The organism is Phenylobacterium sp. (assembly GCF_036963605.1).
GTDB lineage: Bacteria > Pseudomonadota > Alphaproteobacteria > Caulobacterales > Caulobacteraceae > Phenylobacterium.
Map to the genome: position 1 here is coordinate 1 of NZ_JBALUY010000002.1, position 53,957 is coordinate 53,957.

Here is a 53,957-nt window from a genome sequence, read left to right on the forward strand (position 1 = left end):
CGCCCGCCGTCACCTCGAAGGCCTCGGCGGCAAACAGCGCGCTCAGCGAAAACGCGCTCGCCGTCATCTGCTGGCAGCCCCGGCAGTGACAGGCCATGGTCACCTTCGGCCCCTCGCTCACCCGAAACCGCACCTGCCCACACCGGCACCCGCCGTCTCTGATCCCGTCGCTCATGGTCATCTCCCCTGTCTGGCTCCCCTTAGGCTGCGCAGGCCAACCCGGCGGCGTCCAGAGCGTGGCTCCCGATGAGCCCTCACTCCGTTGAGGAGGCCAGACCCGCCTCCGCCCGAAACCGCGCCGCCCAGTCGCGGTTGGTGTCGTCCGCCATCTTCCGGACGCTGGGCGAAACCCGATCGGCCGGCGCGGGATCGAGCGCCAAAGCCTCCAGGACGCGGCGCACGGCTCCCTTCGGATCGGCCGACAGGTCGTCATAGGCGATGCGGACCGGCGTGATCGCCTCAGCGTCGAACCACGCATTCCAGTCCCGGTCATAGCCTGTCATGGCCTTCACCCAGCCTTGCAGCTTCTGGCCGTCATATTCCGGCGCGCGGGGCGGCCCGACCCGTTCCAGATCCGAGCCGTCGGCCGCCACATGCCAAAGGCCGGTCTGCTCGGCCTTCAGGCAGGACACCGCCTGATCGACCTTGTCGGCCCGGAAGAGATGAATGAACAGGGTGCGCCCGAACACGCCCTCAAACCGCGCCCGCTCCGAGCGTTCGTCGGCATGGACCAGGGCCAACCGGGAAAAGAAGAAGTCGAAGCTCGGCCGCTGCAGGCGCAGCCCGAAGAGCCCGTTGTCGCTGCGCCCCCGCGCCAGGGCCGCATGGATGCAGGCCTCGACGACTTCGCGCTCCGAGGCGGCGGCGTCCGGCTCGACCCCCAGCCGCCGCGTCCATTCGGCCAGGGCAGGCTCATGAAAATGAGACGCCGGCTTCCCCGCCACCCCCGTCTCCGCCAGCAACCGGCACAACAGCGTGCTCCCGCTGCGCGGGGCGGTGCAGATCATATAGGAGGCGTAATCTGTCATGATCGATCTGCTAGAGACGCGGCGCGACGCACCGATGACCATAACCGCCACACTCGAAGACGTCCCGCCCTCACCCCTTTATGAGATGGCCACACGCCTTCGTCGCTTCATGGAGCCGGTGTGGGACGATTGGCTGGCCGCCGGGCCCTGGCGCCGCGGTCCCACCCCGTCGGCCGGCGCCTGCGGTCGCACCAGCCTGTTCGTCCACGACGCCCTTCGGCGCGAAGGCTATGACGCCGTCTGGTCGAACGGCGTCCCACGTCTATCCGAGACCTCCCAGATCGGCGATTTCGGCTTCCTCGTCCACGGTCGCTGGGAGAGCCACGCCTGGGTGACCTGTCAGGGCTGGATCGTCGACATCACCGCCGACCAGTTCGGCGCCCCGCCAGTGATCGTCACCCCGGCGACAGATCCCCGCTACGCCGCCAACGACCTCGACACCGCCGACCCAGACGCCATCCTCCGCCGCCAGGCGACGGCGGCGAGCCTGACGGCAGCCTGGCTCGAAACCCAACCAGGCCTGAGATTGGTCCGAGACCTCTTACGGCCTCACGCCTTCCCACCGCCGAAAATCCTTGAGCTCATCGCCACCGGCGTCGTCAGAAGCCACACGGTGAACTGAGAATGTCACGCCCCGAGCCCCGTCAGCCCGACGGCCATTGCTGGGTCGCGTGAAGCACCCGCAGGATGACCACCGCGCGATCATTCTCAGCATAGACCACGATGTAGTTTGGCCGGACAACCATCTCGCGCGTACCGGCGACCCGTCCTGGCCGATAGAGCTTCGGCCGCTGGCCAGCCTGGAAACCTTGACCTCAATCTCGTCTATCAGCCGCTGTGCGGCGTCGGGATTGTCGTCGGATATGTAGTCCAGGATCTCAAGCAGGTCTGCGCGCGCCGCCTCGCGCCATTCAATCGACCAGGCGGTCACGGCGCTTCCGGTCGATCCGCGCCTGGGCTTCATCCATCACCTGCCGATGAGGCGCTGCTGGGCTTGTGTCAGCCAGCGCCTCCTGAACCTTGGCGCGGAACCAAGCGTCGTGCGCTTCCGGATCGGACGTAAGTCCGGCCGGCAGTCCCCCCTCCCTGGCGATGCGGGTCAGCAGGATGCGAACAGCGTCAGAGACCGTGAGGCCGACACGGGCGAGCTTCTCCGAGGCGTCGGCCTTGAGCTGCTCGTCCACGCGCACATGGAGCATTGAGGTTTGCACGGCCATAGCTAGCGCTCCTAGAGACATTCTCATTTTGTATCTCAAATGAGAGACGATCAAGGCCATTTAGAAGCGAGCGCCCCCTCAACCACGCCCACTCGCCAGCACATCCAGCGCAACGCCGAGCAGCGCCTCGATGCGGCCCACTTCCCGCTCGCTGGCCACGGCTTCCCGGGGCGTCAGTTCCTGGCCGCAGACCAGATCGCAGGCGCTCACCAGGTCGGTCTGGTCCCAGAGCCTCGCCCGCATCGCCGCCAGCCGCGCAGCCGCCTGGGCCGAGCCTTCGGCCGCCATCAGCAGCGTCTCTTCGCGAGCGCCCGGACCCGCCGGGCCGCCGCCGCCCGGCCGCACGTCCAGGGTCGAGCGGATGGCGCCGTCCCGCGCGGCCCGGCGATAGAGGGCGCCATAGCGCTCCCCGGCGGTCTTCTGGGCCGCAGTGATCCTGCCCTTGCGCGCCAGCCAGTCCAGCCCGGCCTGCCGGCGATAGGGTCGGCCAGCCGACGACGGCCCCTCGAACGCCGCGCCGCGGGCCTCCGACAGGCCCACGGTTTCGGCCACCCCCTCGGCCACCGCCACAGCCTCCGCCCGGTCTTTGGCCCGTATCTCCAAGTTTCGCAGTCGCGCCCGGGTGCGCGCCGCCGGATCGAAAATCTGTCCCCTCAAGGCCGCCCCCGCGACACCACCGCATCGGCAAGTCGATAGACCGCCTCGCTGGCCGCCCGCTCCCCTTCCAGGATCACCAGCCCAGCCGCCGTATGGGCCAGCAGCTCCTTCAGGAACTGCGCCCGGTCGCCCGGCGTCCGATGCCCCAGGGCCTGGGCGACCAGGCTGCCGGCGTCACCCGGCGCCCCGCTCATCGCCCGGCCTCCGGCCACACCAGCGGCAGACCTACATGCACGCCGTTCCGCCCGACCCGCGTCTCGGTCAGGGCCGCAAAGCCGCCCTGCGCCATCACCTTGGCCACGTGGAGCTCGTGACGGGCGAAGCGCGGCTGGGCCTCACCCGCCCCGCGCGCCACCTGCCCGCGGAAGGCGCGCTCCAGCCGCGCCAGTTCGCGGTCCTCCAGCCGCAGCAGCGCCCGCGCCTTGCCCGGCGAGGTCCCCCCGCGGCGGAGATTGGCGTAGTCCCCCAGGCTGGTGGGGCTTCGGGCCGCGGCCCGGACAGGATGTGTCTGTTGCATGGGCAGACTGTATTTTTCATACATACATCCGGCAAGCGGAAACTGTAGGCTATGTACAGTTATCCAGAGTTGCGCTAGACCACGGCCATGAACGAACGGTCCGACCGCCTCCGCCAGGCCCGCCTCGACGCTGGGCACGAGACCGCCGCCGCGGCGGCCGAGGCGTTCGGCTGGAACCGCAACACCTACGCCTCCAACGAGAACGGCAACGCCCCCTTCTCCTATCGCAAGGCCAAGGAGTACGCCGCCGCCTTCGGGGTCAGCGCCGAATGGCTCTATGACGCCGCCGGCCCCGTGCGCGCCTCGGCGCTTGCCGGCTACGTCCCGATCCTCGGCCGCGTCGGCGCCAATCCCGATGGGGTCGTTCTGTTCGCTACCGGCCAGGATGCTGGGGATCTGGCCCCCATCCCGCCTGGCGGCACGGACAAGGCCGCGGCCCTGCGGGTCGTTGGCCATTCCATGCGGGGGCTGGCCGACGACGGCGCCCTGATCTATTTCGAAGACCAACGCACCCCGCCCACGCCGGACATGCTGGGCCATGTGGTGGTGGTCGAGATCGATACCGACGAGGTGCTGGTCAAGCGTCTGCTTCGCGGCTCCCGCTCGGGTCTGTTCGATCTGGAGAGCGTGGCCGGCCCCACCCGTCAGGACGCCCGCCTGCGCTGGGCCGCCCACATCACCGCCATCATCCCCCCCTTTCAGGCTCGGCGCATCATCCAGTCGGCCATCTGAAGGCGACACTTCTGATTGCAGATATCTGTATATATTATACAGTTTTGGCATGCCGCAGTCCGCGATTGACCCTGAACTCCCCGCGATCTACGCCGCCCTCGACCATGCCGATGAGCAGGTCTGGCGCCACGGCCAGGCCAACCGCGCCTGGGGCGTCGCCTGGTCGGGCCTCACGCCCGAGCCGCCCCGTCGCCGCAGCCCCGACCAGGTCCGCCACCTCTCTGAGAGCCGTCTGGCCAGCGCCAACGCCTGGGCCCAGTCCCCCGAGGGCCTCCTGAAATCGGCGCTCAGCGATCTCCAGCGCGCCGCCCGCGCCCTCGACCAGCACGCCGAGTCCCTGCGGGAAGTCGCCTCCCGCGGCCTGGCCGACCAGACCTCGCTCACCGCCCGTCGTCGGCTGTCCCTGCTGTCTCACGAGGCCTGCGCCGCCCTTTGCGCCCTGCGCGCCGTCCGTAGCGCCCTGCCTTAGGCCGAGTCTATGCTGCCCCCGACGCGCCCGTCAGAGGCGCGAGATGCCTGGGAGCACGCCATGGACCTGCCGACCGCCACCTTCGACGTGGAGGCGCATGCCGCACGCATGACCACCGACGGCTACACCCGCCTGGATAACCTGCTGGATGAGGCGGCCCTGGCCCAGGTGCGCGACGCGCTGGCCCCGCACCTCGGCGGTCACCGCGGGCGCAACGCCTTCGAAGGCTTCGCCACCGAGCGGGTCTATACCCTGGTGGCCCGGGGCAAGGTGTTCGAGGACCTGACCGAAGACCCCCGCATCCTCGCCCTCCTCGATCGCTTCCTTCTGCCCGGCTATCTGCTGACCGCCAGCCAGGCCATCGCCATCCAGCCCGGCGAGGCCGCGCAAGGGGTCCACTATGACGACAGCTTCTACCGCCTGCCGCGCCCCCGCCCGCCGGTCAGCCTCAGCGTCATCGTGGCCATCGACCCCTTCACCGACCAGAACGGCGCCACCGACATCCTGCCGGGCAGTCATCTGTGGAGCGACGAGAAGGTGGCGGCCTTCAGCCAGGACCCCGACGCCGCCAGCCGCCTGGAGCCCGTGGTCATGCCGGCCGGTTCGGCCATCGTCTTCCAGGGCCATATGCTTCACCGGGGCGGCGCCAACCGCTCATCGGCTCGGCGCCTGGCCCTGACCAACCAGTATTGCCAGCCCTGGGCCCGCACCCAGGAGAACTACTTCCTCGGCGTCCCCCGCGAGCAGGTCCGCCAGATGACGCCCCGTCTCCAGGCCCTGCTGGGCTACGACATCTGGCCGCCCTTCATGGGCCATGTCACCGCCTCCCACCCGGCCAAGACCCTGGAGGACGGCTGGGTTCCGCCCGTCCTGCGCCCGACCTCGCCCGGCTGATTGTCGCCGCCCGAGCTCAGCGGGGAACGACTGCTGCCACGTCGCTGTCAGCAGTCACCGGTTATGTGGTGGCCATCAACAGGAGCCCAACCATGTCGGACCTCGTTTTCTACACCAACCCCATGTCGCGCGGCCGCATCATCCGTTGGATGCTCGAAGAGGTCGGCCAGCCCTATGAGACGAAGGTCCTGCGCTGGGAGACCGGAGATGCGAAGGCGGCCGACTATCTGGCCATCAATCCCATGGGGAAGGTGCCGGCCATCGTTCACGACGGGGTGGTGGTCACCGAATGCGCCGCCATCTGCGCCTACCTCGCCGACGCCTTCCCCGAGGCCGGGCTTGCGCCCCCCGCGCACAGCAAGCTCCGCGGACCCTATTATCGATGGCTGTTCTTCGGCGCCGGCCCGATCGAACAGGCCGTGGGCGCCAAGGCGGTGAGCTTCGAACCCACGACGGAACAGAGCCGCATGCTAGGCTTCGGCCACATCGAGGACGTGCTGGGCGCCATCGAGGGCGCGGTTAAGGATCGCGCCTATCTTGTGGGCGACGGCTTCACAGCCGCCGACCTCTATCTCGCCTCCCATTTATCCTGGGGGATGAACTTCGACACGATCGGGAAGCGCCCAGCGTTCGAAACCTATGTGGAGCGCCATCTCCAGCGCCCGGCCGCTCGACGCGCCGACGAGATCGACAATGCGCTCATTGCGGCGCAGCCGACCGCCTGACCCTCGCCTTGGAGCATGTTCCGTCCGCAGGATCGGAACATGCTCCGGCTGAGCCGCTAAGGCGCGACGCCCACCCCCGACAGAGCCCACCACCGCCCTTGACCTGAGGCGCCAGGGGTCTATCTAGGCGAATAGATAGTTCACTTACTTAACTAGATCGCCTCATGTCGCCTGAGTCCGCCCTCGACCCCGACCAGCTCGCCGAGCTTCTGCGCCCCGCCCTCCTGCGGGTGTCGCGCCGCCTGCGGCAGGAGGCCGCCAAGGCCGGCCTCTCGGCCCTCGACGTCCTGCTGCTGGTGGAGATCAAGCGCCAGCCCGGCGTCGGCGTCTCCGACCTGGCCGACGCCGAACAGATGTCGCGGCCAGCCATGAGCACCCACATCAAGCGCCTGGAGGCCGCCGGCTGGATCAGTCGGCTGAGCCACGCCTCCGATGGTCGCCGCTCAGGCCTGACCATCACGCCGGCCGGCATGGCCGCCCTGGCTGACGCCAGGCGACGGCGCAACGATTGGCTCGCCGCCCGGCTCAGCGTGCTGGGTCCCGACGCGCGACAGGCCCTGCACGCTGCTGCCGGTCCGCTCACAGCCCTGGTCGAGGCCCAGCCATGACCGAAGTCTCCGCCATCGACACCTCCGCCGACCCCGACAAGCCCGTCGTCGCCACTGCCGAGGAGCGCGCCGCAGCCCTGAGCCGCGGCTGGATCGTGCCCGCCGTCATCGGCTCGGCCCTGATGATGCAGACCTTGAACGCCACGGTGCTGTCCAACGCCCTGCCGGCCATGGCCCGCGACATGGGCGAGGATCCCCTGCGCCTGAACCTGGCCATCACCATGTACCTGCTGGCCGCGGCGGTCTTCCTGCCCATCAGCGGCTGGGCGGCCGACAAGTTCGGGGCCAAGCGGATCTTCGTCCTGGCCATGGCTCTCTACGCCCTGTCCTCGGCCCTCTGCGGATTCGCCGACTCCCTGATGGAGCTGGTCGGCGCCCGGCTTCTTCAGGGCGCCGCAGGCGCGATGATGGCGCCCGTCGGCCGCCTGGTCCTGCTGCGCACCACGCCCAAGAATGAGCTGGTCGGCGCCATGTCGGTCCTGACCATGCCGGCCCTGCTGGGTCCGGTGATCGGCCCGCCGGTGGGCGGCTTCATCGTCACCTTCTGGGACTGGCCCTGGATCTTCTTCATGAACCTGCCCATCGCCGCGGTGGGCCTGCTGCTGGTCCTGCGCTTCGTGCCCAATGTCGCCCTCCAGGACGCCAAGCGCCTGGACTGGAGGGGCATGCTGCTCACCGGCGTCGGCCTCGCCTGCGTGATTTTCGGCTTCGAGAACCTCGGCCGCGACATCCTCCCCGCCGCCGCCGTGGCCGGCCTGTTCTTCGGCGGTCTCGCCATGCTCTGGCTCTACGCCTGGCATGCCCGGCGGACCCCGCACGCCATACTGGACCTCTCCCTTTTCCGGCTGAACACCTTCCAGGCGGCCGTGATCGGCGGCGCCTTCATGCGTATCGCCATGGGGGCCACGCCCTTCATGCTGGCCATGCTGCTGCAAGTCGCCTTCGGCATGACCGCGCTTGCCGCGGGTCTGCTCACCTTCGTCGGCGCGGCCGGCGCCCTGATCATGAAGACCACCGCCCCGCCGATCCTGCGTCGCTTCGGCTTCCGCCGGGTGCTGATCGTCAACGCGGTGATCACCGGCGGCTTCTTCCTCGCCTACGCCCTCTTCCGACCTGACACCCCGCACTGGGTGATCATGCTGGTCCTGCTGGCCGGCGGCTTCTTCCGCTCCCTGCAGTTCACCAGCCTCAATGGCCTGGCCTATGCCGAGATCGAGCAGGACCGCATGAGCCGCGCCTCTACCATGTCCGCCATGGCCCAACAGTTGATCCAATCGGTGGGCATCGGCCTGGCCGCCACCCTGATCCACGCCTTCACCCAGATGGCCGGCGAGGACCAGATGACCGCGGCCACCATCTCGCCGGCCTTCCTGGTGATCGGCGCCATCACCTTCATTTCCCTGATCTTCTATGTCCGGCTGCCCCAGGATGCCGGCGACGAGATGAACAGCCGAAGCTGACGGCGAGCCTTGACGCCGCCCTTCCCCTGCCCCCTATGGCGGGGGAAGGAGCCTCCCCATGAAATCCGCCTTTGGGACCGCCGCCATCGCGGCCCTGGCGCTTTGCGCCTGCTCGCCTGCCAAAGAGCCCGCCGCCGCGCCGCCCACGCCCGCCGAGGCCCCGCCGCCGGCCCAGGTCACCCAGCCGGGCATCTCCTGGGGAACCGCATCCAATGGCGAAGGCATAGCCCTCCTCCTCAGCGACGCCGCCGGCGCGCCTATCCTGCGCCTGGGCTGCATCCGCAATCCTGCTGTCATGACCCTGGCCATCGAAGGCTTCACCCCGATCGGCAGCGAAGAACGCCTGACCGTCGGGCTGGACGACACCCTGTTCGTGTTCGTGGCCGACCCCACCGCCTCAGGCCCTGGCGTGCAGGCAGAGGCCGACATCTCGACAGACTTCCTCGATCGCCTCGAAGACGCCAAGGCGATCCGCGCGGTCTACGGAAACCAGGAGCTCGGACCGCACATGCCGCCGCCGGCCGGCATCGCCGCAGGCTTCGCCGCCGAGTGCCGCCGGGCGGTCAGCGTCTCCTAAACCAGGGCCAGCCTCAGCGCTTCATCACCTGGGCCAGCGCCGTGCAGGCGGCCGAGCCGATCGGCCCCTGCTCGTCATAGAGGAAGCACTCCCCCACCGCGACGCCGTCGCTGGCGCCGTGGTTGACCACCTCGAAACCGATCCACTCGGTGGCTGGCAGCCGGTGCAGATAGACCGTCACATCGCTGTTGATATAGGCCAGCCCCTTGTCGCCGGCGTTGGCGAAGGGGCTGGCGAAGTCGGCGGCCACCGCCACACGGGTGAAGGGCGTCAGGGGCTCGCCGCCCACCAGCTCGCGCACCTCGCTCATCCAGGTCCGCTTGACGCCAACCTCGCCGAAGTCGCCGGTGATCCGCCGCATGGCCCACATGCCGCCCATGCCCATGCGCTTGTCTTCCGGCGGCGGGATGTCGGCCGGCGCCGGCACGTTCCAGTTCCCCGGCGTCCAGACAGTCCCCTCGGGGTTCTCCGTCCGGCGCAGGAACTGGCAGCTCGCCCGACCCATGCTGACGCCGCCGCTGATGAACTCGGCGTCCACCACCTTGATGCGCCGGCCCTCGCGCACCACCCGGGTGGTCACTTCCACAGGTGAGAAGTCCGGCAGGCGGTACATGTCCACGGTCAGGCGCGCGGGGATGAAATCAGGCTCCCCATGCTCGGCCTCAAGCACATGGCCCAGCAGGCCGACGATCACCCGGCCATGCAGGGACTGGGGGTTCCACGGGCCGCGGCAGGCCGGCGTCGGCAGAAAGCGGCCATCCTGCCGCTGGAAGAAGGGGTCATTTGTCATCGCGGCGATCCATCCCGGATTCCCACCGTGGGGGCAAGGATTCAGCGCGGGATGTTGAGCTGATCGGTCTCCAGGCCTTGGAAAGTCGCCCATCCCGTCCCCAGCCCGGTCTTGGGGAGGCCCTCGGCGATGTCGTCCATGGGATTGGGATCGATCAGCCGCCCCTGGCGGTGCAGGTGGGCCTTGGCGATCATGTTGGCCGAGATCGGCGCGGTCAGGAACAGGAACAGGGTGATCAGCAACTCATGGGCCGAATAGCTCCCCTGGATCGCCGGAAAGAAGATCATCGAGGCCACCAGCAGCGAGCCGACCCCCAGGGTCGTCACCTTGGTGGGCCCATGCAGGCGGGTCATCAGGGACGGCATCCGCGCCAGGCCCCAGGAGCCCACCAGGGCGAAGACGCCGCCGAGCACCAGCAGGGCCGAGATCAGGATTTCGAAGGGGCCGGCGTCCATCATCGTCACTCCACGATATCGCCGCGCAGCAGGAACTTGCAGTAAGCCACCGTGCCCACGAAGCCCACCATGGCCAGCAGCAGGGCGGCCTCGAAATAGACCGCCGAGCCCTGCTGAATCTGCATTAGCACGATCAGGGCGATGGCGTTGATGGTCAGGGTGTCCAGCGCCAGGATCCGGTCGGCGGTGGTTGGCCCCCGGGCCAGGCGCCAGAAGTTCAGGGCCATGGCCAGCCCCACGCAGGAGATGGCGAACAGGACAGCGATCTCGATCATGCGAAGATCCTCTTCAGCCGCGCCTCATAGCGGCTCTTGATCCGGTCGACCTCGCCCGCGGGGTCGGCGGTGTCCAGGGCATGGACCAGCAGGGCTCGCCCACAGGACGAGACGTCACAGGACACTGTGCCCGGCGTCATGCTGATCGTCCCGGCCAGCATGGTGATCGCCTCAGGGCTGCGCAGGTCCAGCGGCACCACCAGCCATGCCGACCGCAGATCCTTCGACCGCTTGAACAGCACGATCATGGCGATCTGGAAGCTGGCGGTGATAATGTCCCAGACTACAAGGCCCAGATAGAACCAGGTCGGCGGACCAAAGCGCAACTTCGGCCGGTCGGGCCAGAACGGGCTGGTCAGGATCGGCACGACCACGCCGACCACGACTCCCAGCACCAGACCGCCCACCGTGAGGCCGTTGGCCAGCAGCATCCAGACGATGATCAGGGTGACGGTGAGCGCCGGGTGCGGCAGCAGCTTCTTGATCATGGCGCGCCCCTCGATGGCGCCAGGACGGCGTCAGGATAGGCCTGCAGGTCATAGAGCTGCGCAGCCGTCGCATTCAGATAATCCGTCACCGGCCCGCCGGCGATGGTCAGAACGGCCAGGGCCGCCAGCAGGGCCGCCACGATCGCCGCCGAGGCGCTGGGCGCCACGGGCTCGGCCGCCTTCACCTCGCCCTCGGTGGCCGCGCTCTTCCAGAAGATCGCGCTGCCGGCCCGCGCAAAGGCCAGCATGCTGATCACCGTCGTCCCCAGGATGCCGCCCCATACCCACCAGCCGCCGGGCGATGCCCGCACCGCGTCGAGGATCAGGAGCTTGCCTGGAAAGCCCGACAGGGGCGGCAGGCCAACCACGGCGATGGCCGCCAGGAAGAACAGGCCCGACAGAACGCCAGCCTGCGCGAACGGTGGGCTCGGGGCCAGGGTGTCCCCATAGTTTCCCCGTCGCGCGGCGATGACGTCCACCAGCAGGAAGAGGGCCGCTGCTGAGAAGGTCGAATGCGGCAGGTAGTAGAGCGCCGCCGCCGTCGACTCCGGCGTGAACATGGCCAGGGCGCAGAGCAGCGTGCCCATGGAGCCGATCACCGAATAGGCCGCCATCTTGCGCAGGTGACGGGCGCCCAGCACGCCGATGAACCCCAGCACCAGGGTCACCAGCGCCGCCGGGAGCAGCCATGGCGCGGGGGCCCAGGCCAGTTCGCCTGCGCCATCGCCGAAGGTGGTCGTGGTGAAACGCAGGATGCAGTAGGCGCCAACCTTGGTCATGATCGCAAACAGCGCCGCCGTCGGCGCCGAGGTCGAGGCGTAGGTCCGCGGCAGCCAGAAGTGCAGCGGCACAAGGGCCGCCTTCAGGCCGAACACCGCCACCATCAGGAGCCCGCCGGCCAGGATCAGGGCGTGGTCGCCGGCCGGAGCCTGGGCCACCCGCTCGCCCATATGGGCCATGTTGAGCGTGCCTGTGGCGCCGTACAGCAGGCCGACGGCCACCAGGAACAGGGTCGACCCCACCAGGTTGACCACGACGTACTGCACGCCCGCCTTCAGCCGCGCCGCCCCGCCCCCATGCAGCATCAGGCCATAGGAGGCGATCAGCAGCACCTCGAAGAAGACGAACAGGTTGAACAGGTCCCCGGTGAGGAACGCCCCGTTCAAGCCCAGCAGCTGGAACTGGAACAGCGGGTGGAAGTGCCAGCCCTTTCGGTCCAGCCCGCTCACCACCGCATAGGCCATCACCGCCAGGGCCAGCAGCGCCGTGGTCACCAGCATCATGGCCGACAGCCGGTCGAGCACGAGCACGATGCCAAAGGGCGCCATCCAGTCGCCCATGGCGTAGACATCGATCTGTCCGGTGGAGGCCTGTCCCAGCAGCAGGCCGCTCACGGCCAGCAGAACCAGGCAGGCGGTCAGGGACAGGGTCCGCGACGCTATGAGCCGATGCCGCAGGAACAGCAGCATCAACGGCGCCAGCAGGGCCGGTATCAGGATCGGCGCGACCATCCACGGGTTCACGGCGCCGCCTCCACGTCCCGTCGAACCGGAAGATCGGACGCAGGTCCCTCGGCGTCGGCGTCGATGTCGCCTGCCCCGTCCACCTGGTCGGTGCCGGCCTCGAGGAAGGTGCGTAGGGACAGCACCACCACCAGGGCGGTCATGCCGAACGAGATGACGATGGCGGTCAGCACCAGGGCCTGGGGCAGCGGGTCGGTATAGGCCGCCACATCCTTGCCGTAGATCGGCGGCTGGTTCACCACCAGCCGACCCGAGGCGAACAGGAAGACGTTGATGGCGTAGGACATGAAGGCCAGGCCCAGCACCACCGGGAAGGTTCGCCCGCGCAACACCAGATAGATGCCGGCCGCCGACAGCACGCCCACCGCCGAGGCCACCAGGAACTCGATGCTCATGCGCCCTCGCTTCCAGGAGTGGGCGCAGGCGGCCGGCTTGGATCGACGTCCATGGCGTACTCGCTGGGGGCCTCCTTCTCGGCCCGCCGCGCCACGCCCGACAGGTGGTGCAGGGCCAGCATCACCGCGCCGACCACCGTGAAGGCCACGCCGATGTCGAAGGCGAGCGCGCTGGACAGGCCCACATCGCCGATCAGCGGGATGGAGACATATTCATAGGCGCTCTTCAGGAAGGGCGCGCCAAGCGCCATGGCGACGAGCCCGGTCAGGGCGGCCACCGTCACCCCAAAGCCGATCAGGGCGTGGTGGTCGGCCGGCAGCCGGCGGTTCGACCAGGCATAGCCCGAGGCCATGTACTGCATCAGCAGGGCGATGGAGACCACCAGGCCGGCGATGAAGCCGCCGCCGGGCTCATTGTGGCCGCGCAGGAAGATGTAGAGGCCGACCACCGAGGCGAGCGGCAGCAGCAGCCGGGTGGCCACCACCAGCATCATCGGATGACGCTCGGGGCTGCGCCGCTGGTCCGGCTCCCAGTTGGCCAGCCGCTGGCCCGAGGCGCCGCGGTCGGCGGTCTCCAGCAGGGCGAAGATGGTCAGGGCCGCAATGCCCAGGACGATGATCTCGCCGAAGGTGTCGAAGCCGCGGAAGTCCACCAGGATCACATTGACCACATTGGTGCCGCCGCCGCCGGAATAGGAATTGGCCCAGTGGAACTCAGAGATCGACGGCGGCCCATCCCGGCGCAGCAGCGCCCAGGTGGCGCCGGCCATGCCCAGGCCGCCGAGGGTCGCCAGAACCCCGTCGCGGGTGCGGCGCGCCGGGCTGCTCTCCACCGGGGTCGTCTTGGGCATCAGGTTGAGCGCCAGCAGCAGCAGCAGGATGGTCACCACCTCCACCGAGATCTGGGTCAGGGCGAGATCCGGCGCCGACAGATAGACAAAGCCCAGAGAGACGATCGAGCCGATCACGCTGATGAAGATCAGCGCCAGATAGCGCTGCCGATGGCCCAGCACCACGGCGGCGGTTCCGCCGATCAGCAGCGCCCAGCCGATAATCGCCGCCCCGGGCGCGGCCAGCGTCGGGCGTAGCCCCTCCACATGGGGGGCGCTCAGGAAGCCGGCCGCCGCAGCCAGGATGGCGGCGCCCAGGATGATCGCGAGGTAGCGCTGCAGGGAGCCGTTGTGCAGCCCCTCGGTCGCATCGCGCGCGCCGCCTGCGCCGGCCGCCACCGTCCTGTCGAACAGGCTCTTGGCCTCCGGCAGGCCGACAGCCGTCCAGATCCGCGCGACATGCCGGTGCAGGGCCAACAGGATGGCGCCGCCGACGATCGCCGCCAGGCTCATGGCGAACGGAACATTGAAGCCGTGCCACAGGGCCAGGTGCTTCTCGCCGGCCGCGCCTCCGGTCACCGCGGCGGCCACGGCGTTGACCAGCGGCCCGGCCACCAGGGCTGGCGCCAGGCCGATGGCCACCGCCAGGATCACCAGCACGGCCGAGGGCGCCCACATGCCGAACGGCGCGTCATGAGGCTTGGCGGGATAGCTCTCGCGCTTAGGCCCGAAATAGACGCCGACCACATAGCGGAAGGCGTAGGCGGCCGAGAACAGGATGCCGACCATCACCATCGCCGGGATCAGCCAGGGCAGGCCGAAGGCCGAGCTGTGGACCGCCTCCTCCAGCATCATCTCCTTGGAAATGAAGCCGTTCAGCGGCGGGATCCCCGCCATGGCCGCCCCGGCCAGCACCGCCAGGGTCGCGGCGATGGGCATCAGGGTGACGAGGCCGCCCAGCTTGCGCAGGTCCCGGGTGCCGGCCTCGTGGTCGACGATGCCGGCGTTCATGAACAGGGCCGCCTTGAAGGTGGCGTGGTTGATGATGTGGAAGACGCCCGCCACCGCCGCGGCCGGCGTGCCGAGGCCAAACAGGAAGGTCAGCATGCCAAGGTGGCTGATGGTCGAATAGGCCAGCAGGCCTTTCAGGTCGTCCTTGAACAGGGCGACGACAGCGGCGAACACCATGGTCACCAGGCCAACCCCGCCCACCAGATAGAACCAGGCCTCCGTCCCCGACAGCGCCGGCCAAAGGCGGGCCAGCAGGAAGACGCCGGCCTTCACCATGGTCGCCGAGTGCAGATAGGCGCTGACCGGCGTTGGCGCGGCCATGGCGTGGGGCAGCCAGAAGTGGAACGGGAACTGGGCCGACTTGGTGAAGCAGCCGCCCAGGATCAGCAGCAGGGCCGGCAGGTACATGGGCGAGGCCTGGATGGCCGCGCCGCTCTGCAGGATGACGCTCAGATCATAGGAGCCGGCGATCTGGCCCAGGATCAGCAGGCCGCCGATCAGCGACAGCCCGCCCATTCCGGTGATCGTCAGGGCCATGCGGGCGCCCTGGCGTCCCTCCGGCAAATGGCGCCAGTAGCCGATCAGCAGGAAGGACGAGAGGCTGGTCAGCTCCCAGAAGATCAGCAGCAGCAGGATGTTGTCCGACAGGACGATGCCGACCATCGCCCCCTGGAACAGCAGCAGGAAGGCGAAGAAGCGCCCCATGGGATCGCTCTTGGCCAGATAGAACCGGGCATAGATGATCACCAGCAGGCCAATGCCCAGGATCATCCCGGCGAACATCAGGCCCAGCGCATCGAGGAAGAAGTTGAGGTTCAGGCCGAGCGTCGGGAACCAGGCGATCCTCGTGCTCACCACCTCCCCGGCCATCACCTGGGGGGCGAGGCTCAACAGCAGGACGAGGGCGCTCGCCGTCACGAGCCCTGTAGCCAGCGCACAGGCGTTGCGGCCAAGGCGGATGGTCAGCGCCGGCGCGAGCGCGCCGATGAACGGCAGTAGGGCGATCCACGCCAGGGTCAAAATGGCCCTCGAGCTGAAGTCGTCGGTAGGGGAAGGCGCTCATCAATAGCGGCGCCGCGCCGCAGCCCCAATGAAATTCGCGTTATTGCAGAGCTGTCGGCTCCGCCAGACGCCCCGCCTTAGCGGCGACGGAACTGCGGACGCTGGCCGCCGCCCATGCGCGGGCCTTCAGTCTTGTGGCGATAGGTGATGCGGCCCTTTTCCAGGTCGTAGGGCGTCATCTCCACCGTGACCCGGTCGCCGACCAGCGAACGGATGCGGTTCCGCTTCATGCGGCCGGCCGTATAGGCGAGAATGGTGTGTTCATTGTCCAGCTGCACCCGGAACCGGCCCTCGGGCAGCAGTTCGGTGATCACGCCTTCGAACTCGATGAACTCTTCTTTGGACATACGTATCGTCTCCTGCTGGCCGCCGACGCCCGGCGTGTCGGCCCCCAGGCCGCGCCCCGACCATCAGAAGGGGCTAGTTCAGGTCTGCGCCCCAAAGAGCGGCGCCATGCGGTCCAGACGCGCCAACGGCCCCGCTCTGCCCCGGCGAACCGATGCATCTGAGGGGCGCTTGTGAGGCGAGCTTCAATCGAACCGCGCAGATGAAAGACCTGGGTCGAGCGTCGCGCGACGAAATGTCGAGACCTGATAGGTAGGCTTACAGGGGCCAAATGTCCAGCCAGGACCGCTCCGCCTGCCCCCTGCCGGCGATTCTCCGCTAGAGAGGCGGCCATGGAACCCAACTATGATGTGGTCGTGGCCGGCGCCGGCGCAGCCGGCATGATGTGCGCGGCCCAGGCCGGCCAGCGCGGCCGCAAGGTGCTGATCCTCGACCACGCCAAGGCGCCGGGGGAAAAGATCCGCATCTCCGGCGGCGGCCGCTGCAACTTCACCAACATCAACACCACGCCGAACAACTTCCTGTCGGAGAATCCGCGCTTCTGCATCTCGGCCCTGCGGCGCTATCGGCCCAAGGACTTCATCGCCCTGGTGGACCGCTATGGAATCGCCCACCACGAGAAGACCCTGGGCCAGCTCTTCTGCGACGGCTCGGCGCGCCAGATCATCGACATGCTGCTTGCCGAGATGGCCAAGGGCGGGGTCGAGCTGCGCCTGCAGACCAAGATCGACGCCATCGCCCGCACCGAAACCGGCTTCGCCCTGACCGTTGGGGGCCAGACCATCACCTGCCAGAGCCTGGTCATCGCCACCGGCGGCAAGTCGATCCCGAAGATGGGGGCCACCGGCTTCGGCTATGAGGTGGCCCGGCAGTTCGGCCTGCGGGTCACCGAGACGCGCCCGGCTCTGGTCCCGCTGACCTTCGAGGCCTCGCTGCTGGAGCGCACCTCCCCCCTGGCTGGTGTCGCCGTCGAAGCGACCGTGGCCGCTGGCAAGACCCGGTTCAATGAGGCCCTGCTGTTCACCCACCGGGGCCTGAGCGGCCCGGCCATCCTCCAGGCCTCATCCTACTGGCGCGAAGGCCAGGAGATCGCCGTCGACCTGGCGCCGGGCCAGGACGTCTACGCCCACCTCCGCGCCGCCCGCACCAGCCGCGCCAAGGCCGCGCCCGCCACCATCCTGGCCGAACTCCTGCCCAAGCGCCTGGCCCAGTTCCTCACCGAAACCCACGCGCCGAGGGGCAATATGGCCGATCAGTCCGACAAGGTGCTGCGCCCCCTGGCCGAGGCGGTGAACGCCTGGCGGGTCAAGCCCGTCGGCTCCGAAGGCTACCGCACCGCCGAGGTCACCCTGGGCGGCGTCGACACCGCCGAACTCGACTCCCGCACCCTGGCCGCCAAGAACGTCCCCGGCCTCTACTTCATCGGCGAGGTCGTCGACGTCACCGGCTGGCTCGGCGGCTACAACTTCCAATGGGCCTGGGCCTCGGGCTGGAGCGCGGGGCAATCGGTTTAGGCCCTTCACAGGCTCAAGGCCGCAAGCCCTTGTGCAACGCCCGGAGCGAACGTCGTTAACCGGTTTCCGCGAGACGCGGGCCTAGGGAGCTTGGCGCCAGCAGGGAGCATCCTTGGAGAGCCTGGAGGCGGACATTTAGCTGGGATGGCCAGGGCAAGCAGTGAAGATCAGGACACGCCGCGAGCCCCCTAGCTAAGGCAGCAGTGGCTCCGCATACTTGAGCATGACCGAGCCAATCCCCCCCAAACCTCTAATCAGTCCCAGCGACATGCATGTCGTCGAGCGCGTGCTTAACATGAATACGGGCTACGTTCTTGACTTCAGCGACAAAACTTTTGATCAGTTTATCGCGCATGAGCTTGGGATTGACGCAACAGCACCGAGGTATTCCCTTGACGGAGGATCGAAGGCGAAGCGCCTGCGGCGGATTCTCCACTCTCTTGCCGCTGGGCAACAAGCTCAATTGCTACGCGCATTGCTTAAACATCGAGATAGCGCGGTGCGCAGCGACGCACCTGGCATCTTGGACGACGAGTGGCGGAAATCCTATGACGCGATTATTGGAGCTCTAGAGCAGCAGGTCACCGATGCAGACCAGACCTATGATGCGAGTGCGTGGACCGGTCGTAGGACAATTCGGGAGCAAGTCGCAATCGTTCGCGGCGTTGCACCAGTAGCCTTAAGAGAAATCGATTCTCTAGCCTCGATCATCGAAAGCAAGAGGTTCAACGATCCGGTTACAGCGGACGCCGTACAGTGCCTGCGTGAACTGCATGGGCAGCTCGGCGAACTCATCGCAGCCATCGATCGCGGGGCCATGACCCGTCAGGCAGTCGAAGCGATCGAGAAGAATCGCCAGAGGCTTACTAACTACATGGCGGAAGGCGCAAAATTGGCCGTCGTCGCGCCGACCATGACTTTCGGTGTCATGCACATTCTGGCTTGGATCACAGGAGTCCCGATCGATAGCACCATGGTGTCCACAGTCTTCGGTACGATCGTCGGTGCCGACGCGCTCAAGTCGTTCAACAAGAAATCCAGTCTCGCTCGATAGGAGCAGGTCTGGGCGAAGTGTCAGCGGCACACCGCTGCCTCGGCAGGCTGGGTAGCGCGCTCGGCAGCAGACCCACCAAAGGTCTTCTACGAGCCCACCCCGATCCGCCGCCGGCTCACAGCCTTACGGCTCACTCCCAAACCCCACCCGCGCCACCGCCTCCCACGGCCCTCCCAGATAGCGCCACACCAGCAGCCCCTCGGCGGTGATGTCGAAGGGTTCGAACTCCAGCTGCAGCCGCTCGCACAGGGTCCGCGCCTCGGCCGGGTCAGCCTTGTTCTGGATGGTGATGTGGGGACGGAAGGGGGCGCGGTCCTGGGGCGTCAGCCAGGGTCCGACGGCCTGCGCCAGTTCAGCGCGCATGGCTTCAAGTTCGGCCGAGGCGATTCGATAGGCCACCCCGCGGCCGATGAACCAGGGCCCACGCACCGCCAGGGTCATCGGCGCGCGGCGCGCGCAGGCCGCCTTCAGCGTCTCGGCGATGAAGGGCTCCTGGTCGCCCGGCAGGGCGTGGAACAGGGTCAGGTGCGCCGGAACCACATTGCGCGCCTTCGGAAAATGCGCCCGGCGCAGGTCGTCGAACCAGTCGAAACTCCCCTCATCCAGGGCCGCGGTGACGATCAGCGGCGGGTGCTCCATCATCCTTGTCTTCCCTCTTCCATGCCGCGTCGCCTCCCTATGCTCTAGCTTCCGGTATGCCCTGCCGGCCAGTTGACCTTTGGGTCAGGCTCGGGCTTGCTCAGCCGATAGAGACGCGCCGATCCATTTTAAGAGCGTGCTCGGGGAGGATTTGAAATTGGCCCAGAATTCATCGGGCGTCAGCGAGCGGCTGCCGTTCAAGACCAAGCTCGCCTTTGGGGTCGGCAGCGGCGCGGAGTCCATCGCGCTCTTCTCCGTCGGCTCCTACGCCATGCTCTACTATAATCAGGTTCTCGGCCTTGAGGCCCACCTGGCGGGCCTGGCCATCTCGGCCAGCCTGTTCCTGGACGGGATTTCCGACCCCCTGGTGGGGTCGCTGTCGGACCGCACCAAGTCGCGCTGGGGCCGGCGCCACGTCTACATGTTCTTCGCCCCCATCCCCATCGTCCTGTCCCTGTGGGCGGTGTTCAATCCGCCGGACGGCCTGGGGACCTGGGCGCTGTTCTCCTGGTTCGCCGTGACGGTGGTCATGCTGCGCCAGTCGATGACCTTCTATCATACGCCACACCTGGCCTTGGGCAGCGAGCTCAGTCGCGACTACACCGAACGCTCCAAGGTGATGTCCTACAACAGCTTCTTCACCTGGGCAGGCGCAGCGGCCACCACCTGGATTGCGCTGTCCTACTTCTTCCAGGCGACGCCGGAATATCCCCGTGGCCTGCTGAATCCGGAGCCCTACGGGCCGTTCTCGGTGATCATGGGGGGCATCGCGCTCGCCCTGCTGGCGGCCTCGGCCTGGTTCACCCGCGACCGCATCCCGCACCTGCCCAAGCCGCCGGAGAACCTGCCGAAATACAGCCCCTTCGAATTCTTCAAGGACATCGGCAAGGCGTTCAACAACATCAACTATGTCTGGCTGCTGGTGGCCTACTTCTTCCTCAGCATGATGATCGGCCTGCGCGGCGGCCTGCACCTCTATACCAACACCTACTATTGGCACCTCGGGTCGGAGCAGATCCGCTTTTTCGTCATCGGCTCCTTCGCCGGATACCTCTCGGCCTTCCTGTTCGCCGCCATGCTGCACGGTCGGTTCGACAAGAAGGCGACCATCATCGTCTCGGCCATCGTCTACGCCCTGGCCCCGTCGATCCCGATCCTGATGGGCTTCGCGGGCGCGCTGACGCCGCAGACGCCCAACCTGCTGGCCATCCTCATCGCCTTTTCGGTGCTCAGCTATGGGGCCGCCAGCGTCCTGTCGATCAGCATCATGTCGGCCCTGGCCGACATCGCCGACGAGAATGAGCTGAAATTCGGCCTGCGGCAGGAGGGCGTGCTCTACTCCACCCGCGCCCTTTTCGCCAAGGTCGACCAGGCCATCGGCGCGGCCCTGGCCGGCTTCGTCCTGACCCTCATCGCCTTCCCCACCAAGGCCAAGGTGGGCGAGGTCCCCGCCGAGGTGATCTGGAACCTGGCCCTCTGGGACGGGATCCTGGCCGGCGTCCCCGGCTTCATCGCCGTCTTCTTCTACGCCCGCTACAAGATCACCCGGGCGACCTACGAAGAGACCAAGGCCGCCCTGGCCGCACGCCGGGCCGAGACCCTGGCGCCCCAGGCGACGGCCGGATCTGCAGCGATCGACGTGCCCCAGCCGCTGGTTCCGCCGGTGGCTCCGCGCCCTGCCGAGTAGCCGGGCGCAGAAAAGGCCCCTGCCTTGCGGCGGGGGCCTTCTCCAACTTCAGTCAACTATGCCGGCTAGGCTTATTCGGCCGGCATCAGGACGGTGTCGATCACGTGGATCACGCCGTTGGACTGGTCGAGATCGGTGGCCGTCACCATGGCCGTGCCGCCGCGAGCGTCGGTCAGCTGAACGGCGCCATCCACCATCGTAGCGGTCAGCTCGTCGCCCTCGACCGTGGTCAGGGTGGCCGTTCCGCCGCCGGCTTCGATGGCGGCCATCAGGTCGGCGGCCATCATCTCACCGGCCACCACGTGATAGGTCAGGACCGAGGTCAGCATGTCCTTGGAGTCAGGCTGCATCAGCGTGTCGACCGTGCCGTCGGGGAGCTTGTCGAAGGCGGCGTTGGTCGGGGCGAAGACCGTATAGGGACCAGGACCCGACAGGGTCTCCACGAGGCCTGCGGTCTGGATGGCGGTCACCAGGGTGGTGTGGTCGGGCGAGGCCTGGGCGCCGGCGACGATGTTGGTCTCCATGGCGGCGGGCTCGGCGGTCGCCATCGGCGCGGCGTCCGGGGCGGGCTCTTCGGGCTGCGAACAGGCGGCCAGGGTGAAGGCCATGGCGATGGCGGAGGCGCCGGCGAGAATGCGGGTTTTCGGGTCGGTCATAGCTAGTCCCTCGTAGTCAGCGCGGCCGCGATCGGCGCGACGGCTAAGGTGGATACGCGTCAAGCCCCTTCACGGATGCGTCATCGCCACTTTCCTTGCGCCTCCGCCGTGGAGGCAAGCTGCGCCATTGCCAGGGAGGCCAGCGCCTTCTAGGGTCCGCCTCCTTCTCATCTTCATCACGGGCGAACGCCCATGCCACAGATCCTCGTCGAGGACCTGGCCAAGACCTATCGCGTCGCCGAACGCGATCCCGGCCTGCTGGGCGCGGTCAAGGGTCTGGTCCATCGTCGCCACCGCACGGTCGAGGCCCTGCGCGACGTCTCCTTTTCCCTGGAGGCGGGCGAACTGCTGGGCTTCATCGGCCCAAACGGCGCGGGCAAGTCCACCACCATCAAGATCCTCTCGGGCATCCTGAAGCCTGACGCCGGCGTGGTGCTGGTGAACGGCCGCGTGCCCTTCACCGACCGCATCGCCCATGTGTCGAGGATCGGCGTGGTGTTCGGCCAGCGCAGCCAGCTCTGGTGGGACCTGCCGGTCTCCGAGGGGTTCGACCTGCTGGCCGACATCTATCGCGTCGAACCCGCCCGCTACCGCGCCAACCGCGACGAGCTGGTCGCCCTGCTGCGCCTGGAGCGGGTGCTGGACCAGCCGGTGCGCCAGCTGTCGCTGGGCCAGCGGATGCGCGCCGAGATCGCCGCGGCCCTGCTGCATGAGCCCGACATCCTGTTCCTGGATGAGCCGACCATCGGCCTGGACGCCCCGTCCAAGCTCGCCGTCCGCGAGGTGGTCCGGCGGCTGAACCGCGAACGCGGCGTCACCGTCCTGCTCACCACCCACGACATGCACGACATCGAGGCGCTGGCGCAGCGGGTCATCGTCATCGGCCATGGTCAGGTCCTGGCCGACAGCCCCTTCGAGGCCCTGCGCGCCAATGTCCTGGCCGAGCGGCGTCTGGTCATCGACTTCGCCCACGACGCACCGGAGATCACCATGGCCGGCGTCGAGATCCGTAGCCGCCAGGGCCAGACCCTGGAACTCGCCTTCGATCCCGCCCAGACGCCGACGCCCAACCTGATCGGGGCCATCGCGGCAGCGCATGAGGTGGTCGATATCCATGTCGGCGAGCCGGCCATCGAAGAGGTCATCGCCCGCTTCTACGATCTGCATGGCGCGGGCGAGGCCTGAGTCCGCCCATGGACGCCGTCCGCCCCTACCTCGCCGCCTTCTCCAGCCGCTTCCTGCTGATGCTGCAATACCGCGCCGCGGCCATCGCCGGCTTCGCCACCCAGTGCTGGTGGGGCGGCATCAAGGTGATGATCTATGCGGCCTTCTTCGCCGCAGCGCCTGGCGCGGCAGCGGCCTCGCCCATGACCCTGGCTCAGGCGATCACCTATGTCTGGATGGCCCAGGCCCTTCTGGCCCTGACTCCGTGGGGCGCAGATCCCGACATAGCTCAGGCGGTCCGCACTGGCTCGGTGGCCTATGACCGCCTGAGGCCAGTGGACACCTACTGGCTCTGGTATGTGCGTGGCGGCGCCTGGATGGTCTCCCGCGCCGCGCCGCGGGCCGCGCTGATGCTGCTCGCCGCAGGTCTCGCCCTGCCGCTGCTGGGCCTTTCGGACTGGGCCTGGGGCTCGCCCCCCGACCTGGCAGCCGCGGCCTTCTTCACCGTCAGTCTGGCGCTGGCGGTCGCCCTGTCCTCGGCCATGCTGATGCTGGTCAACCTCGTGGTCGCCGCCACCCTGACGGACCGGGGAGCGGTGACGCTCTACAATCCCCTGCTCATCGTCTTCTCCGGCAACCTCCTGCCGCTGGCCCTCTATCCCGACTGGGCGCAGACCGCCCTGCTGATGCAACCCTTCGCCGGCATGCTGGATATTCCCCTGCGCCTCTATGTGGGCCAGCTCACCGGCGCATGGGCCTGGGCAGGCCTTGGCCTGCAGGTCTTCTGGACGCTGCTCCTGATCCTGGTCGGCCGCGCAGGCCTGACCCGCGTCATGGCCCGCCTCGAAGTCCAGGGCGGCTGAAGATGAACAGCCTCGCCCTGCTCAGCCGCTACTACGCCGCCTCCATGCGCGCCCAGATGCAGTACCCGGCCTCGGCCATCATGCTGGGGATCGGCGCCTTCCTGGTCACCATCATCGACATGCTGGCGGTCTGGGCCCTGTTCGACCGCTTCGGCCAGGTGCAGGGCTGGGGGCTCGGCGATATCGCCGTCTTCTATGGGGTGATCTCGGCGAGCTTCGCCATCACCGACTTCTTCACCCGGGGATTCGACATCTTCGGATCGGCCTTCGTCAAAACCGGCGCCTTCGACCGGGTGCTGTTGCGGCCACGCTCGCCCACGCTTCAGCTGATCGGCTACGAATTCCGCCTCAGCCGCTTCGGCCGGCTGGCCCAGGCCCTGCTGGTCCTCTTCGTCGGCGCCGCGGTGGTCGATCTCCAGTGGACGCCCGAGAAGGCGGTCCTGCTCGCCTGGACCATCGCCGGCGGCGTCGCCCTCTTTGCGGGTCTCATGGTCCTGCAGGCCAGCTTCGCCTTCTGGACCACCGAAAGCCTGGAGGTGTTCAACGTCCTGACCTATGGCGGCGTCCAGGCCGGCCAATTTCCGCTCAGCCTTTATGCGGGCTGGTTCCGGAACCTGTTGATCTTCATCGTGCCCATAGGCTGTGTCGCCTACTATCCCGTGCTGGCCTTGCTCGACCAGCCCGACCCCCTCGGCGCGCCGGGCTGGTGGCTACCGCTCGCGCCAGCCATGGGCTTCGTTTTCCTGACCGCATCCTTCCTCGCCTGGCGCGCCGGCATCGCCCGCTACACCTCGACGGGCAGCTGAGTCAGCGGCCCCTCCCCCTCGTCATTTCCGGCCCTGTGCCGGGAATTCCTCGCGACGCTCGCGCTCGCCCTCGACAGGGATGCTCGCCACAAGGGCGAGCATGACCGACGATCTGGAAGTCGACGGGCTGGCGAATATCGCCTCGACACGCTATATGACCACCTAGATAGTCAGGAGCTAACAATGAGCGCCGTGAGCCTCGCCGACGCAAAAGCCCATCTCAGCGAATTGGTGGATCGGGTGGAAAGCGGAGAGTCCATCGAGATCACCCGCCGCGGCAAGCGTGTCGCCCGCCTGACAACCACAGATCGTCCGCGGAAGGCGATCAGTCTGGCCGCACTCCAGGCTCTGACCCTAGCCACGCCCCCTCCCACCCAGGACGCCGCCGACCTCATCCGCGGCATGCGCGATGGCGAGCGCTATTGAGCGCCTATGTCGACACCTCGGTGATCATCGCGGCGCTGTCCAATGAGCCCGCGACGGCGCGGGCGCAGGCCTGGCTCACAGACCAGAGCCCCGGTGACCTGCTGATCAGCGACTGGACGGTGACCGAAGTCTCCTCAGCCCTGTCGATCAAGCTGCGGACGGGCCAGATCGACCTGAATCAGCGCGCAGCGTCTCTAGCTCTGTTCCGCCAACTGGTCGCCGAAAGCTTCATCCTGCTGCCCGTAACAAGCGCACAGTTCCAGACGGCCGCGCGGTTCGTGGACCAGCACCAGCTCGGCCTCCGCGCCGGCGACGCCCTTCATCTGGCCACAGCGTCCGACGCCGGCGCCGTTGTCCAGACCCTGGACCACCGCCTGGCCCGGGCCGGACCGGAGCTCGGCGTTCCCAGCGAGCTTCTGGCCTGAGCGCTGCCCCTCCCCTTCGTCATTCCCGGCCTTGTGCCGGGAATCCCTCGCGACGCTCGCGCCTGCCCTCGACAGGGATGCTCGCCACAAGGGCGAGCATGACGAAAAGGGGGGGTCTGCGTTCTACTCAGCCGCCATCAGCACCCGGCCGGCGGTGAACGAGGTCTTCTCGGCCAGGGACGCCTTGGCCGCCTCGTATTCCGCGGCGAGCTTGGCCACCAGTTCGCCGGCGCCCAGGATCTCCTCCACCGCGCCGATGCCCTGGCCGCAGCCCCAGATGTCCTTCCAGGCCTTGGCCTTGGTGTTGCCGCCCGAGCCGAAGTTCATCTTCGACGGATCGGCCTCAGGCAGGTTGTCGGGGTCGAGGCCTGCGGCCAGGATCGAGGGCCGCAGATAGTTGCCGTGCACCCCGGTGAAGAGGTTCGAATAGACGATGTCCTCGCCGCGGCTCTCGACGATCATGTCCTTGTAGCCCTGGGCGGCGTTGGCCTCCTTCGTCGCGATGAAGGCCGAGCCGATATAGGCCAGGTCCGCCCCCATGGCCTGGGCGCCCAGAATGGCCGCGCCATTGGCGATGGCGCCCGACAGGGCGATCGGCCCGTCGAACCAGGTCCGCAGTTCCTGGATCAGCGCAAACGGCGACAGAGCTCCGGCATGGCCGCCGGCCCCGGCCGCCACCGGGATCAGGCCGTCGGCGCCCTTTTCCACCGCCTTGCGGGCGAAGCGATCATTGATGATGTCGTGCATGACGATGCCGCCATAGGCGTGCACCGCCTGGTTCACATCCTCCCGCGCGCCCAGCGAGGTGATGATGATCGGAACCTTGTACTTGGCCGCCATCTCCACGTCGTGCTCCAGCCGGTCGTTGGTCTTGTGCACGATCTGGTTCACGGCGAAGGGCGCCGACGGCAGGTCGGGGTTCTTGGCGTCCCAGTCGGCCAACTCCTCAGTGATCTGAGCCAGCCACTCGTCCAGCTGGCTCGCCGGCCGAGCGTTCAGCGCCGGGAAAGAGCCGACGATGCCGGCCTTGCACTGGGCGATCACCAGCTCCGGGTTCGAGATGATGAACAGGGGCGAGGCGATGGCCGGCAGGCGCAGGCGGTCACGGAGGATGGGCGGCAGGGCCATGGGCGTTTCCTTTGTCGGCGGACGTTCTGATTTACGATGTAAGCGGAAACCCCGCTCCGGCGCAAGAAGCCTCGCATGTTCCCATGACCAGACCCCACGGCCTCGAAAATCCGCGTCCAGGCGCCGTGGCGGCGCCCTTGACGCTCCCCGCGCCCGCGGCTCATCACAGGGACGATGGTCCAGATCGCTCCCCCCGCCGTGGAATTTCCGCCGGCCAGCGCCGAAGACTGGCGCGCCCTCGTCCTCAAGACCTTGGGCGACAAGCCCCCAGAGAGTCTGACCACCACCACGGCCGAAGGCCTGACCATCGCCCCGCTCTACGGGCCGATGGACGCCCAGCCCGTGCCAACCCGGCCCTTCGATCCCGACCGCCCCTGGGACCTGCGCGGCGCGACCCGCCATCCGGACCCGGCCCGGGCCAATGCCGACATCCTGGCCGACCTCGAGGGCGGCGCGGCCTCGGTGCTGGTCGCCCTCGATCCTGAGGGCCAGGCCGGCTGCGCCGTTGGCTCGGCAGACGACATTGCCCAGGTCCTCGACGGCGTCATTCTCGAGCTGGCGCCGGTCGCCCTGGACTCAGGCTTTCTGGGGACCATCGCGTCGGACTGGCTGAGCAGCGCCGCCAAGGCCGCCCCGGCCGCCCAGCTCCTGTTCCATCTCGATCCGCTCAGCGCTTTCGCCGCCGCAGGCGAAAGCCCCGGCCCCATCGAGGCCCACATCTTCGCCGCGGCTGGCGCCGCCGCCCGCCACGCCCAGACCTATCCCCAGGCGCAGCTCTTTCTGGCCTCCGGCGCCGTGGTCCACGAGGCCGGCGGCGGCGAGGCTTGTGAGATCGCATTCGCTGCGGCCAGTGCGCTCGCCTACGCCAAGGCCATGGTCCGGGCCGGCATGAGCCTGGAACAGGCCTTCGCACGCATCACCCTGGGCCTCGCCGCCGAGGCCGACTACTTCCTGACCATCGCCAAGCTGCGCGCCGCCCGGCTGGTCTGGGCCCGGCTCGTCGGCGCCTGTGGGCTGGACGTTCCGGCGCGGATCGAGGCCCGGTCCTCCCGGCGCATGCTCACCCGCCGCGATCCCTGGACGAACATGCTGCGCCTGACCTCGGCCGGCTTCGGGGCCGCGGTCGGCGGGGCGGACGCCGTCGTGCTTGGCGCCTTCACCGACGCCATCGGCCTGCCCTCAGCCCTGGCCCGTCGCCAGAGCCGCAACACCCAGCTGGTCCTGATGGAGGAGGCCCATATCGGCCGCGTCGCCGATCCGGCCGCCGGCTCGGGCTATGTGGAGGCCCTGACCGACCAGCTCGCCCGCGCCGCCTGGTCGGCCTTTCAGGTCACCGAGGGGATGGGCGGCGTCGTTTCGGCCCTGACCGCTGGCCACATCGCCGCCGAGGTGGAGACCACCCGCGCCGCCCGCGCCGACCTCGGCCAGCCGGCCATTGTCGGCGTCACCGCCTTCCCGCCGGCCAAGGACGAGCCTGTCGAGATCGACACCCCGCCCGCCCGCAGCGTCGAGGCGCCCTCGCCCCGCCTCCCCGGCCCCGACGGCCGATGCCCGCCGCTCGCGCCGCTGCGCCTCTCCGAACCCTTCGAGACCGAGGCCGCCCGATGAGCGCCTTCCCCGACTATACCGAGGTTCCCTTCGACGCCGAGCGGCTCGCCCCGGCCGCCCTCAAGGCCGAGCCCTGGACCACCCCCGAGGGCGTCGCCGTGGCGGCCTCTTACGGACCGACCGACATCGAAGGTCTGAGCGGCCTGGACGGGTATCCTGGCCTCGCGCCCTTCCTGCGCGGCCCCTATCCGACCATGTACGCCACCAATCCGTGGACCATCCGCCAGTATGCGGGCTTCTCCACGGCCGAGGATTCCAACGCCTTCTACCGTCGCAACCTGGCGGCCGGTCAGAAGGGTCTCTCGGTGGCCTTCGACCTGGCCACCCACCGGGGCTACGACTCCGACCATCCGCGGGTGGCCGGCGATGTGGGCATGGCGGGCGTCGCCATCGACTCCATCCTCGACATGCGCACCCTGTTCGACGGCATTCCGCTGGGCGAGATGAGCGTGTCCATGACCATGAACGGCGCGGTCCTGCCGATCCTGGCGCTCTATATCGTGGCGGCCGAGGAACAGGGCGTGCCGCCGGCCAAGCTGTCGGGCACCATTCAGAACGACATCCTCAAGGAGTTCCTGGTCCGGAACACCTACATCTATCCGCCCGCGCCTTCGATGCGGATCATTTCAGACATCTTTTCATATACTTCCACGGAAATGCCGAGGTTCAACTCGATCTCCATTTCCGGCTATCACATCCAGGAAGCAGGCGCGACGCTGGACCTGGAGCTGGCCTATACCCTGGCTGACGGCATCGAATATGTCCGCGCCGGCGTGGCGGCAGGCATGAGCGTCGACAAGTTCGCCCCGCGCCTGTCCTTCTTCTGGAATGCGGGCATGAACGCCTTCATGGAGATCGCCAAGCAGCGGGCCGGCCGCCTGCTCTGGGCCGAGCTCATGCAGGCCGAGTTCGCCCCCAAGGACGCCCGCTCCCTCTCCCTGCGGGCCCACACCCAGACCAGCGGCTGGAGCCTGGCGGCCCAGGACGTCTACAACAATGTCGCCCGCACCTGCGTCGAGGCCATGGCCGCCACCGGCGGCCAGACCCAGAGCCTGCACACCAACTCCCTCGACGAAGCCCTTGCCCTGCCGACGGATTTCTCCGCCCGCATCGCGCGCAACACCCAGCTCTTCCTTCAGCTCGAAAGCGGCCAGACCCGGGTCATCGACCCCTGGGGCGGCTCCTATTACGTGGAGCGCCTGACCGCCGACCTCGCCGCCCGCGCCCGCACCCACATCGCCGAGGTCGAGGCCCTGGGCGGCATGGCCAAGGCCATCGAGGACGGCCTCCCCAAGCGCCGCATCGAGGAAGCCAGCGCCCGGACCCAGGCCCGCATCGATTCCGGCCGCCAGAGCGTGGTCGGCGTCAACCGCTACCGCTCGGCCGATCTGGACGAGATCCCGGTGCTCAAGGTCGACAACTCCGCCGTCCGACAGCGCCAGCTCGAAAAGCTCGCGCGCCTGAAGGCCGACCGCGACCCCGCCGCCGTCCAGGCCGCCCTCGATGCTCTCACCGCCGGCGCGGCCGGGACCGGCAACCTGCTGGCCCTGTCGGTCGACGCCGCCCGCGCCAAGGCCACGGTGGGCGAGATCAGCTACGCCCTGGAAAAGGTGTTCGACCGCCACAAGGCCAAGGCCGATGCGGTCAAGGGCGTCTATCTGCGCGAGGCCGGCGAGACCCCTGCGGCCCTGAAGGCCAAGGCCATGGTCGGCGCCTTCGCCTCCGCCGACGGCCGCAAGCCCCGGGTGCTGATCGCCAAGATGGGCCAGGACGGCCACGACCGCGGCCAGAAGGTGATCGCTTCGGGCTTCGCCGACCTCGGCTTCGAGGTGGAGATCGGCGACCTCTTCCAGACTCCGGCCGAGGCCGCGGCCCTGGCGGTGGAACGACAAGTCCACGTGGTGGGCGCAAGCTCGCTGGCCGCCGGCCACCTGACCCTGGTGCCCGAACTCAAAGCCGAACTCGCCCGCCTGGGCCGCCCCGATATCCTGGTGGTGGTCGGCGGCGTCATCCCGCCGGAGGACTTCGCCGCCCTGACCGACATGGGCGTCGCCGCCATCTTCCCGCCCGGCACGGTGGTGCCCGAATGCGCCATCGAGGTCCTGGACCGCCTCAACGAGGAACTCGGCTACGCCCAGCTGGACCCGGTTCGCACCTGACCGGTCAAAGCCCCGGCAGGCCGGCGGCGAGATCCAGCCCCCAGCGGGCGTCATAGGCGCGCCAGGCGAAGGTCACGGCCACCGCCCAGAGGACGCTAAACAGCGAGCCGACGAGGAAATACTCGGCGTTCAGCTTCTCCTCCAGGTCCTTGAACCGCGCCACGCTTTTCAGGGCGACCACGGCCACCAGGACCTCCCAAGACCCCAGCAGGAGCCCCACGGCGATGGTCAGGCGCTCCAGATCGCCGATCACCCGCCCGACCCTGGGCTCCTTCGCAGGCGGCGGGTCCGCGTCGGCGGCGATCCGAGCGGCGCTCAGGCCGCTCCACCGCAGGAGAAGCTTGCAAGCCAGGTTGCCGCCCCAGGTCAGCAGCAAGAGTGCGACCAGCGACGCGCCGAGACTATGGAGAATGGCTGCGCTCATGTGAGGCCCAGCGCCCGGTCGAGCCTGCCGGCCATGGCCTCAAGCGCCGCCCATTGGCGTTCATAGAGGTCGAACTGTCCGGCGCGCCGGATCTTGTAGAGGGTCTGCACCGACATCCCCAGCCGCTCAGCCAGCGGGGCGGCGGCCTCCGCCCTCAAGGCCAGCACCACCTCCCGCTGACGGGCGGTCCAGCCGACCTCGATCTCAGTCAGCCCCGCTCCCGCCGCTTCCATCAGGGCCTGGAGCTCCGGCTCGCCCCGCAGTTCGAAGCGATAGGCGTTGGCGTCGCGCTTGTCCGCTAGCCGCTGACGGCTGCCGGCCAGCCCGGGTCCCATCATGTTCCATGCCCTTGACCTGTTCACCGGCGTCTCCACCCGCACCGCGCCCACCACGAACCGGCAGCCAAGCCCAGCGATGAGAAGCTGCGCCCGCAGGTCGCGCACCACCCGCAGGCCGCCTTCCATGGTGGCGCAAAGTCCCTGGAACTCATCCCCCAGGGTGATGGTCAGGGGCGAGACGATCTCCCGCCGATGGGCGTCGTTGGCGCTTTGGACCGCGGCGTTGAAGCTCGCATGCAAGGTTTCGACGGACGCCGTATCCTCGCTCGACACGAGGTCGCCCATCACCACCGCGTGGGTGGCCCGCGGTAGCGTCTCCAGTAGGGGTTCGACGAGCGCGATCATGTTGTCACCCTATACAGGGATAACCCCTAATAGTATCCCAAAAAGGGGATAATTTCTCCGAATATCCCATTCTTAGGCTAACGCTGCCGTCGAACACGTGCCAATCCCACGGCCAGGGCGCAGCCGGCGGCGATGCCGGCGATCAGGTCGTGGGCAAGCGTCAGGGCGAGCGTCACCGCCATCACGGCTGCGCCTCCGCGGTTCTCCCGCACCAGATGGGCGATCTCGGCCTTCTCGACCATGTTCCAGGCCACCACCACCAGCAGGCCCGCCAGGGCGGCCAGCGGGATGTAGGCCGCCAGCGGCGCGGCGATCAGCATGAAGGCCAGCAGGTAGAGGCTGTGCAACATGCCCGAAACCGGCGTGCGGGCGCCGGCGCGGACATTGGTGGCGGTCCGCGCGATCGTCCCCGTCACCGGCATGCCGCCGAACAGGGCTGCGCCGGAGTTGGCGACCCCCTGGGCCACCAGCTCCATGTTGGAGCGGTGACGCCGCCCGCTCATCCCATCGGCCACCACCGCCGACAGCAGGCTCTCGATGGCGCCCAGCAGGGTGAAGGCGGCCGCCGCCGGCAGCACGGCCAGGACCTTGGCCGGAGACAGGTCCGGCAGGTGCGGCAGGGGCAGGCCGTTGGGCAGGCCGCCGAACTTCGAGCCGATGGTCTCCAGCGGCAGGCCAAGGACGGCGGCGGCCACTGCCGCCAGGCCGACGGCGATCAGCAGGGCGGGCCAGGCCGGCCGCCAGCGCCGCACCGCCAGGATGATCCCGATCACGGCGATGGCCACCACGGCCGCCGGCGGGTTGAGGCTCGGCAGGGCCTGGACCAGGGCCGCCACCTTGGGTCCGAACTGCGCCGGCTCGCCGCGAGCCAGGGTCAATCCCAGCAGGTCGTGCATCTGGCTGGCCAGGATGATCACGGCGATGCCGGCGGTGAAGCCCACCGTCACCGCCGGCGGGATCAGCCGGATCAGGCCCCCCAGGCGCAGCAGCCCGCCGGCCGCCAGCATCAGCCCCGACAGGAAGGTCGCCAGGACCAGCCCCTCGATCCCGTGCAGATGAACGGTGCTGGCCACCAGGACGATGAACGCCCCGGCCGGCCCGCCGATCTGGAACCGGCTGCCCCCCAGCATCGAGACCAGGAAGCCGCCAATGATGGCCGTATAGAGCCCCCGCTCCGGCCCTACGCCCGAGGCGATGGCGATGGCCATGGACAGCGGCAGGGCGACGATGGCCACGGTCAGGCCGGCCACGGCGTCGGCCCGCAGGTCGCCCAGCCCATAGCCCGCCCGCAACAGGGTGGCGAGCTTAGGCACATAGAGATTCGAAGCCTTGGCGGCGTCGGTCATGGGGGTCTGCTGGCCGATGGGACCGCCATGATCATCCCACACGTCGCCCCTGTCGATGACCTGCCGCAAAGCCGCCGATCAGACTTGATGTCAGATCTTTACGCCTCGACGACCGGCTCGCGCCTTGCGCTTGCGGTCCCAGCTCTCGGGCAGGGCCGAGGGGCCGTGGCGGGCCTCGATATCCTTCTGCAGCGCCTTGGCCGCCATCAGATGGCCCGGGAACAGGGTGTCCACAGTCCAGCCGACCACGGGCACTGTCGATGATGCGGAGTCGACCGCCAGATAGGTCAGCATCTTGCCCAGGGTCATGAACGATACGCCGCCACGGAATCCAGCCGCCACCAGCATCGCGCCGGCGCCGACGCTATAGACCGTACCGGCCACCGGCACCCAGGCGAGGATGCCGTCGAGGCCAAGCCCGAAGGGGCCAACCCCCACCAACTGGTCGGAGAGCCGCTTGATACGCTCTGCCGCCCGCCAGGCGTGGTGGGCTTTCTCCTGGGTCGTGGCCATGGGTTCCTAACGCTGAAGGTTGGCGGAAAGCTCCGCCCCGCAGAACGAAAGCCTGGGTTCGCCTCTAGCCCAGAAAGACCACGCGGCGCCGTTCCTTGCCATCCTTGATGCGGGCCAGGATCTCCCGGTACTCGGGCGTGTTGACCACATCCTTGCGGGCGCCCTCGAAATAGATGGTCTCTTCCATGTGCTTCAGCATCAGGTCCGCCGCCCACTTGTGGCCTGAGAACAGCATATCGGCCAGCTTGCCCAGGCCGCCCGGCACGGGCGCGATGCCAATGGCCAGGTCGGCGAGCAGCACCATGGTCGCCTCCAGCAACACCATGGGCGCACAGCGCCCGCGCACCCCATCGCCCAGCAGCACGACCCCCGCCCCGAAGCTGTAGAGCCCGCCGGCCCACGGAATCCAGGTGAGCAGGCCATCCAGACCCACCCCCACCGGACCGATCTTGATGACGTTGTCCGAGAGCCGTTTGGTGCGCTCGATGCTGGCGCGGACATTGTGCAGATCGATGTGCGATCGGGCGAAGAACATGCGCGCGCCTCCGGCAAGCGGCGCCAGTCTGGACCAAACAAGCGCTGCCTTGAAGACATGGACCGGCTTTTCACCCAATCATAGACCCATGTTCGACTACGGCTCGCCCGCTGCGCGATTCCACATCGCAACAGGCGCCCTCAGGCCCTAGAAAGTGAGATCATGGCGCGCGCTCAAGACATTCTCATCGTCACCACCGACTTCATCGAAGGCCGCCCGGCGCGCCAGCATATGGGCATGGTCTCGGCCCAGGCGATCCTGGGCGCCAATGTGGTGCTCGATCTGATGGCGGCGATCCGCGACTTCTTCGGCGGCAGGTCCAAGGGCTATGAGCGGGTGCTGGCCCGCGCCCGCGAGGACGCCCTGGCCGCCCTGGCCAAGGAGGCCGAGGCCATGGGCGCGAACGCCGTGCTCGGCGTCGACCTCGACTATCACGCCATCGGCCCCAACGGTCAGATGCTGATGGTGGCCGTCAACGGCTCGGCGGTGGTGATCTAGGCGCCGGCCAGCACGATCTGCTGTGCGCTGGCCTCGGCGATCAGACGGTCCTGGGCCTGCGTGAAGCTCGCCCGGACGGTAATCATCTGGCGGGTGGCGGCGATAACACGGGCGTGGATTTCGACCGGCGCATTGCGGCCGATCCTCATGAAGCTCACCTGGAGCTGCGTCGTGCGATACTGCCGGTCGCCAGGGATCACCGTCATGGTCGCAAAGGCCAGGGCCTGATCGGCCAGGGCGGCGATATAGCCTCCGAACAGCGCGCCGTCGGCGGTGTCCAGGCTGGGATGCGGGCTCCAGGTCTTGCGCACCCACCCCTCCCCCCAGGCGTCCAGCCGACCGAGTCGAAGCTGTTCGACGATCGGCGGCAGGTCCCCTTCGCCCGAACGGATCGCCTCAAGTCGTTCGATGGCCCATGTCATTCAGCGCCCTTTCCAGGTGGAACACCGCTAGGCTAGCCAGACCGCGGCTGGCCCCCTACTCGCGTTCACGCGGCCGGACTTCCATGACAGAGCAAATCCCCAAGTGACGGACGACACACGGAAAACGCCCCGCCAGAAGCGCGCCGCCGAGACCGTGGCCGTCATCCTGGAGGCGACGGCTCAGCTTTTGGAGCGTGACGGGCTTGAAGGCTTCACCACCAACGCCGTGGCCGAGCGCGCCGGGGTGAGCATCGGCGCGATCTATCGCTACTTCCCCAACAAGCGCGCCCTGATGCACGCCCTGGCGGAACGAGAAAGCGCTCTGCATGGGGAGGAGATGCAGCGCCTGCTCCAGGCGAACGGCTCAGGCCTGGCGCCCGACCGCGCCCTGGTCCGCGCCTTCATCGGCGCCTTCAAGGGCCGCACCCGCGCCCGGCGCATCGCCATGGGTGTCTGGTTCGAAATGACGCCCGCCGAGGCCCTCGCGCGCCGGCTCGACGCCTTTACGCAGATCCTGAACCAGACCCACGAGACGATCGAGCCCATCAACGCCTTCGTGCTCACCCGCGCCATCCACGGCGCCCTGCGCTCGGCGGTGCTGGAAGGGGTCGATTTCTTCCACGATCAAATCTTCGAGGACGAACTGGTCACCCTGTCGCGGGCCTATCTCGCCCAGGTTCGCGCCCGCGCCGCCGGTCAGGACAAGGCCTGACTGCGCCGAGGCCTCACATCATATCGCCGGCGGCGGCGTCGAGTAGCAGGAAGACCCGGCCGGCGTCGGAGGCCAGCAGGGTGGCGACCATGAAGCCTTCGTGGTCGCGGGCCACCGCCTCATCCAACATGCCGCGATAGCGGCGCACATAGTCGCTGGCCTCGCCCTTGAGGGCGTCGTCGGTGAACAGGCGTCGGGTCAGGCGCCGCGTGGCCGCAGGCGCCAGGCGTCGGACCACTTGGCGAGCGCCCTCGGCGTCGCCAGTCTGGACCGCAGCGCCGATCTCCTCGATCCGGGTGCGCGGCAGCAGGGCCGATGGGTCGATGCCCATATCGACGATGTCGGCCAGCAACTGAGCCTCGCGGCGCTCGTCCGAGGGCCTCGGCGGCGGCTCGTCGATCGCCGCCAGCAGGTCCTTCCAGGTCAGGCCATCCCCATCGTCGCCTTCGGCCTGGGGCGCGGGCGGTCCGCCGGCCGACTCGAACAGGCTGGAGAACTCCTCGTCCGTCGCCGTCGGCGTCAGGCGCAGGCGGGGCCGCAGGCCCGCCTCCTCGGCGGTCTGGCGGCGAGGCTCGCGCTCAGAACCGCGCGAGGTCCGCGGCGCCGGCTCGTTGAGCTCAAGCGGGTCTTCGATCCGGCCGGACGGGGCTTCGACGGCGGGCGGCCGCGGACGGGCCTCGCGGGCCGGCGGGCGGCGCTCGCGCACCGGCGGCAGTCCAGACCCCAACCCCGATCCCAGACCCGAGTTCAGGCCGGCGCTGGCGCTGCTGGCCACCGAGCCCATGAGGCGCACGGCTTCGCTCAGCATTTCGTAGTTGCGGCTGACCCGCTCCTGGAAGGCCGCGTCGATGGCCTGGGTTTCCTCGGCGGTCCGGCGGGCCTGATCCATCAGATCCTCGATGCTCTCGCCCACCGCCTCGCGGACATCCTGCGCCTGGCGTCGGGCGCTGGCCGGGATGTCGGCGGCCCGGGCGTCGAGATCGGCCATCAGGGCCTGCAGTTCGTTCAGGGTCTGGCGGGCGGCGGCCGCGCCGGCCTCCAGCTTGCGCGCCGTCTGGGCGCCGGCCTCTTCCACCAGGCTCGCAGACTGCTCGATCAGAGAGCGCGCCTCTTCCAGCCGGCCCTCGAACACCTGATCGGCCTTCTGGCCGGCGGCGAAGGCGGCCTCGGACAGCTGGTCGACCTGCTGGCGGGCGGCCTCGGCGTGACGAGCGGCGGCCAGGCGGGTTTCCTCGGCGGCGTCCGACAGGGCCGCGATCGCCTGGCGGGTCTGGGCCTCAAGCTGCGCCCGCTCCCCCGAGGCCGTCTCCGAGAGGCTCTTCCAGGACTGGCGGATGCTTTCGCCAAAGGCGTCGCGCTCGCCCTGGGCGGCGTCGGCCAGATCGCCGAACTGATCGGCCGCCTGGGCCACCAGTTCGCGCAGCATCTGGGCGCCCTTGATGGCCCGATCGCCCATCTCCACGGCCGACAGCCGGGCCTCCGACAGATATTCGGCCAGCTTGGCGGTGTGGGTTTCGGCCTCGGCGGCGAAGGATTCCTGATCGGCGCGCAGGCCGTGGGCCACGGCCACCAGGGCCGCGCGCTGCTCCGAGAGGCCCACCTCGGCCGCGCCCACCTGATCGGCGACCCCAGCGCCGGCGCTTTCCAGGCGGGCGATGTGACGGGTCAGGTCTTCGCCGACGATGCGGGCGACATCGCTGGTCTCCCCCGCCGCGGCGGCCAGGTCGGCGGCCCGGGCGGCCAGCGAGGCTTCGGCTTCACGCAGCTGGGTCTCGGCCAGGTCGGACGCCTCGGCGACCATGCGCGCCTGGCTGGTGATGGCGTCCATGACGGCGGTGGACTGCGCATCGAGCCGGCCGGCCAGGGTGGTCATTTCCGAACGCTCATGGGACAGGGCTCGCGTCAGGTTTTCCGCCGTGCGGGCCGAGGCCTGGGCCGCATTGACCAGCTGCTCGGTCTCCGCCGCCAGGGCCGCGCGCAGGGCTGAAAGCGTCTCGCGGGCGTCATGGGCGGCTTCGCCGGCGCGGACGATTTCCTCGCGCACATTCTGCACCACCTCGCCGGCCCGACCGGCCGCGACCATGGCCGGGGAGACCAGCTCGTCAGCCAGGCGCTGGGTGCGGCGGGCCTCGAGGGCCAGCTTCTGACCCTGGCGAAGGGCATAGGCCACGACCCAGACCAGCACCGCCGGCGCCAGGGCCAGCAGGGCGAAGACCGCCAGGGCGAAGACGTCGTTCTGGAAGGGCACCACATCCCCGCGATAGCCCCAGGCATAGGCGATCGGCGCCAGCGACCAGAGCGCGGAGATCGCCGCGGCCCCGGCATAGATCGGCCAGGCGGGCGGCATCTCGCCCGAACTGGCTTCAGGGCTCCGGGGGGCCGTCAGGGCGCCGCCGTCGGCGCGGGCGGGACTGCGGGCGCCGGATCTGGTCAGGTCGCCGCCCGGCGCCGCCTCGGCCAGGCGGAAAGGTTCTTCGGTGGAGGCGTCCCGTGGTCCGGGCGCCGCAGGCTCGAACAGCTCCGCGTCGGCCGCACCGCCCCCAGCCTCGGGGGTTGAGCCGTCATAGGCCTGGGCGCCGAAGGACTGAGCGCTCGAAACCGGCGCGTCCTGATAGGCTGGAGCTTCAGGCCCGCCATGGCCCGCCTCGGAGTCGGTCTCTTCGGGCGCGGCGGTGAGATCGAGGTCGTGGTCGGGGCCAGCCTCAGGGGCGTCGGACTCCGGGCGCTCTGCCGGATCCGGCTCGGTGAGGCTTTGGAAATCCAGCGGTTGATGACGCCGGTTCTTGATCTTCATCTGCGGCCCGTTACTGGCGGCCAACACGCCCCGCGCGCGTCGGGCGCTCGTCAGCTGGCCCGCGCGCCCCAAGTCCCAAGGATTATCTTTGATCGGCCCGCACGCAAAGCGCCATGCGGCCAATTTGCGCCGTCGCCGGCATATTTCCGGCCTTGTGGGCGGCCCTACGCGGCGCTGATGGCGCTCGCGCCGTGATGGCAGGGCTCCTCCGTCGCCCGTGCGGCGACAGGCCCAGCCTTCAACGGAATCCCCAAGGGGGTGGAGATCGGGGTGTTCACAGAACGGGTCGGCGTCGAGCGCGCCACCTTGCGGGCGGCGGCCACGGGGCGCTCGGGCTGGTGGGGTTCGATGGTCACCCCGAAGTGCGAATAGGCCACGGCCGAGGAATGCACGACCACCGCGGCGACAAGTTCGGTCAAGGTTTGCATCGGATCTCTCCCGTCACCGATACGAGTCTGCGAACGGGGTTATCGGCGAAGCTCGACCGACGGGCAACAGGGCGTCACATGAAGTTTCGTTCATGTGACGCCCGTGGCTCATCAGCCCTCAGTAGCGGCGGCAGACCAGGTCGCGCAGGACGCTGGAAGGCCCCGTATAGCGCCCCTCGCCATCGATGGCCTGCTGGGCCCGCTGGCTGGAGTCGTAATAGGCCGAAGAGCCCAGCCCCTGGGACCGGCAGAAGGCGTTGGCCGAAGAGGACCCAGCCGCGATGTCGTAGCCTTCCATCGTCGGATACGGGAAGAACACGCTGCGCGTGCCCTCATAGGGCCGGTACTGGCCCGGCCCGCTCCAAGAACCGCCGGGCCGCCAGGAATTGCCGCCGCTTGGGGGCCTGTGGCCGCCGCCGCCGCCCGCATAGCCCTGCAGCGACGTGATCCGCTCGGCCATGCCCAGGCGGTTCAGATCCGGAACGTCGCCGTTCACATCCTGGCACCGGCCGCGAAAGTCAGAATCCTCGCAGATGCGCCAGCGCCCCTGGAAGCGGGCGCTGAGCGCCTTGTCGTTCCAATCCCGCGGCAGGTTGGTGGCCAGCCCATAGATGGTCGTCTGACGTCCCTGGAAATTCGGTTGATCGAATAGGATGGCCGAAGGCTGACGCCCTGCGCCGCCGCCATGGGGTTGGGCCAGGGCCACGCCCGCGGCCACGCCCAGGGTGGCGATCGCCGCCACCGTCGCCAGTATCGTCTTCATAGTGCGTCTTCCCCTGTCGTCCCTCAAGCTTGAGCCTAGACTGGCGGGGGCGAGGGTGAAAGCCGGTTAAGGCGCCGCCGAAAACAGGTCCGGCGCAGGCGCGCGAAAGCTCGCGCCCTCATGGCGCAGGAGCCACTGCTTGCGGTCCAGGCCGCCGCCGTAGCCGGTCAGGGCGCCGCTCGCCCCGATCACCCTGTGACAGGGCGCCACCAGGCCCACGGGATTGGAGCCGTTGGCCAGGCCCACGGCGCGCACGGCCTTGGGCGCCCCCACATGGGCGGCGAGTTGGCCATAGGACCAGGTCTGGCCGGCAGGAATCTCACAGAGCGCCCGCCAGACCGCCTGCTGGAACGCCGTTCCCCCCGTCGCCCACGGCACCTTGGCCAAGGCGTCGGTCTCGCCGTGGAAATAGGCCGCGAACGGGCCGGCCAGAGCCGGCGGCGGCGACGCCTCGGCCACCCCGGCGGCGGCGGCGGGACCGTAGTGGCGGGTGAGCAGGCGGACCATGCGGGCCTCGTGGCTCTCCCAGTCGAAGGCCCGCAGCACGCCCTCGCCGTCAAAGACGATCCGGGCCGGGCCGAGCGGTGTGGGGATATCGGCTTGGAACAGGCGGTCAGGCGGCGTTCTGGTCATGACGAGGCTCATTTCGAATGGGCTTGAGCTTCGCAGGGGTCATCCCCTCCGAGGCCCAGAGATGCAGGGCGGCATAGGCCCGCCAGGGCCGCCAGGCCTCGGCGCGTGCGGCCAGTTGCGGGGCGGTGGGACGCACGCCGTCCGGGCCGGTCAGGGCGCGCATCAGGCCGATGTCCCCGTGGGGGAAGGCGTCAGGCTCCCGCATCTGGCGAAGGGCGATGTACTGCGCCGTCCACTCCCCGATCCCCGGCAGCGCCTTCAGCCGCGCCACGGCGTCCTCCAGCGTCCCGCGCGGGGCGAACAGTTGCGGATCGGCTGCCGCGGCGGCGGCGAGCGCCACCAGGGCCCGCGCCCGAGCCTGTGGCATGGGCAGGCCGGCTGGGTCGATCATCCCCAGCGCCTCGGCGGTCGGAAACAGGTGGGTCAGGCCCGGCGAGGCCAGCCGCCCAGGCAGGGCCTCCCCATAGGCGGCGGCCAACCGGCCGGCGATGCTGCGGGCGCCGACCACGGTGATCTGCTGGCCAAGCACCGCGCGCACCGCCAGCTCGAAGCCGTCCCAGGCGCCGGGCGCCCGCAGTCCCGGACGTTGCGCCACCAGCGGCGCGAGCGCCGGATCGCGCGACAGGTGGGCGTTCACCAGGGCCGGGTCGGCGCCCAGGTCGAACACCCGGCGCACCCGGGCGATGACCTGCGGCAGCACCTGCAGTCTTGGGAATTGGGCGCGAACCTCCAGGGTCTCGCCGGCCCCCGGCGCGACGCTCACCCGCCCCACATCCGCGCCGATGCGCAGGCTCCGCTCGTAGCGCCCATCTACAACCTGCTCGACACCCGGAACGGCGCGCAGCGCCAGGAAGTCCAGCATGGCGGCCCAGTCATAGGGCGCCCGATAGGCCAGTCGCAGGGTGACAATCCCGCCGTCCGCCCCGCTGACCTCCGTCCGTCGGGCGCGGCGCAGATTCCCAGGCGGTCTGGCGAACAGTTGCTGGAAGGTCTCGTTGAACCGCCGCACGCTGCCAAAGCCCGCCGCCAGCGCCACCTCGCCCATGGGCAAAGCCGTGTCGTGGATCAGTTGCTTGGCCAGCAGCACCCGCCGCGTCTGGGCTACCGCCACGGGGGAGGCGCCCAGGTGTGTCTTGAACAGCCGGCGCAGTTGGCGTCCGCCGACGCCGAGACGGTCCCCCAGGGCCTCCACATCGCCCTCGTCCAGGGCGCCGTCCTCGATCAAGGCCAGGGCGCGGGCCACCGTGTTGGACGCGCCCCGCCAGGCGCCAAGGTCCGGCGAGGTTTCGGGCCGGCAGCGCAGGCAGGGCCGGAAGCCCGCCTCCTGGGCGGCGGCGGCGGACGGGTAGAAGCTCACATTGCGCCGTAGCGGCGTACGCGCCGGGCAGATCGGCCGGCAATAGACCCCGGTCGAGCGCACGCCGACGAAGATCTTCCCGTCCAGGCGGGCGTCACGCATCGAAAAGGCGCGGTAGCAGGCGTCGTCATCCAGATCCATGACGGCGACCATCGCGCCGACGCGCCCCCCTGTCTCGCGGTTTTCGGACATCGAGTCAGGCCCGATAGCGGTTTCCGGACCTCGTCTTCCCTGGCCGCGCTCCCCCGGGCGAAGAAATCTCGAATTTTTTCAACCTTTGTTAGGTGCGCCGCAGCAAAGTGCGGGTCTGTGAGTTGGAGCAGCTGGGTATGGACATCGTCGCCCGCAATAACGTGACCTTTCGCGGCCAGGGTCCCGCCACCATCCTGTTCGCCCACGGTTTTGGCTGCGACCAGAACATGTGGCGCCATGTGGCCTACGCCTTTGACAAGCAGGGCGTCGTCGGCCTGTTCGACCATGTGGGCGCGGGTCTTTCAGACGCGAGCGCCTACGACTCCCAGAAATATAGCTCCCTGCATGGTTACGCCGCCGACGTGATCGAGATCTGCGACAGCCAGGGCCTGAAGGACGTCATCTTCGTCGGCCATTCGGTCAGCGCCACCATCGGCGTCCTGGCCGCCGTGGCCCGTCCGGACCTGTTTTCGGCCCTCGTCCTCGTTTGCCCCTCGCCGCGCTACGCCAATACCGACACCTATGTGGGCGGGTTTGATGAGGCCGATATCGACGAACTCCTGGACCTGATGGACAAGAACCATCTGGACTGGTCGGCCCTGATGGCGCCCATGGTCATCGGCAAGGAGAATGGCCCAGCCCTGCAGGATGAGTGGCGCGACAGCGTCTGCCGGGCAGATCCCGAAATCGCCAAGGCTTTCGCCGACGTCACCTTCCGCTCTGACCACCGGGCCGACTATCGGAAGGTGACCATGCCGACCCTGCTGATCGAGTGCAGCGACGACGCCTTGGCGCCCGCCGAGGTAGGCGCCTATGTCCAGGCGGCGATCATCGGCAGCCAGCGCCGCATTCTGAACGCCAGCGGTCACTGCCCTCACATGAGCGCGCCGGCCGAGGTGATCGACGCCATCAAGGCCTTTGTCGCCGAACAAGGCGGACGTCAGGCCGCCTGAATTGGTGACACGCTCCATCCCCGTCGCCGATGCTGGCGACCTCTTCGATCTCGTGCCTTGCGGTCTGCTCCACCTCAGCGCCGATTTCGAGATCCTGTCGGCCAACGCCTATTTCCTCGACCTGATCGGCGCGAGCCGGGCCGACCTGGACAGCGGGATAAAGCTCCATCGCCTGCTCAGCGTCGCCGGCCGCATCTTCCTGCAGACCCGCCTGCAGCAGGAGTTGGCCCTGGCCGGCCGCCTCGAGGAACTGGCCCTTGACATCGTCCGCGCCGACGGCGTCCGGGTGCCGGTCATGCTCAACGCTGTTCAACCGTCGGATGCCGACGGTCAGCCCGGCGACATCCGCATCGCCCTGTGGCGGGCGGTCAGCAAGCGCGCCTATGAAGCCGAAGTCCCCAAGGCCCGCAAGGCCGCCCAGGAGGCTGTGCAGGTCAAGGCCGACTTCCTGGCCAATGTCAGCCACGAGATTCGCACGCCGCTCAATGGCGTGATCGCTGTCGCCGGCGTCCTGCGCCGCACGGCCCTGGCGCCGGAGCAGCTGGAAATGGTCGAGGTCATCCAGTCCTCGGGCGCCATGCTTGAGCGGCTGGTTTCCGACATCCTCGACCTGTCCAAGGTGCAGGCTGGCGGCCTGACCCTGGAGGTGAGGCCCTTCGACCTCATGGCGGAGATCGGCGGGGTGATCGACATGGCCCGGCTGCGCGCCCGCGAGAAGGGCATCGGCTTCCATCTGGACTGCGCCGAGGGGGTCGAGGGGCGCTATCTGGGAGACGCCGTCCGGCTCAAGCAGATCCTCGGCAACCTGACCGCCAACGCCATCAAGTTCACCGAGCAGGGCGAGGTGCGCCTGGTTCTGACCCGGACCGTCGACGGCCGGCTGGAGTTGCAGGTGACCGACACAGGCGTCGGGTTCGACGAAGAGGTGGGCGACACCCTCTTCCGCCGCTTCCAACAGGCCGACTCCGGCATCACACGGCGCTTCGGCGGGACCGGCCTTGGCCTGTCGATCACCAAGTCGCTGATCGACCTCATGGGCGGAACCATCACCGTCCGCTCGCGCCTGGGCGAGGGAAGCCAGTTCATCGCCAGCCTCCCCTTGGCCCAGCTTGAGGCCTTCTCCGATCTTCCGATGGAGGCCGCGCCCGCCGCCGCGCCCGCCAATGTCCCCGTCAGCCTGCGGATCCTGCTGGTCGAGGACAATCCAACCAACCAGCGCGTCGTCCAGATGATCCTGGCGCCGTTCGACATCGATCTGACCCTGACCGAAAACGGCGCCCTGGGGGTCGAGGCCTGGCGCCAGGGCGGATACGACCTGATCCTGATGGACATGCAGATGCCGGTCATGGACGGTCTGACCGCCATCGCCGAAATCCGTAAGGCCGAGCGCGCCGAACCCCATCGCGGCCGCACCCCGATCGCCATGCTGAGCGCCAATGCGATGGAGCACCACCGTCAGGAAGCGGCCCAGGCCGGCGCCGATCTGCACCTGTCCAAGCCGATCACCCCCGAGCGGTTGCTCGAGGGGATCGATCAGGCGCTAGCCCTTGCTGCGGCGCCGGCTGAGTCCCAGAAAGAGACAGGTCAGGCCCGCGCCTGAGGTCCTCGCTCCTGCGCCAAAAGCCGACAAAGTCACGGATTCACCCAGATCGGGCGCCCGACGTCATGGGATTGTGCGGCGCACGCGCTAAGGGATCAGCACTGGCCCGGAACTTGAACCGCAGGTTGAGCCTGCGCTTGCCTTGGGCGCCTCGGTCCCTTAACTGACCGGGAAAGGGCCAGTCTGCGTGTCGGGTGCAACCGACGGGCGGATTTTTTTGAGCAACGCACGGACACTCAGGCCCAGATGACTCCCATGCAAGGTTCGACTGTCATGGACGCCCGCCAAGCCGAGGCCGCCAAGAGCGGCCCCACGCCCGGCCTTTCCGCCGAGACCCTCACCCACCTCCAGCGGCTGGAGGCGGAGAGTATTCACATCATGCGGGAGGTGGTCGCCGAGGCCGAGCGCCCGGTGATGCTCTATTCGGTGGGCAAGGACTCCGCGGTGATGCTTCACCTGGCGGCCAAGGCCTTCTACCCGTCCAAGCCGCCCTTCCCGCTGCTGCACGTGGACACGACCTGGAAGTTCCGGGCCATGTACGAGATGCGCGAGCGGATGTCGCAGCACCTCGGCTTCGAGCTGCTGGTGCACCAGAATCCGGAAGCGGTGGAACGGGGCATCAATCCCTTCGACCATGGCTCGGCCCTGCACACCGACATGTGGAAGACCGAGGGGCTGAAGCAGGCGCTGGACAAGTACGGCTTTGACGCGGCCTTCGGCGGCGCCCGCCGCGACGAGGAAAAGTCCCGCGCCAAGGAGCGCGTCTTCTCCTTCCGCTCGGCCCAGCACCGCTGGGACCCCAAGAACCAGCGCCCGGAGCTGTGGAACCTCTACAACGCCCGCAAGGCCAAGGGTGAGAGCATCCGGGTGTTCCCGATCTCCAACTGGACCGAGCTGGACATCTGGCAATACATCCACCTGGAGAACATCCCCATCGTCCCCCTCTACTTTTCGGCCGAGCGGCCGGTGGTGGAGCGTGACGGCGCCCTGATCATGGTCGATGACGACCGTATGCCGCTTCGTCCGGGCGAGACCCCGGTGATGAAGTCGGTCCGCTTCCGCACACTCGGCTGCTACCCCCTGACCGGCGCGGTCGAAAGCACGGCGGCGACCCTGCCCGAAATCATCCAGGAAATGCTTCTCACCACCACGTCCGAGCGCCAGGGCCGCGTGATCGATCACGACCAGGCCGCCTCGATGGAGAAGAAGAAGCAAGAGGGCTACTTCTGATGTCGCACCAGTCCGCACTCATCGCCGAAGATATCGACGCCTATCTCAAGGCTCACGAGCACAAGAGCCTGCTTCGCTTCCTGACCTGCGGGTCGGTGGACGACGGCAAGTCCACCCTGATCGGCCGCCTGCTCTACGATTCGAAGATGATCTTCGAGGATCAGATGGCCGCGCTGGAGGCCGACTCCAAGAAGATCGGCACCCAAGGCGGCGATATCGACTTCGCCCTGCTGGTGGACGGCCTGGCCGCCGAGCGCGAGCAAGGCATCACCATCGATGTCGCCTACCGCTTCTTCTCCACCGACAAGCGCAAGTTCATCGTCGCCGACACCCCTGGCCACGAGCAGTACACCCGCAACATGGTCACCGGCGCCTCCACGGCGGACGCGGCCATCATCCTGATCGACGCGCGCAAGGGCGTGTTGACCCAGACGCGCAGGCACTCCTACCTCGTCTCCCTGCTGGGCATCCGGCACGTGGTGCTGGCCATCAACAAGATGGACCTGGTCGGCTGGAGCCAGGAGGTGTTCGACTCCATCCTGGCCGAGTACCACGACTTCGCCGCCCAGATCGGCATCCGCGATTTCACCGCCATTCCGATGTCGGCTCTGAAGGGCGACAACATCACCGAGACCAGCGAGAAGGCGCCCTGGTACAAAGGTCCGGCGCTGATGCCGCACCTGGAAGCCCTTGAGGTCGAGGATGACCTGCGGGAGAAGCCCTTCCGCATGCCCATCCAGTGGGTCAACCGGCCGGACCTGGATTTCCGCGGCTTCTCCGGCCTGATCGCCACCGGGACCATCGCGCCTGGCGACAAGGTCAAGGCCCTGCCCTCGGGGCGTGAAAGCACCGTGGCCCGCATCGTCACCATGACCGGCGACCTGCCCCGCGCCGTGGCCGGCCAGTCGGTCACAATCACGCTGACCGACGAGATCGACGTCAGCCGCGGCGATGTCCTCTCCATCGCCGGCCAGCCGCCGGAAGTGGCCGACCAGTTCGAGAGCACCATCGTCTGGATGGACGACGAGGGCATGCTTCCCGGCCGCCCCTATCTGATGAAGATCGGGACCCGGGTCGTCGGCGCCAGCATCACTGAGCCCAAGTACAAGGTGAATGTGAACACCCTCGAACAGCTGGCCGCCAAGCGGCTCGAGCTGAACGAGATCGGCGTCTGCAATATCTCGCTCGACGCCCCCATCGCCTTCGACGCCTACAAGGACAACCACACCCTTGGCGGCTTCATCCTCATCGACCGGATCTCCAACCGGACGGTGGGGGCGGGCATGCTCCACTTCGCCCTGCGCCGCAGCCAGAACATCCACTGGCAGGCCCTGGACGTCTCCAAGGCCTCCCGCGCCGCCCAGAAGGGCCAGAAGGGCCGGGTGGTCTGGCTGACCGGCCTCTCGGGCGCCGGCAAGTCGACCATCGCCAACCTGGTCGAAAAGCGGATGCAGGCCGACGGTCGCCACACCTATCTGCTGGACGGCGACAATGTCCGCCACGGCCTCAACAAGGACCTGGGCTTCACCGAAGAGGACCGGGTGGAGAACATCCGTCGGGTGGCCGAGGTCTCCAGGCTGATGGTCGATGCGGGGCTGATCGTGCTGGTCTCCTTCATCTCGCCCTTCCGGGCCGAGCGCCGGATGGCCCGCGACCTGATGGAGGACGGCGAGTTCGTCGAGGTCTATGTGGCCACCCCCCTGGCCGTGGCCGAAGAGCGCGACGTCAAGGGCCTCTACGCCAAGGCCCGAGCCGGCGAGCTGAAGAACTTCACCGGCATCGACTCTCCTTATGAAGAGCCGGAAAACGCCGAGATCATGGTTGACACCACCACCCTGTCGCCCGAACAGGCGGCCGAGGAAATCGTCGACTGGCTGGCCAAGAACTAGGGTCAGGACGACGCAGACGACAGAAGGGCCGGACGCCGCAAGGCGCCCGGCCCTTTTTCGTTTCGCCAAGGCGATAGCTCAATTGGCGGAAGCGCCGCCTCGTCCGACATCGACCACCGGGATGATATTCTCGCGGATGAATTCAAGCCTGCTCTTTAGCATCCGCGCGTGCTCTTCTGTCGGGGCGGCGGCGACCGGATAAGCGCCTTCCAGGTCGTCATCGTCTAAGACTCGATCGGCCCAATCCTCCATGAAGACGCAATAGGTTTCGAGCGCTTCGGCGGCGTTGGGGGAGTCGTCAGTCGCAAAATGGGCGGGCGGCAGGTCCCCTACGATCACCCATAGCTCGGCATCCTCTTCGCCCTCCCACCGTATCGGCTCGTCAAAGCGAACAAGGAACAGGGCGAGGATGCGGCTCACCCCAAAGGCCAGCAGCATCTCGCCGATGGGCTTCGACCAGGGGCGTGTCAGGACATAGTCACGCGCCTCCGCCTCAAGCTCGGCGAGTTGCGCGTCCTCCTCAGGATCAGGCACGCCCGCGAGTTGAAAGCCTGAAGTGTCGACGGGAGGGTTCATGAGGCGAGACCTGCGGAAACGAAGGGTCTCAGATTACGACCGGATCGCCAGGTTTCCAATCGGAATTGATCACCTTTTGTTCGCGCTCAAGCTGCCGCTGCATGTCCTCCTCGCTGGGCCATCCCACCATGTCGCTCGTAAAGTTGTCCCAGTTGTCCGTGCGGATGCGGTTGGAGAGCACCCCGGTGATGGTTGGCAATATTGCGAGGGGACTTAGGGCTCGCGCGACACGCCCCCCGAACGCCCTGGCTATGGCGGCGCGCTTCGCCCAGCGGGAATAGTCCCCATTCGCCTTGTGCTGCGCCACATGAAGGTCCCGGTGTATGGGCTCAATGTTCTCAAGCGTGTTGGTACCACCATCAGCCAGCGCCTTGATGTGGCCGACGTCGTATAGCCTGCCCGTCAAAGGATCTCGCGGCCAAGGGCGGCCCTCACGCTTCTCCCACTGCCTAATGAGGCGCGGGTTCGCAGGATCGCCGACTGGTAAGAAATAGGCTTGCTGTGGTTCCGCGGGATGGAAGGAAGGTCCGCCATCGTGTTGGGAGTCCAACCCGTCGCCAATGCGCCGCCAACCGCCGGTACCGGTTGCAATGTAGAGGCCGTCGTCCACAGCAGGAGCGATCAGGCCCTCCGTCTGCTGCGTGGCTCCGGACTGCCGCCGTGTTTCGAATTGATAGTCTAGCCAGTCTTGGGCTTCGACTTCATCACGTTCTTGCTCAATTTCAGACGAAGTTCTTCGATACCAGTGAGAAGGCTTCCCCGCCCAGGCGTGCGGGATCAATGGGGCGGCGCGCCATGCCTGCTCCTTATGCTAACTTGTCATTGCTGTTACGCGAGCTGCAGCTTGGCCACGGGCGCCTGGGGCGCAAAAACTCACGCTAGCGAAACTCTGCCAAAGAAACGGGGGCCGTCAAGAACAAAACACGAACATTGTGAAGCGCGCAGATGTCCACTTGGCCAACAGCGCGTGTTCATGCCGCCCAGCCACGAGAACGCGTCGATCTGAGCAAGGCCGCTGCGTCCAAACCAGCGCCGCCCGCGGTCATGCTAGGTGTCGCACCTCAACGCCCAAGGCGCGAGCGGCTTCCGCCATTCGCCGATCAAGGGTGACCAGGACGTGCCGATCCCGCCGACATAGCGCGATGTGAAGAGCGTCGGGCATGCGCAGCATCAGATCAAAGCGTCGGACATAGAGGTCGGCGACCTCAACGTCCGACGGCGCCAGCTGGGCGGGGATCGCGCTTGTGGCCCGCCAAGCGTCGAAGCTGGCGAGCAGGGCGCGGGCATCATCGGCGCTCAGGCGCCCTGTGCGCACCAGACGCGATACGGCCGAGGCGGTCTCGCCCGCCGCGAAAGTGCTTACGGTCAGAGGCTCGGCCAAGTCCGACACAAAGGCGTCCAGGGTGGCGCTGGCCGCCTCCTCCACCAGGATCGGCAGGATCGCGCTGGCGTCCAGATAGAAGCTCAAACCTCGCCGTCTTCGTACATGCCCCGCAGCAATTCGACGGACGTCTGCGCCGCCCCGGTAGGCTTCAGGCGACGGGCGCGTAGCCAGTCGTAGCCCGCGCCGGGCGTCACGGGGGTTGAACGGATCGCTCGTAGTTCCGCCACCGGCTTTCCGTGTCGGGTGATGATGACCTCTTCGCCATCGAGCGCGAGGTCTATCAGCCTAGGAAGGCCATTCTTTGCATCGGCGACGCTGTAGGTGGACATCTTCGACCCCCGGATATTATGGCCATCAATATAGCTATAAAACGCGAGAGCGCCAGCACACCTGAGGGGAATGATGACGAGCCTCGCCTACCCACGACACGTGGAGAGGATCTCATCGACAACGCGGGCGATGGGCGCGGTGGCGTCGATGCTCACGGCGGTCTTCGGCAGGTCCTCTTTCGTGGCGTGCAGCCGCGCAATCAGCCGCCGCTCGGCCGGCCTCCCTCCGAACTCGTCCTCCGCCCGCGCGGCAAGTCGCCGGCTCAAGGTGTCGGCGTCGATGTCGAGAATAAAGACCTCGTCGAACAGATGGATGAAGTGGCGGTGGTTTCTCGACCCGCCGCAGAAGAAGGACTGCGCAGAGCTCCGGTCGGCGGCCAGGCGCTCGACCTCGTCCACGTTCCAGATCCAGCGCTCGTGGCGCCACCGGGCGATGTCTGTCACGGCCTCCGAAGTCAGCGGCTCCAGGGCGGCGCCCGTCTCGGGATCGCCGAGATAGGCCAAGGTCCGGTCTCCATGGATGACGTGGCGGCCACGCCGCTCCAGTTCCTCAGCGACCGTCGTCTTGCCGGCCCCGGAAACGCCTTCGATCAGGTAGTTCCGGACGCCCATGGCCGTCTTGCTCAGGTGTTGGTCCTCGGGCGCCCTAGCGCCTGACCTCCCACTCTTCCGTGTCGTGGTCGGGGTGCTGGTAGGACACGATACCCGCCAGGTGAACGGCCGCGGCAGGCTCGTCCAGGGGGTGGACCGGCAGGCTCGCGAGGTCTTCGAAATAGGGGACCTGCGCCGGCGAGGCGAGTTGCTCGCACAGCCGCACCTCGGCGGGTCGGTCGAGGGCGCCGATGGCCAGGCTGACATGCTGGCCGCCATATTCGAAGGTCAGCGGGGTGCCGCAGTCGCCGCAAAATCCACGACGGACCTTGTTTGAGCTCTGGAAACGCCTGGGCTCGCCGCGGGTCCAGACCAGAGCTTCGAATGGCGCGCCGACGAAGGGACCGAACAGGCCGCCCGTCGCCTTCTGGCACATGCGGCAATGGCAGATGGAGGCTTCGCCGAGGTCGCCCTCGACGCGGAACCGCACGGCCCCGCACTGGCATCCGCCGGTCATAGACATCGCCCCGCCTCCATCCCCCTCAAGCCCCAGGGCTCGCTCCGCAAGCGCGCCTGAGATCGATGCATGGTCCTTCGGTCTCTCGCCGAACTCAAGCGGTGTAAGCCGCCTGGGAGGCGTCTAACCCCCGTGGAAATTACCTAGCGCGGCCAGGACCCGCTCCTGCACCGCCGGCGCGGGCTTGGGCGGCTCGAAGGCGCGGCCGGTGATCCGCTCGTGGGCCTCGACATAGGTCAGGGCCGTTTTCCAGATCAGTTCCGGCGGGATTTCCGGGATGTCCTCGGCATAGGGATCGCACCGCGCCGCCACCCAGGCGCGGATCACGTCCTTGTCGAAGCTCTCTGGGCTCTCGCCGGCGGCGAGACGGCGCGGGTAGGTGTCGGCCCGCCAGTAGCGGCTGGAATCGGGGGTGTGGATTTCATCGGCGAGGCGAAGGGTTCCTTCGGCGTCGACGCCGAATTCGTACTTCGTATCGGCAAGGATCAGACCGCGCTCAGCGGCCAGCGCCTGGCCCCGGGCGAACAGCGCCAGGGCGGTTTCGCTGACCTGTCGCCACTGGGCCTGGCTGAGAAGGCCGCGGCCGGTGATCTCTTCTGCGGTCAGCGGCGCGTCATGGGCCCCGTCGACGGCCTTGCTGGTCGGCGTGATCATCGGCGCCTCCAGCGCCTGGTTGTCGGCCAGGCCGTCGGGCAGCCGATGCCCGTACATCTCCCGCTGGCCAGCCCGGTACATGGTCAGGACCGAGGTGCTGGTCGTACCCGCCAGATAGCCGCGCACGACGATCTCCACCGGCAGAATCTCAAGCCGCCGCCCCACCACAATATTGGGGTCCGGATAGTCCAGCACGTGGTTGGGACAGATGTCGGCGGTCTGCTCGAAGGCCCAGCGGGCGACGCTGTTCAGCACCTGGCCCTTGAACGGAACGCAGCACAGCACCCGGTCGAAGGCCGACAGTCGATCGGAAGTGACCAAGATCCGCCGCCCGTCCGGCAGGTCGTAATTGTCGCGCACCTTGCCGCGATAGAGGCCGGGCAGCTCCGGATCGATCGCGTCGCGCAACACCTGGTGGGCGCTGGCCGCCAGTCTGGCTTCATCCATGGTCGACATGGTCGTCTCCCTAACAAGTTCAATGAGGTTTTCCAGGGAGAGTCGCCCGTCCCGCGACATCGTCGCGCGCGCGGCTTGAACCGCCTTGCGCGCACGGTCCAGGTCGTTGATCCGCGTGGTGAGGACGTCTTCCTGGAGGGCGAGCAGGGCCGGCAGGTCCGGCGCCCGACCGCCGAGGACCTGCGCGATGCGGGCCAAGGACAGACCGAGCGACTTCAGCGTCAGCACATGGTGCAGGCGCTCTATGTCCCCTGCCCCATAGACTCGCCAGCCTGAGGCCGTCCGCCCGGGCCGGACCAGACCCTTCCGCTCGTAAAGGCGCAAGGCCCGCACACCGACACCGAGGCGCCGCGCGGTTTCGCTGGGACTCAGGAAGCGTTCGCTCATCCTCTGGCGTCTCCATGGGATGCGCCCACCTATGGGGCCGGACCCAGGTTCCGGCTCAAGCTCTATTTCCATCCTATCGCATCGGCGTCGAGCCGATCCGTTGCGCCGCCTGTCCCGCGCACCCGCCTCGCTTGCGCCGTGATCGCGACGGATATGGCGACTTCGCCCGTGAGAGCAGACATGGGCGGTCTCCCCGCCGCCCAGGTCAGCATCAGGATACCGTGTTTTGAGTCTCCCTCATCCCCGCGCCGCCCGCCTGCGGGCGCACCTCCTCGCCGGCGTCGCGCTGGCCAGCCTGTCCACCGCCGCCCTCGCCCAGGAGGCCGAGGACTACGACTATGGCGATGTCGAGGTCGAGGAACTGGTGGTCAGCGGGTCGCGGCCGGCCGGTTCGGTGATCGGCGACATCACCCCGGAGCTGACCCTGTCGCCCCAGGAAATCCGCGCCTATGGTGCGTCCAGCGTCACCGAACTGCTGGAGGCGCTGGCGCCCCAGATCGGCAGCGGCCAAGGGGGCGGCCGACCGGTCATCCTGATCAATGGCGGTCGCATCTCCGGCTTCTCAGAGATCCGCGACCTGCCCACCGAGGCGATCGCCCGGGTCGAGATCCTGCCTGAGGAACTCTCCCTGAAGTACGGCTACCCCGCCGAACAGAAGGTCGTGAACATGGTGCTGCGGCCGAGGTTCCGCGCCACCCTGGTCGAGGGGTCGGCGACCACGCCCACCCAGGCCGGCGGCGGCGAGACCCTGGGCGCCCACGGCGCGCGCCTCGATATCCTGCAGGGCCGGCGGCTGACCCTGGATGCCAAGGCCAACACCACCGATCCCATCGAGGAAAGCGACCGCGACATCGTCGGCGGCGAAGGCGCCTTCCGTTCCCTCCAGCCACAGTCGAACGATGTGAGCCTGAACGCGGTCTACGCCAAACCGCTGGACAACGGCGTCTCCTTCTCGGTGAACGGCCTGTTCGAGGCCAGCGAGAGCGAGTCCCGCCAGGGGCTCTCGCCCTTCGGGCCTGAGGCCCAGCTGCGCAACACCCAGTCCCAGACGGGCAAGCTCGCCGCCTCGGCCGCCGGCGCCCTGGCCGGCTGGCAATGGTCGACCACCGGCGAGATCGAGCGCGGCGAGACCGAGACCGACACCGACCGGGCCTCGGGCGGCGTGGCCTTCCTCGACACCTCCCGCACGCTCAGCACCTCGGCCCAGGCCGACCTGGTGCTCAACCGCGCGCTCTGGGAGCTGCCGGCCGGCCAGGTGAGCACGGCGCTCACCGCCCGGGCCTCGGCGATCGAACTGGAAAGCGAGGCCACCCGCCTCGGCGTCGATCAGTCCAGCGACCTGTCGCGGACCGTCGGCGAGCTGCGGAGCAATTTCGACATCCCCCTCACCCGGGCGGGCGAAGGCCTGGGCGAGCGGATCGGCCGCCTGTCCGGCAATCTGAATTTCGGGATCGAACAGGTCTCCGATTTCGGCGCCCTGGAGACCTATGGCTACGGCCTGAACTGGCGGCCCACCCCGGAAATCCGCGTGCTGGGCTCGTTCAGCCGCAGCGGCGAGGCGCCGACCATCAACCAGCTAGGTGATCCCGTCACCGTGACGACCGGGGTTCGGGTCTTCGACCTGGTCCGCGGCGAAACCGCCGAAGTGACCCGTACGTCCGGCGGCATCGCCAACCTCGACGCCGGGCAAAAGGACGTCTTCAAGCTGGGCGCCACATACGAGCCCTTTGAGGACGTCAATCTCCGGTTCCAGGCCAACTACGTCTCCAGCCGCACCCACGACGCCATCGTCGCCTTCCCCTCGGCCTCGACCCAGGTGGAGGCCGCCTTCCCCGACCGTTTCACCCGCGACGCCTCGGGCGCCCTGACGGCCATCGACGCCCGGCCGGTGAACTTCGCCCTTC

The 53,957-nt window shown here is 68.2% G+C and carries 60 protein-coding genes and 2 pseudogenes (1 of these 62 running past the window's edge); 25 read left to right on the forward strand and 37 right to left on the reverse strand.

The genetic code is table 11. The features are described from left to right. On the reverse strand, nt 1–181 hold a 181-nt coding region (locus V7702_RS00725), incomplete at its 3' end, for a GFA family protein (protein WP_335648229.1). A gap of 73 nt (nt 182–254) precedes the next feature. Further along, nucleotides 255–1,028 (reverse strand): Stf0 family sulfotransferase, encoded by a 774-nt coding sequence (locus tag V7702_RS00730; RefSeq protein WP_335648230.1) that lies wholly within the window; start codon nt 1,026–1,028, stop codon nt 255–257. On the opposite strand from V7702_RS00730, the gene V7702_RS00735 reads away from it, so the two are divergent. After that, nucleotides 1,027–1,650, forward strand: a complete 624-nt coding sequence (locus V7702_RS00735) for a hypothetical protein (RefSeq protein ID WP_335648231.1) — start codon at nt 1,027–1,029, stop codon at nt 1,648–1,650. The two genes, V7702_RS00730 and V7702_RS00735, sit on opposite strands and share 2 nt — an antisense overlap. Nucleotides 1,651–1,672: 22 nt before the next feature. Here V7702_RS00735 and V7702_RS16865 read toward each other — a convergent pair. The 5 genes and pseudogenes from V7702_RS16865 to V7702_RS00765 all read right to left on the reverse strand — a co-directional run bounded on the left by V7702_RS16865 (nt 1,673) and on the right by V7702_RS00765 (nt 3,419). After that, nucleotides 1,673–1,992: pseudogene (locus V7702_RS16865) on the reverse strand (type II toxin-antitoxin system RelE/ParE family toxin). Then, nucleotides 1,940–2,245 (reverse strand): type II toxin-antitoxin system RelB/DinJ family antitoxin, encoded by a 306-nt coding sequence (locus tag V7702_RS00750; protein WP_335648233.1) that lies wholly within the window; start codon nt 2,243–2,245, stop codon nt 1,940–1,942. Before V7702_RS00750 ends, V7702_RS16865 begins: the two are co-directional and overlap by 53 nt. A gap of 78 nt (nt 2,246–2,323) precedes the next feature. Continuing rightward, nucleotides 2,324–2,902 (reverse strand): hypothetical protein, encoded by a 579-nt coding sequence (locus V7702_RS00755; protein WP_335648234.1) that lies wholly within the window; start codon nt 2,900–2,902, stop codon nt 2,324–2,326. Next, a complete protein-coding gene (locus tag V7702_RS00760; protein ID WP_300574762.1) occupies nt 2,899–3,096 on the reverse strand; it encodes a hypothetical protein in 198 nt (65 codons plus the stop codon). Before V7702_RS00760 ends, V7702_RS00755 begins: the two co-directional genes overlap by 4 nt. Beyond that, a complete protein-coding gene (locus V7702_RS00765) occupies nt 3,093–3,419 on the reverse strand; it encodes a hypothetical protein (RefSeq protein WP_335648235.1) in 327 nt (108 codons plus the stop codon). Before V7702_RS00765 ends, V7702_RS00760 begins: the two co-directional genes overlap by 4 nt. 87 nt (nt 3,420–3,506) lie before the next feature. Here V7702_RS00765 and V7702_RS00770 point away from each other — a divergent pair, with 87 nt between their 5' ends. The 7 genes from V7702_RS00770 (at nt 3,507) to V7702_RS00800 (ending at nt 8,884) form a co-directional block, all read left to right on the forward strand. Next, entirely contained in the window at nt 3,507–4,151 is a 645-nt protein-coding gene (locus tag V7702_RS00770; protein WP_335648236.1) for a S24 family peptidase, read from the forward strand. Between the two features lie 49 nt (nt 4,152–4,200). Then, a complete protein-coding gene (locus V7702_RS00775) occupies nt 4,201–4,620 on the forward strand; it encodes a hypothetical protein (protein ID WP_335648237.1) in 420 nt (139 codons plus the stop codon). Between the two features lie 60 nt (nt 4,621–4,680). Further along, complete coding sequence (locus V7702_RS00780; RefSeq protein ID WP_335648238.1) at nt 4,681–5,514, forward strand: phytanoyl-CoA dioxygenase family protein; 834 nt, start codon at nt 4,681–4,683, stop codon at nt 5,512–5,514. Between the two features lie 92 nt (nt 5,515–5,606). After that, nucleotides 5,607–6,239, forward strand: a complete 633-nt coding sequence (locus tag V7702_RS00785) for a glutathione S-transferase family protein (protein ID WP_335648239.1) — start codon at nt 5,607–5,609, stop codon at nt 6,237–6,239. 164 nt (nt 6,240–6,403) lie between these two features. Next, a complete protein-coding gene (locus V7702_RS00790) occupies nt 6,404–6,847 on the forward strand; it encodes a MarR family winged helix-turn-helix transcriptional regulator (protein WP_335648240.1) in 444 nt (147 codons plus the stop codon). Next, nucleotides 6,844–8,307, forward strand: a complete 1,464-nt coding sequence (locus tag V7702_RS00795; RefSeq protein WP_335648241.1) for an MFS transporter — start codon at nt 6,844–6,846, stop codon at nt 8,305–8,307. The genes V7702_RS00790 and V7702_RS00795 overlap by 4 nt, the downstream gene beginning before the upstream one ends. Nucleotides 8,308–8,365: 58 nt before the next feature. Next, the gene (locus V7702_RS00800; RefSeq protein ID WP_335648242.1) at nt 8,366–8,884 is read left to right on the forward strand and encodes a hypothetical protein; all 519 of its coding nucleotides are present in this window, start codon (nt 8,366–8,368) and stop codon (nt 8,882–8,884) included. Between the two features lie 13 nt (nt 8,885–8,897). Here the strand turns inward: V7702_RS00800 and V7702_RS00805 are convergent, their stop codons facing one another. From V7702_RS00805 to infA, 8 genes are all read right to left on the reverse strand, one after another. Then, complete coding sequence (locus tag V7702_RS00805; protein ID WP_335648243.1) at nt 8,898–9,674, reverse strand: thioesterase family protein; 777 nt, start codon at nt 9,672–9,674, stop codon at nt 8,898–8,900. A 41-nt stretch (nt 9,675–9,715) separates the two neighbouring features. Continuing rightward, complete coding sequence (locus V7702_RS00810; RefSeq protein WP_335648244.1) at nt 9,716–10,132, reverse strand: Na+/H+ antiporter subunit G; 417 nt, start codon at nt 10,130–10,132, stop codon at nt 9,716–9,718. A gap of 2 nt (nt 10,133–10,134) precedes the next feature. After that, nucleotides 10,135–10,404, reverse strand: coding sequence for a K+/H+ antiporter subunit F (locus V7702_RS00815; protein ID WP_335648245.1), 270 nt, complete (start codon nt 10,402–10,404; stop codon nt 10,135–10,137). Continuing rightward, entirely contained in the window at nt 10,401–10,892 is a 492-nt protein-coding gene (locus tag V7702_RS00820; RefSeq protein ID WP_335648246.1) for a Na+/H+ antiporter subunit E, read from the reverse strand. The genes V7702_RS00815 and V7702_RS00820 overlap by 4 nt, the downstream gene beginning before the upstream one ends. Further along, nucleotides 10,889–12,415 carry a monovalent cation/H+ antiporter subunit D gene (locus V7702_RS00825; RefSeq protein WP_335648247.1) on the reverse strand — a complete coding sequence of 509 codons (1,527 nt, stop codon included), beginning with the start codon at nt 12,413–12,415 and terminating at the stop codon, nt 10,889–10,891. Before V7702_RS00825 ends, V7702_RS00820 begins: the two co-directional genes overlap by 4 nt. After that, nucleotides 12,412–12,810 carry a Na+/H+ antiporter subunit C gene (locus V7702_RS00830; RefSeq protein WP_335648248.1) on the reverse strand — a complete coding sequence of 133 codons (399 nt, stop codon included), beginning with the start codon at nt 12,808–12,810 and terminating at the stop codon, nt 12,412–12,414. Before V7702_RS00830 ends, V7702_RS00825 begins: the two co-directional genes overlap by 4 nt. Further along, nucleotides 12,807–15,671, reverse strand: a complete 2,865-nt coding sequence (locus tag V7702_RS00835) for a monovalent cation/H+ antiporter subunit A (RefSeq protein WP_335648249.1) — start codon at nt 15,669–15,671, stop codon at nt 12,807–12,809. The genes V7702_RS00830 and V7702_RS00835 overlap by 4 nt, the downstream gene beginning before the upstream one ends. A gap of 119 nt (nt 15,672–15,790) precedes the next feature. Beyond that, on the reverse strand, nt 15,791–16,060 hold the full coding sequence (gene infA, locus V7702_RS00840) for a translation initiation factor IF-1 (protein ID WP_300574777.1): 270 nt from the start codon (nt 16,058–16,060) through the stop codon (nt 15,791–15,793). A 330-nt stretch (nt 16,061–16,390) separates the two neighbouring features. On the opposite strand from infA, the gene V7702_RS00845 reads away from it, so the two are divergent. After that, nucleotides 16,391–17,572, forward strand: coding sequence for an NAD(P)/FAD-dependent oxidoreductase (locus V7702_RS00845; RefSeq protein ID WP_335648250.1), 1,182 nt, complete (start codon nt 16,391–16,393; stop codon nt 17,570–17,572). A 223-nt stretch (nt 17,573–17,795) separates the two neighbouring features. Beyond that, complete coding sequence (locus tag V7702_RS00850; RefSeq protein WP_335648251.1) at nt 17,796–18,626, forward strand: hypothetical protein; 831 nt, start codon at nt 17,796–17,798, stop codon at nt 18,624–18,626. Nucleotides 18,627–18,749: 123 nt separating this feature from the next. Here the strand turns inward: V7702_RS00850 and V7702_RS00855 are convergent, their stop codons facing one another. Continuing rightward, complete coding sequence (locus tag V7702_RS00855) at nt 18,750–19,268, reverse strand: 2'-5' RNA ligase family protein (protein ID WP_335648252.1); 519 nt, start codon at nt 19,266–19,268, stop codon at nt 18,750–18,752. A 154-nt stretch (nt 19,269–19,422) separates the two neighbouring features. Between V7702_RS00855 and V7702_RS00860 the strand changes: the two genes are divergently transcribed. Next, entirely contained in the window at nt 19,423–20,952 is a 1,530-nt protein-coding gene (locus V7702_RS00860) for an MFS transporter (RefSeq protein WP_335648253.1), read from the forward strand. Nucleotides 20,953–21,023: 71 nt separating this feature from the next. Here the strand turns inward: V7702_RS00860 and V7702_RS00865 are convergent, their stop codons facing one another. Further along, complete coding sequence (locus tag V7702_RS00865) at nt 21,024–21,608, reverse strand: fasciclin domain-containing protein (RefSeq protein ID WP_335648254.1); 585 nt, start codon at nt 21,606–21,608, stop codon at nt 21,024–21,026. A gap of 192 nt (nt 21,609–21,800) precedes the next feature. Between V7702_RS00865 and V7702_RS00870 the strand changes: the two genes are divergently transcribed. From V7702_RS00870 to V7702_RS00890, 5 genes are all read left to right on the forward strand, one after another. Continuing rightward, nucleotides 21,801–22,793, forward strand: a complete 993-nt coding sequence (locus tag V7702_RS00870) for an ABC transporter ATP-binding protein (RefSeq protein WP_335648255.1) — start codon at nt 21,801–21,803, stop codon at nt 22,791–22,793. An 8-nt stretch (nt 22,794–22,801) separates the two neighbouring features. Beyond that, nucleotides 22,802–23,635: an ABC transporter permease gene (locus tag V7702_RS00875; RefSeq protein WP_335648256.1), complete on the forward strand. Its 834-nt coding sequence runs from the start codon at nt 22,802–22,804 to the stop codon at nt 23,633–23,635. A 2-nt stretch (nt 23,636–23,637) separates the two neighbouring features. Beyond that, the gene (locus V7702_RS00880) at nt 23,638–24,441 is read left to right on the forward strand and encodes an ABC transporter permease (protein ID WP_335648257.1); all 804 of its coding nucleotides are present in this window, start codon (nt 23,638–23,640) and stop codon (nt 24,439–24,441) included. A 183-nt stretch (nt 24,442–24,624) separates the two neighbouring features. After that, the gene (locus V7702_RS00885) at nt 24,625–24,867 is read left to right on the forward strand and encodes a type II toxin-antitoxin system Phd/YefM family antitoxin (RefSeq protein WP_335648258.1); all 243 of its coding nucleotides are present in this window, start codon (nt 24,625–24,627) and stop codon (nt 24,865–24,867) included. Continuing rightward, nucleotides 24,864–25,292, forward strand: a complete 429-nt coding sequence (locus V7702_RS00890; protein ID WP_335648259.1) for a type II toxin-antitoxin system VapC family toxin — start codon at nt 24,864–24,866, stop codon at nt 25,290–25,292. The genes V7702_RS00885 and V7702_RS00890 overlap by 4 nt, the downstream gene beginning before the upstream one ends. A gap of 123 nt (nt 25,293–25,415) precedes the next feature. Here the strand turns inward: V7702_RS00890 and V7702_RS00895 are convergent, their stop codons facing one another. After that, nucleotides 25,416–26,420: an NAD(P)H-dependent flavin oxidoreductase gene (locus V7702_RS00895; RefSeq protein ID WP_335648260.1), complete on the reverse strand. Its 1,005-nt coding sequence runs from the start codon at nt 26,418–26,420 to the stop codon at nt 25,416–25,418. Nucleotides 26,421–26,594: 174 nt separating this feature from the next. Here V7702_RS00895 and V7702_RS00900 point away from each other — a divergent pair, with 174 nt between their 5' ends. Then, entirely contained in the window at nt 26,595–28,028 is a 1,434-nt protein-coding gene (locus V7702_RS00900) for a methylmalonyl-CoA mutase family protein (RefSeq protein WP_335648261.1), read from the forward strand. Further along, nucleotides 28,025–30,187, forward strand: coding sequence for a methylmalonyl-CoA mutase (gene scpA, locus V7702_RS00905; protein WP_335648262.1), 2,163 nt, complete (start codon nt 28,025–28,027; stop codon nt 30,185–30,187). Before V7702_RS00900 ends, scpA begins: the two co-directional genes overlap by 4 nt. A gap of 4 nt (nt 30,188–30,191) precedes the next feature. Here the strand turns inward: scpA and V7702_RS00910 are convergent, their stop codons facing one another. From V7702_RS00910 to V7702_RS00930, 5 genes are all read right to left on the reverse strand, one after another. Then, complete coding sequence (locus V7702_RS00910) at nt 30,192–30,611, reverse strand: hypothetical protein (RefSeq protein WP_335648263.1); 420 nt, start codon at nt 30,609–30,611, stop codon at nt 30,192–30,194. Next, nucleotides 30,608–31,294 (reverse strand): SatD family protein, encoded by a 687-nt coding sequence (locus V7702_RS00915; RefSeq protein WP_335648264.1) that lies wholly within the window; start codon nt 31,292–31,294, stop codon nt 30,608–30,610. Before V7702_RS00915 ends, V7702_RS00910 begins: the two co-directional genes overlap by 4 nt. Before the next feature lie 77 nt (nt 31,295–31,371). Beyond that, the gene (locus V7702_RS00920; RefSeq protein WP_335648265.1) at nt 31,372–32,640 is read right to left on the reverse strand and encodes a SulP family inorganic anion transporter; all 1,269 of its coding nucleotides are present in this window, start codon (nt 32,638–32,640) and stop codon (nt 31,372–31,374) included. 90 nt (nt 32,641–32,730) lie between these two features. Continuing rightward, complete coding sequence (locus V7702_RS00925; RefSeq protein WP_335648266.1) at nt 32,731–33,153, reverse strand: DUF4112 domain-containing protein; 423 nt, start codon at nt 33,151–33,153, stop codon at nt 32,731–32,733. Nucleotides 33,154–33,217: 64 nt separating this feature from the next. Next, nucleotides 33,218–33,688 (reverse strand): DUF4112 domain-containing protein, encoded by a 471-nt coding sequence (locus V7702_RS00930; RefSeq protein ID WP_335648267.1) that lies wholly within the window; start codon nt 33,686–33,688, stop codon nt 33,218–33,220. Between the two features lie 162 nt (nt 33,689–33,850). Between V7702_RS00930 and V7702_RS00935 the strand changes: the two genes are divergently transcribed. Then, entirely contained in the window at nt 33,851–34,186 is a 336-nt protein-coding gene (locus V7702_RS00935; protein ID WP_442958377.1) for a heavy metal-binding domain-containing protein, read from the forward strand. On the opposite strand, the gene V7702_RS00940 is transcribed toward V7702_RS00935, so the two are convergent. Then, a complete protein-coding gene (locus tag V7702_RS00940; RefSeq protein WP_335648268.1) occupies nt 34,183–34,608 on the reverse strand; it encodes a PaaI family thioesterase in 426 nt (141 codons plus the stop codon). The two genes, V7702_RS00935 and V7702_RS00940, sit on opposite strands and share 4 nt — an antisense overlap. Before the next feature lie 103 nt (nt 34,609–34,711). On the opposite strand from V7702_RS00940, the gene V7702_RS00945 reads away from it, so the two are divergent. Beyond that, on the forward strand, nt 34,712–35,320 hold the full coding sequence (locus V7702_RS00945) for a TetR/AcrR family transcriptional regulator (RefSeq protein WP_335648269.1): 609 nt from the start codon (nt 34,712–34,714) through the stop codon (nt 35,318–35,320). 13 nt (nt 35,321–35,333) lie between these two features. Here the strand turns inward: V7702_RS00945 and V7702_RS00950 are convergent, their stop codons facing one another. From V7702_RS00950 to V7702_RS00970, 5 genes are all read right to left on the reverse strand, one after another. Continuing rightward, nucleotides 35,334–38,114 (reverse strand): polar localization protein TipN, encoded by a 2,781-nt coding sequence (locus tag V7702_RS00950; protein ID WP_335648270.1) that lies wholly within the window; start codon nt 38,112–38,114, stop codon nt 35,334–35,336. Between the two features lie 164 nt (nt 38,115–38,278). Then, entirely contained in the window at nt 38,279–38,542 is a 264-nt protein-coding gene (locus V7702_RS00955; RefSeq protein ID WP_335648271.1) for a hypothetical protein, read from the reverse strand. Nucleotides 38,543–38,660: 118 nt separating this feature from the next. Beyond that, on the reverse strand, nt 38,661–39,305 hold the full coding sequence (locus tag V7702_RS00960; protein WP_335648272.1) for a beta/gamma crystallin-related protein: 645 nt from the start codon (nt 39,303–39,305) through the stop codon (nt 38,661–38,663). Between the two features lie 66 nt (nt 39,306–39,371). Next, nucleotides 39,372–39,938, reverse strand: a complete 567-nt coding sequence (locus tag V7702_RS00965; RefSeq protein ID WP_335648273.1) for a methylated-DNA--[protein]-cysteine S-methyltransferase — start codon at nt 39,936–39,938, stop codon at nt 39,372–39,374. Then, entirely contained in the window at nt 39,919–41,436 is a 1,518-nt protein-coding gene (locus V7702_RS00970) for an AlkA N-terminal domain-containing protein (protein ID WP_335648274.1), read from the reverse strand. The genes V7702_RS00965 and V7702_RS00970 overlap by 20 nt, the downstream gene beginning before the upstream one ends. Nucleotides 41,437–41,624: 188 nt before the next feature. Between V7702_RS00970 and V7702_RS00975 the strand changes: the two genes are divergently transcribed. From V7702_RS00975 to cysN, 4 genes are all read left to right on the forward strand, one after another. After that, a complete protein-coding gene (locus V7702_RS00975; protein ID WP_335648275.1) occupies nt 41,625–42,440 on the forward strand; it encodes an alpha/beta fold hydrolase in 816 nt (271 codons plus the stop codon). A 4-nt stretch (nt 42,441–42,444) separates the two neighbouring features. Then, entirely contained in the window at nt 42,445–44,040 is a 1,596-nt protein-coding gene (locus V7702_RS00980; protein ID WP_335648276.1) for a PAS domain-containing hybrid sensor histidine kinase/response regulator, read from the forward strand. 273 nt (nt 44,041–44,313) lie between these two features. After that, on the forward strand, nt 44,314–45,270 hold the full coding sequence (gene cysD / locus V7702_RS00985; RefSeq protein WP_442958378.1) for a sulfate adenylyltransferase subunit CysD: 957 nt from the start codon (nt 44,314–44,316) through the stop codon (nt 45,268–45,270). Beyond that, nucleotides 45,270–47,159 carry a sulfate adenylyltransferase subunit CysN gene (cysN, locus tag V7702_RS00990; protein ID WP_335648278.1) on the forward strand — a complete coding sequence of 630 codons (1,890 nt, stop codon included), beginning with the start codon at nt 45,270–45,272 and terminating at the stop codon, nt 47,157–47,159. The genes cysD and cysN overlap by 1 nt, the downstream gene beginning before the upstream one ends. A 78-nt stretch (nt 47,160–47,237) precedes the next feature. Here the strand turns inward: cysN and V7702_RS00995 are convergent, their stop codons facing one another. The 8 genes and pseudogenes from V7702_RS00995 to V7702_RS01030 all read right to left on the reverse strand — a co-directional run. After that, complete coding sequence (locus V7702_RS00995; protein ID WP_335648279.1) at nt 47,238–47,735, reverse strand: hypothetical protein; 498 nt, start codon at nt 47,733–47,735, stop codon at nt 47,238–47,240. 28 nt (nt 47,736–47,763) lie between these two features. Continuing rightward, nucleotides 47,764–48,516, reverse strand: a complete 753-nt coding sequence (locus V7702_RS01000) for an HNH endonuclease signature motif containing protein (protein WP_335648280.1) — start codon at nt 48,514–48,516, stop codon at nt 47,764–47,766. Between the two features lie 261 nt (nt 48,517–48,777). Further along, on the reverse strand, nt 48,778–49,203 hold the full coding sequence (locus V7702_RS01005) for a type II toxin-antitoxin system VapC family toxin (RefSeq protein WP_335648281.1): 426 nt from the start codon (nt 49,201–49,203) through the stop codon (nt 48,778–48,780). Next, on the reverse strand, nt 49,200–49,448 hold the full coding sequence (locus V7702_RS01010; RefSeq protein WP_335648282.1) for a type II toxin-antitoxin system Phd/YefM family antitoxin: 249 nt from the start codon (nt 49,446–49,448) through the stop codon (nt 49,200–49,202). Before V7702_RS01010 ends, V7702_RS01005 begins: the two co-directional genes overlap by 4 nt. A gap of 87 nt (nt 49,449–49,535) precedes the next feature. Continuing rightward, nucleotides 49,536–50,060, reverse strand: coding sequence for an AAA family ATPase (locus V7702_RS01015; protein WP_335648283.1), 525 nt, complete (start codon nt 50,058–50,060; stop codon nt 49,536–49,538). Between the two features lie 34 nt (nt 50,061–50,094). Continuing rightward, nucleotides 50,095–50,562 (reverse strand): GFA family protein, encoded by a 468-nt coding sequence (locus tag V7702_RS01020; RefSeq protein WP_335648284.1) that lies wholly within the window; start codon nt 50,560–50,562, stop codon nt 50,095–50,097. 117 nt (nt 50,563–50,679) lie between these two features. Next, a complete protein-coding gene (locus tag V7702_RS01025) occupies nt 50,680–51,642 on the reverse strand; it encodes a phosphoribosylaminoimidazolesuccinocarboxamide synthase (protein ID WP_442958379.1) in 963 nt (320 codons plus the stop codon). A gap of 111 nt (nt 51,643–51,753) precedes the next feature. Further along, a pseudogene (locus V7702_RS01030) lies at nt 51,754–52,125 on the reverse strand (MerR family transcriptional regulator); the annotation flags it as partial. A 154-nt stretch (nt 52,126–52,279) separates the two neighbouring features. Between V7702_RS01030 and V7702_RS01035 the strand changes: the two are divergent. Further along, nucleotides 52,280–53,957 carry the 5' portion of a TonB-dependent receptor plug domain-containing protein gene (locus V7702_RS01035; RefSeq protein WP_335648285.1) on the forward strand. 806 nt of this gene lie beyond the right edge of the window, so 1,678 of the gene's 2,484 nt are visible here — the first part of the coding sequence; it begins with the start codon at nt 52,280–52,282; the stop codon falls past the right edge of the window.

What these genes read in the sequence shown, in the direction of transcription:
- V7702_RS00735 (WP_335648231.1), top strand. Translation starts at nt 1,027, where the DNA reads ATGATCGATCTGCTAGAGACGCGGCGCGACGCACCGATGACCATAACC.
- V7702_RS00730 (WP_335648230.1), bottom strand. Translation starts at nt 1,028, where the DNA reads ATGACAGATTACGCCTCCTATATGATCTGCACCGCCCCGCGCAGCGGG.
- V7702_RS00750 (WP_335648233.1), bottom strand. Translation starts at nt 2,245, where the DNA reads ATGGCCGTGCAAACCTCAATGCTCCATGTGCGCGTGGACGAGCAGCTC.
- V7702_RS00760 (WP_300574762.1), bottom strand. Translation starts at nt 3,096, where the DNA reads ATGAGCGGGGCGCCGGGTGACGCCGGCAGCCTGGTCGCCCAGGCCCTG.
- V7702_RS00765 (WP_335648235.1), bottom strand. Translation starts at nt 3,419, where the DNA reads ATGCAACAGACACATCCTGTCCGGGCCGCGGCCCGAAGCCCCACCAGC.
- V7702_RS00770 (WP_335648236.1), top strand. Translation starts at nt 3,507, where the DNA reads ATGAACGAACGGTCCGACCGCCTCCGCCAGGCCCGCCTCGACGCTGGG.
- V7702_RS00775 (WP_335648237.1), top strand. Translation starts at nt 4,201, where the DNA reads ATGCCGCAGTCCGCGATTGACCCTGAACTCCCCGCGATCTACGCCGCC.
- V7702_RS00780 (WP_335648238.1), top strand. Translation starts at nt 4,681, where the DNA reads ATGGACCTGCCGACCGCCACCTTCGACGTGGAGGCGCATGCCGCACGC.
- V7702_RS00785 (WP_335648239.1), top strand. Translation starts at nt 5,607, where the DNA reads ATGTCGGACCTCGTTTTCTACACCAACCCCATGTCGCGCGGCCGCATC.
- V7702_RS00790 (WP_335648240.1), top strand. Translation starts at nt 6,404, where the DNA reads ATGTCGCCTGAGTCCGCCCTCGACCCCGACCAGCTCGCCGAGCTTCTG.
- V7702_RS00795 (WP_335648241.1), top strand. Translation starts at nt 6,844, where the DNA reads ATGACCGAAGTCTCCGCCATCGACACCTCCGCCGACCCCGACAAGCCC.
- V7702_RS00800 (WP_335648242.1), top strand. Translation starts at nt 8,366, where the DNA reads ATGAAATCCGCCTTTGGGACCGCCGCCATCGCGGCCCTGGCGCTTTGC.
- V7702_RS00805 (WP_335648243.1), bottom strand. Translation starts at nt 9,674, where the DNA reads ATGACAAATGACCCCTTCTTCCAGCGGCAGGATGGCCGCTTTCTGCCG.
- V7702_RS00810 (WP_335648244.1), bottom strand. Translation starts at nt 10,132, where the DNA reads ATGATGGACGCCGGCCCCTTCGAAATCCTGATCTCGGCCCTGCTGGTG.
- V7702_RS00815 (WP_335648245.1), bottom strand. Translation starts at nt 10,404, where the DNA reads ATGATCGAGATCGCTGTCCTGTTCGCCATCTCCTGCGTGGGGCTGGCC.
- V7702_RS00820 (WP_335648246.1), bottom strand. Translation starts at nt 10,892, where the DNA reads ATGATCAAGAAGCTGCTGCCGCACCCGGCGCTCACCGTCACCCTGATC.
- V7702_RS00830 (WP_335648248.1), bottom strand. Translation starts at nt 12,810, where the DNA reads ATGAGCATCGAGTTCCTGGTGGCCTCGGCGGTGGGCGTGCTGTCGGCG.
- infA (WP_300574777.1), bottom strand. Translation starts at nt 16,060, where the DNA reads ATGTCCAAAGAAGAGTTCATCGAGTTCGAAGGCGTGATCACCGAACTG.
- V7702_RS00845 (WP_335648250.1), top strand. Translation starts at nt 16,391, where the DNA reads ATGGAACCCAACTATGATGTGGTCGTGGCCGGCGCCGGCGCAGCCGGC.
- V7702_RS00850 (WP_335648251.1), top strand. Translation starts at nt 17,796, where the DNA reads ATGACCGAGCCAATCCCCCCCAAACCTCTAATCAGTCCCAGCGACATG.
- V7702_RS00855 (WP_335648252.1), bottom strand. Translation starts at nt 19,268, where the DNA reads ATGATGGAGCACCCGCCGCTGATCGTCACCGCGGCCCTGGATGAGGGG.
- V7702_RS00865 (WP_335648254.1), bottom strand. Translation starts at nt 21,608, where the DNA reads ATGACCGACCCGAAAACCCGCATTCTCGCCGGCGCCTCCGCCATCGCC.
- V7702_RS00870 (WP_335648255.1), top strand. Translation starts at nt 21,801, where the DNA reads ATGCCACAGATCCTCGTCGAGGACCTGGCCAAGACCTATCGCGTCGCC.
- V7702_RS00875 (WP_335648256.1), top strand. Translation starts at nt 22,802, where the DNA reads ATGGACGCCGTCCGCCCCTACCTCGCCGCCTTCTCCAGCCGCTTCCTG.
- V7702_RS00880 (WP_335648257.1), top strand. Translation starts at nt 23,638, where the DNA reads ATGAACAGCCTCGCCCTGCTCAGCCGCTACTACGCCGCCTCCATGCGC.
- V7702_RS00885 (WP_335648258.1), top strand. Translation starts at nt 24,625, where the DNA reads ATGAGCGCCGTGAGCCTCGCCGACGCAAAAGCCCATCTCAGCGAATTG.
- V7702_RS00895 (WP_335648260.1), bottom strand. Translation starts at nt 26,420, where the DNA reads ATGGCCCTGCCGCCCATCCTCCGTGACCGCCTGCGCCTGCCGGCCATC.
- V7702_RS00900 (WP_335648261.1), top strand. Translation starts at nt 26,595, where the DNA reads ATGGTCCAGATCGCTCCCCCCGCCGTGGAATTTCCGCCGGCCAGCGCC.
- scpA (WP_335648262.1), top strand. Translation starts at nt 28,025, where the DNA reads ATGAGCGCCTTCCCCGACTATACCGAGGTTCCCTTCGACGCCGAGCGG.
- V7702_RS00910 (WP_335648263.1), bottom strand. Translation starts at nt 30,611, where the DNA reads ATGAGCGCAGCCATTCTCCATAGTCTCGGCGCGTCGCTGGTCGCACTC.
- V7702_RS00915 (WP_335648264.1), bottom strand. Translation starts at nt 31,294, where the DNA reads ATGATCGCGCTCGTCGAACCCCTACTGGAGACGCTACCGCGGGCCACC.
- V7702_RS00920 (WP_335648265.1), bottom strand. Translation starts at nt 32,640, where the DNA reads ATGACCGACGCCGCCAAGGCTTCGAATCTCTATGTGCCTAAGCTCGCC.
- V7702_RS00925 (WP_335648266.1), bottom strand. Translation starts at nt 33,153, where the DNA reads ATGGCCACGACCCAGGAGAAAGCCCACCACGCCTGGCGGGCGGCAGAG.
- V7702_RS00930 (WP_335648267.1), bottom strand. Translation starts at nt 33,688, where the DNA reads ATGTTCTTCGCCCGATCGCACATCGATCTGCACAATGTCCGCGCCAGC.
- V7702_RS00935 (WP_442958377.1), top strand. Translation starts at nt 33,851, where the DNA reads ATGGCGCGCGCTCAAGACATTCTCATCGTCACCACCGACTTCATCGAA.
- V7702_RS00940 (WP_335648268.1), bottom strand. Translation starts at nt 34,608, where the DNA reads ATGACATGGGCCATCGAACGACTTGAGGCGATCCGTTCGGGCGAAGGG.
- V7702_RS00950 (WP_335648270.1), bottom strand. Translation starts at nt 38,114, where the DNA reads ATGAAGATCAAGAACCGGCGTCATCAACCGCTGGATTTCCAAAGCCTC.
- V7702_RS00955 (WP_335648271.1), bottom strand. Translation starts at nt 38,542, where the DNA reads ATGCAAACCTTGACCGAACTTGTCGCCGCGGTGGTCGTGCATTCCTCG.
- V7702_RS00960 (WP_335648272.1), bottom strand. Translation starts at nt 39,305, where the DNA reads ATGAAGACGATACTGGCGACGGTGGCGGCGATCGCCACCCTGGGCGTG.
- V7702_RS00965 (WP_335648273.1), bottom strand. Translation starts at nt 39,938, where the DNA reads ATGACCAGAACGCCGCCTGACCGCCTGTTCCAAGCCGATATCCCCACA.
- V7702_RS00970 (WP_335648274.1), bottom strand. Translation starts at nt 41,436, where the DNA reads ATGGATCTGGATGACGACGCCTGCTACCGCGCCTTTTCGATGCGTGAC.
- V7702_RS00975 (WP_335648275.1), top strand. Translation starts at nt 41,625, where the DNA reads ATGGACATCGTCGCCCGCAATAACGTGACCTTTCGCGGCCAGGGTCCC.
- cysD (WP_442958378.1), top strand. Translation starts at nt 44,314, where the DNA reads ATGGACGCCCGCCAAGCCGAGGCCGCCAAGAGCGGCCCCACGCCCGGC.
- cysN (WP_335648278.1), top strand. Translation starts at nt 45,270, where the DNA reads ATGTCGCACCAGTCCGCACTCATCGCCGAAGATATCGACGCCTATCTC.
- V7702_RS00995 (WP_335648279.1), bottom strand. Translation starts at nt 47,735, where the DNA reads ATGAACCCTCCCGTCGACACTTCAGGCTTTCAACTCGCGGGCGTGCCT.
- V7702_RS01010 (WP_335648282.1), bottom strand. Translation starts at nt 49,448, where the DNA reads ATGTCCACCTACAGCGTCGCCGATGCAAAGAATGGCCTTCCTAGGCTG.
- V7702_RS01015 (WP_335648283.1), bottom strand. Translation starts at nt 50,060, where the DNA reads ATGGGCGTCCGGAACTACCTGATCGAAGGCGTTTCCGGGGCCGGCAAG.
- V7702_RS01020 (WP_335648284.1), bottom strand. Translation starts at nt 50,562, where the DNA reads ATGTCTATGACCGGCGGATGCCAGTGCGGGGCCGTGCGGTTCCGCGTC.